This is a genomic window from Streptomyces sp. NPDC107546 (assembly GCF_055639175.1).
This window is the reverse complement of the sequence record NZ_JBVKBA010000022.1, coordinates 56,726-111,824: the sequence shown is the minus strand read 5'-3', so window position 1 is coordinate 111,824 and position 55,099 is coordinate 56,726. Positions and strand designations below refer to the sequence as shown.

53 protein-coding genes and 7 pseudogenes (2 of these 60 cut by a window edge) are annotated in these 55,099 nt (G+C 70.1%); 34 read left to right on the top strand and 26 right to left on the bottom strand.

The window, feature by feature from the left end; genetic code table 11:
• A protein-coding gene (locus tag ACZ7L1_RS28015) for a PP2C family protein-serine/threonine phosphatase (RefSeq protein WP_471440784.1) crosses the window boundary here: on the bottom strand, positions 1-159 show its 5' portion. It extends 1,032 nt beyond the left edge of the window; only the first 159 of its 1,191 coding nucleotides appear in the window; it begins with the start codon at positions 157-159; its stop codon lies off the left edge, out of view.
• A gap of 399 nt (positions 160-558) precedes the next feature.
• Between ACZ7L1_RS28015 and pip the strand changes: the two genes are divergently transcribed.
• The gene (gene pip, locus ACZ7L1_RS28010; RefSeq protein WP_471440783.1) at positions 559-1,521 is read left to right on the top strand and encodes a prolyl aminopeptidase; all 963 of its coding nucleotides are present in this window, start codon (positions 559-561) and stop codon (positions 1,519-1,521) included.
• 404 nt (positions 1,522-1,925) lie between these two features.
• Here the strand turns inward: pip and ACZ7L1_RS28005 are convergent, their stop codons facing one another.
• From ACZ7L1_RS28005 to ACZ7L1_RS27990, 4 genes are all read right to left on the bottom strand, one after another.
• Positions 1,926-2,720, bottom strand: a complete 795-nt coding sequence (locus tag ACZ7L1_RS28005; RefSeq protein WP_471440782.1) for a polysaccharide deacetylase family protein — start codon at positions 2,718-2,720, stop codon at positions 1,926-1,928.
• Between the two features lie 202 nt (positions 2,721-2,922).
• Positions 2,923-3,756 carry a DUF1206 domain-containing protein gene (locus ACZ7L1_RS28000; protein ID WP_471440781.1) on the bottom strand — a complete coding sequence of 278 codons (834 nt, stop codon included), beginning with the start codon at positions 3,754-3,756 and terminating at the stop codon, positions 2,923-2,925.
• Positions 3,757-3,882: 126 nt separating this feature from the next.
• Positions 3,883-4,230, bottom strand: coding sequence for a DUF1330 domain-containing protein (locus ACZ7L1_RS27995; RefSeq protein ID WP_471440780.1), 348 nt, complete (start codon positions 4,228-4,230; stop codon positions 3,883-3,885).
• A gap of 147 nt (positions 4,231-4,377) precedes the next feature.
• On the bottom strand, positions 4,378-4,710 hold the full coding sequence (locus tag ACZ7L1_RS27990) for an antibiotic biosynthesis monooxygenase family protein (RefSeq protein ID WP_471440779.1): 333 nt from the start codon (positions 4,708-4,710) through the stop codon (positions 4,378-4,380).
• On the opposite strand from ACZ7L1_RS27990, the gene ACZ7L1_RS27985 reads away from it, so the two are divergent.
• The 4 genes and pseudogenes from ACZ7L1_RS27985 to ACZ7L1_RS27970 all read left to right on the top strand — a co-directional run bounded on the left by ACZ7L1_RS27985 (position 4,711) and on the right by ACZ7L1_RS27970 (position 7,019).
• Positions 4,711-4,872: a hypothetical protein gene (locus ACZ7L1_RS27985; protein WP_471440778.1), complete on the top strand. Its 162-nt coding sequence runs from the start codon at positions 4,711-4,713 to the stop codon at positions 4,870-4,872.
• A 24-nt stretch (positions 4,873-4,896) separates the two neighbouring features.
• Positions 4,897-5,238: pseudogene (locus ACZ7L1_RS27980) on the top strand (recombinase family protein); the annotation flags it as partial.
• Positions 5,239-5,271: 33 nt separating this feature from the next.
• Complete coding sequence (locus ACZ7L1_RS27975; protein ID WP_471440777.1) at positions 5,272-6,000, top strand: hypothetical protein; 729 nt, start codon at positions 5,272-5,274, stop codon at positions 5,998-6,000.
• A 167-nt stretch (positions 6,001-6,167) separates the two neighbouring features.
• Positions 6,168-7,019 (top strand): NmrA/HSCARG family protein, encoded by an 852-nt coding sequence (locus ACZ7L1_RS27970; protein ID WP_471440776.1) that lies wholly within the window; start codon positions 6,168-6,170, stop codon positions 7,017-7,019.
• 248 nt (positions 7,020-7,267) lie between these two features.
• Here the strand turns inward: ACZ7L1_RS27970 and ACZ7L1_RS27965 are convergent, their stop codons facing one another.
• Positions 7,268-8,107, bottom strand: coding sequence for a helix-turn-helix transcriptional regulator (locus tag ACZ7L1_RS27965; RefSeq protein WP_471440775.1), 840 nt, complete (start codon positions 8,105-8,107; stop codon positions 7,268-7,270).
• A 102-nt stretch (positions 8,108-8,209) separates the two neighbouring features.
• Between ACZ7L1_RS27965 and ACZ7L1_RS27960 the strand changes: the two genes are divergently transcribed.
• From ACZ7L1_RS27960 to ACZ7L1_RS27950, 3 genes are all read left to right on the top strand, one after another.
• Positions 8,210-8,917 (top strand): SDR family NAD(P)-dependent oxidoreductase, encoded by a 708-nt coding sequence (locus ACZ7L1_RS27960; protein WP_471440774.1) that lies wholly within the window; start codon positions 8,210-8,212, stop codon positions 8,915-8,917.
• A 228-nt stretch (positions 8,918-9,145) separates the two neighbouring features.
• Positions 9,146-10,414, top strand: coding sequence for an MFS transporter (locus ACZ7L1_RS27955; protein WP_471440773.1), 1,269 nt, complete (start codon positions 9,146-9,148; stop codon positions 10,412-10,414).
• Positions 10,415-10,650: 236 nt separating this feature from the next.
• A complete protein-coding gene (locus ACZ7L1_RS27950; RefSeq protein WP_471440772.1) occupies positions 10,651-11,532 on the top strand; it encodes an LLM class F420-dependent oxidoreductase in 882 nt (293 codons plus the stop codon).
• Positions 11,533-11,777: 245 nt separating this feature from the next.
• Here ACZ7L1_RS27950 and ACZ7L1_RS27945 read toward each other — a convergent pair whose 3' ends face one another.
• Both ACZ7L1_RS27945 and ACZ7L1_RS27940 read right to left on the bottom strand, forming a co-directional pair.
• Complete coding sequence (locus ACZ7L1_RS27945; RefSeq protein ID WP_471440799.1) at positions 11,778-12,755, bottom strand: trypsin-like serine peptidase; 978 nt, start codon at positions 12,753-12,755, stop codon at positions 11,778-11,780.
• 180 nt (positions 12,756-12,935) lie between these two features.
• Positions 12,936-13,625, bottom strand: coding sequence for a GAF and ANTAR domain-containing protein (locus tag ACZ7L1_RS27940; RefSeq protein ID WP_471440771.1), 690 nt, complete (start codon positions 13,623-13,625; stop codon positions 12,936-12,938).
• Between ACZ7L1_RS27940 and ACZ7L1_RS27935 the strand changes: the two are divergent.
• A pseudogene (locus tag ACZ7L1_RS27935) lies at positions 13,588-14,940 on the top strand (PP2C family protein-serine/threonine phosphatase); the annotation flags it as partial. The gene ACZ7L1_RS27940 and the pseudogene ACZ7L1_RS27935 sit on opposite strands and share 38 nt — an antisense overlap.
• Before the next feature lie 159 nt (positions 14,941-15,099).
• Here ACZ7L1_RS27935 and ACZ7L1_RS27930 read toward each other — a convergent pair.
• Entirely contained in the window at positions 15,100-15,462 is a 363-nt protein-coding gene (locus ACZ7L1_RS27930; protein WP_471440770.1) for an STAS domain-containing protein, read from the bottom strand.
• A gap of 170 nt (positions 15,463-15,632) precedes the next feature.
• On the opposite strand from ACZ7L1_RS27930, the gene ACZ7L1_RS27925 reads away from it, so the two are divergent.
• Positions 15,633-16,112 carry an ATP-binding protein gene (locus ACZ7L1_RS27925; RefSeq protein ID WP_471440769.1) on the top strand — a complete coding sequence of 160 codons (480 nt, stop codon included), beginning with the start codon at positions 15,633-15,635 and terminating at the stop codon, positions 16,110-16,112.
• 100 nt (positions 16,113-16,212) lie between these two features.
• Here the strand turns inward: ACZ7L1_RS27925 and ACZ7L1_RS27920 are convergent, their stop codons facing one another.
• Entirely contained in the window at positions 16,213-17,085 is an 873-nt protein-coding gene (locus ACZ7L1_RS27920; protein WP_471440798.1) for a polysaccharide deacetylase family protein, read from the bottom strand.
• Positions 17,086-17,489: 404 nt separating this feature from the next.
• Between ACZ7L1_RS27920 and rpmG the strand changes: the two genes are divergently transcribed.
• From rpmG to ACZ7L1_RS27890, 6 genes are all read left to right on the top strand, one after another.
• Complete coding sequence (rpmG, locus tag ACZ7L1_RS27915) at positions 17,490-17,654, top strand: 50S ribosomal protein L33 (protein ID WP_263234114.1); 165 nt, start codon at positions 17,490-17,492, stop codon at positions 17,652-17,654.
• A 47-nt stretch (positions 17,655-17,701) separates the two neighbouring features.
• The gene (locus tag ACZ7L1_RS27910) at positions 17,702-17,962 is read left to right on the top strand and encodes a type B 50S ribosomal protein L31 (protein WP_471440768.1); all 261 of its coding nucleotides are present in this window, start codon (positions 17,702-17,704) and stop codon (positions 17,960-17,962) included.
• Between the two features lie 37 nt (positions 17,963-17,999).
• Complete coding sequence (gene ykgO / locus ACZ7L1_RS27905; RefSeq protein WP_028801377.1) at positions 18,000-18,122, top strand: type B 50S ribosomal protein L36; 123 nt, start codon at positions 18,000-18,002, stop codon at positions 18,120-18,122.
• A 531-nt stretch (positions 18,123-18,653) separates the two neighbouring features.
• Positions 18,654-19,022: a hypothetical protein gene (locus ACZ7L1_RS27900; protein ID WP_471440767.1), complete on the top strand. Its 369-nt coding sequence runs from the start codon at positions 18,654-18,656 to the stop codon at positions 19,020-19,022.
• 200 nt (positions 19,023-19,222) lie between these two features.
• Positions 19,223-19,705 (top strand): flavin reductase family protein, encoded by a 483-nt coding sequence (locus tag ACZ7L1_RS27895; RefSeq protein WP_471440766.1) that lies wholly within the window; start codon positions 19,223-19,225, stop codon positions 19,703-19,705.
• Positions 19,706-19,830: 125 nt separating this feature from the next.
• A complete protein-coding gene (locus ACZ7L1_RS27890) occupies positions 19,831-20,253 on the top strand; it encodes an Hsp20/alpha crystallin family protein (protein WP_471440765.1) in 423 nt (140 codons plus the stop codon).
• A 139-nt stretch (positions 20,254-20,392) separates the two neighbouring features.
• Here ACZ7L1_RS27890 and ACZ7L1_RS27885 read toward each other — a convergent pair whose 3' ends face one another.
• A complete protein-coding gene (locus ACZ7L1_RS27885) occupies positions 20,393-20,860 on the bottom strand; it encodes a winged helix-turn-helix transcriptional regulator (protein WP_471440764.1) in 468 nt (155 codons plus the stop codon).
• Between the two features lie 91 nt (positions 20,861-20,951).
• Between ACZ7L1_RS27885 and ACZ7L1_RS27880 the strand changes: the two genes are divergently transcribed.
• The 3 genes from ACZ7L1_RS27880 (at position 20,952) to ACZ7L1_RS27870 (ending at position 24,403) form a co-directional block, all read left to right on the top strand.
• On the top strand, positions 20,952-21,446 hold the full coding sequence (locus ACZ7L1_RS27880) for a PaaI family thioesterase (protein ID WP_471440763.1): 495 nt from the start codon (positions 20,952-20,954) through the stop codon (positions 21,444-21,446).
• Positions 21,447-21,658: 212 nt separating this feature from the next.
• Positions 21,659-23,950: an FUSC family protein gene (locus tag ACZ7L1_RS27875; RefSeq protein ID WP_471440762.1), complete on the top strand. Its 2,292-nt coding sequence runs from the start codon at positions 21,659-21,661 to the stop codon at positions 23,948-23,950.
• Positions 23,951-24,142: 192 nt separating this feature from the next.
• The gene (locus ACZ7L1_RS27870) at positions 24,143-24,403 is read left to right on the top strand and encodes a hypothetical protein (RefSeq protein WP_471440800.1); all 261 of its coding nucleotides are present in this window, start codon (positions 24,143-24,145) and stop codon (positions 24,401-24,403) included.
• On the opposite strand, the pseudogene ACZ7L1_RS27865 reads toward ACZ7L1_RS27870, so the two are convergent.
• Positions 24,326-24,625 (bottom strand): annotated as a pseudogene (locus ACZ7L1_RS27865) (cytochrome P450); the annotation flags it as partial. The gene ACZ7L1_RS27870 and the pseudogene ACZ7L1_RS27865 sit on opposite strands and share 78 nt — an antisense overlap.
• A gap of 178 nt (positions 24,626-24,803) precedes the next feature.
• On the opposite strand from ACZ7L1_RS27865, the pseudogene ACZ7L1_RS27860 reads away from it, so the two are divergent.
• Positions 24,804-24,965: pseudogene (locus ACZ7L1_RS27860) on the top strand (cytochrome P450); the annotation flags it as partial.
• Between the two features lie 528 nt (positions 24,966-25,493).
• A complete protein-coding gene (locus ACZ7L1_RS27855) occupies positions 25,494-26,162 on the top strand; it encodes a CAP domain-containing protein (RefSeq protein ID WP_471440761.1) in 669 nt (222 codons plus the stop codon).
• A 146-nt stretch (positions 26,163-26,308) separates the two neighbouring features.
• Here ACZ7L1_RS27855 and ACZ7L1_RS27850 read toward each other — a convergent pair whose 3' ends face one another.
• The 8 genes and pseudogenes from ACZ7L1_RS27850 to ACZ7L1_RS27815 form a co-directional block, all read right to left on the bottom strand.
• Positions 26,309-26,848 (bottom strand): hypothetical protein, encoded by a 540-nt coding sequence (locus ACZ7L1_RS27850; protein ID WP_471440760.1) that lies wholly within the window; start codon positions 26,846-26,848, stop codon positions 26,309-26,311.
• Positions 26,845-27,114 (bottom strand): hypothetical protein, encoded by a 270-nt coding sequence (locus ACZ7L1_RS27845; RefSeq protein ID WP_471440759.1) that lies wholly within the window; start codon positions 27,112-27,114, stop codon positions 26,845-26,847. The genes ACZ7L1_RS27850 and ACZ7L1_RS27845 overlap by 4 nt, the downstream gene beginning before the upstream one ends.
• A 257-nt stretch (positions 27,115-27,371) precedes the next feature.
• Positions 27,372-27,548: pseudogene (locus ACZ7L1_RS27840) on the bottom strand (response regulator transcription factor); the annotation flags it as partial.
• 279 nt (positions 27,549-27,827) lie between these two features.
• Positions 27,828-28,112, bottom strand: coding sequence for an EthD domain-containing protein (locus ACZ7L1_RS27835; protein WP_471440758.1), 285 nt, complete (start codon positions 28,110-28,112; stop codon positions 27,828-27,830).
• Positions 28,113-28,587: 475 nt separating this feature from the next.
• Positions 28,588-30,738, bottom strand: coding sequence for an RNA polymerase recycling motor ATPase HelR (helR, locus tag ACZ7L1_RS27830; protein ID WP_471440757.1), 2,151 nt, complete (start codon positions 30,736-30,738; stop codon positions 28,588-28,590).
• Between the two features lie 36 nt (positions 30,739-30,774).
• Entirely contained in the window at positions 30,775-31,986 is a 1,212-nt protein-coding gene (locus ACZ7L1_RS27825) for a glycosyltransferase (RefSeq protein WP_471440756.1), read from the bottom strand.
• Positions 31,987-32,223: 237 nt separating this feature from the next.
• Positions 32,224-33,561: an MFS transporter gene (locus ACZ7L1_RS27820; RefSeq protein ID WP_471440755.1), complete on the bottom strand. Its 1,338-nt coding sequence runs from the start codon at positions 33,559-33,561 to the stop codon at positions 32,224-32,226.
• On the bottom strand, positions 33,558-34,220 hold the full coding sequence (locus ACZ7L1_RS27815) for a helix-turn-helix domain-containing protein (RefSeq protein ID WP_471440754.1): 663 nt from the start codon (positions 34,218-34,220) through the stop codon (positions 33,558-33,560). The genes ACZ7L1_RS27820 and ACZ7L1_RS27815 overlap by 4 nt, the downstream gene beginning before the upstream one ends.
• 114 nt (positions 34,221-34,334) lie before the next feature.
• Between ACZ7L1_RS27815 and ACZ7L1_RS27810 the strand changes: the two genes are divergently transcribed.
• Positions 34,335-35,240, top strand: a complete 906-nt coding sequence (locus ACZ7L1_RS27810) for an aminoglycoside phosphotransferase family protein (RefSeq protein WP_471440753.1) — start codon at positions 34,335-34,337, stop codon at positions 35,238-35,240.
• Positions 35,241-35,431: 191 nt separating this feature from the next.
• Here the strand turns inward: ACZ7L1_RS27810 and ACZ7L1_RS27805 are convergent.
• Both ACZ7L1_RS27805 and ACZ7L1_RS27800 read right to left on the bottom strand, forming a co-directional pair.
• Positions 35,432-35,638 (bottom strand): annotated as a pseudogene (locus tag ACZ7L1_RS27805) (VOC family protein); the annotation flags it as partial.
• A 48-nt stretch (positions 35,639-35,686) separates the two neighbouring features.
• Entirely contained in the window at positions 35,687-36,148 is a 462-nt protein-coding gene (locus ACZ7L1_RS27800) for a hypothetical protein (RefSeq protein WP_471440752.1), read from the bottom strand.
• A gap of 51 nt (positions 36,149-36,199) precedes the next feature.
• Here ACZ7L1_RS27800 and ACZ7L1_RS27795 point away from each other — a divergent pair, with 51 nt between their 5' ends.
• On the top strand, positions 36,200-37,390 hold the full coding sequence (locus ACZ7L1_RS27795) for an alginate lyase family protein (protein ID WP_471440751.1): 1,191 nt from the start codon (positions 36,200-36,202) through the stop codon (positions 37,388-37,390).
• Positions 37,391-37,468: 78 nt separating this feature from the next.
• Positions 37,469-38,440, top strand: a complete 972-nt coding sequence (locus ACZ7L1_RS27790; RefSeq protein WP_471440750.1) for an aminoglycoside phosphotransferase family protein — start codon at positions 37,469-37,471, stop codon at positions 38,438-38,440.
• 353 nt (positions 38,441-38,793) lie between these two features.
• Here ACZ7L1_RS27790 and ACZ7L1_RS27785 read toward each other — a convergent pair whose 3' ends face one another.
• Positions 38,794-41,184, bottom strand: coding sequence for an ATP-binding cassette domain-containing protein (locus ACZ7L1_RS27785; protein ID WP_471440749.1), 2,391 nt, complete (start codon positions 41,182-41,184; stop codon positions 38,794-38,796).
• 209 nt (positions 41,185-41,393) lie between these two features.
• Between ACZ7L1_RS27785 and ACZ7L1_RS27780 the strand changes: the two genes are divergently transcribed.
• The gene (locus tag ACZ7L1_RS27780) at positions 41,394-41,579 is read left to right on the top strand and encodes a hypothetical protein (RefSeq protein WP_471440748.1); all 186 of its coding nucleotides are present in this window, start codon (positions 41,394-41,396) and stop codon (positions 41,577-41,579) included.
• A 127-nt stretch (positions 41,580-41,706) separates the two neighbouring features.
• Here the strand turns inward: ACZ7L1_RS27780 and ACZ7L1_RS27775 are convergent.
• Positions 41,707-41,811: pseudogene (locus ACZ7L1_RS27775) on the bottom strand (DoxX family protein); the annotation flags it as partial.
• Between the two features lie 175 nt (positions 41,812-41,986).
• On the opposite strand from ACZ7L1_RS27775, the gene ACZ7L1_RS27770 reads away from it, so the two are divergent.
• Both ACZ7L1_RS27770 and ACZ7L1_RS27765 read left to right on the top strand, forming a co-directional pair.
• Complete coding sequence (locus tag ACZ7L1_RS27770; protein ID WP_471440747.1) at positions 41,987-42,814, top strand: ZIP family metal transporter; 828 nt, start codon at positions 41,987-41,989, stop codon at positions 42,812-42,814.
• A 392-nt stretch (positions 42,815-43,206) separates the two neighbouring features.
• A complete protein-coding gene (locus ACZ7L1_RS27765) occupies positions 43,207-43,797 on the top strand; it encodes a hypothetical protein (protein ID WP_471440746.1) in 591 nt (196 codons plus the stop codon).
• 370 nt (positions 43,798-44,167) lie between these two features.
• On the opposite strand, the gene ACZ7L1_RS27760 is transcribed toward ACZ7L1_RS27765, so the two are convergent.
• Complete coding sequence (locus tag ACZ7L1_RS27760) at positions 44,168-45,118, bottom strand: hypothetical protein (RefSeq protein ID WP_471440745.1); 951 nt, start codon at positions 45,116-45,118, stop codon at positions 44,168-44,170.
• 82 nt (positions 45,119-45,200) lie between these two features.
• Complete coding sequence (locus ACZ7L1_RS27755; RefSeq protein WP_471440744.1) at positions 45,201-45,731, bottom strand: hypothetical protein; 531 nt, start codon at positions 45,729-45,731, stop codon at positions 45,201-45,203.
• 296 nt (positions 45,732-46,027) lie between these two features.
• Between ACZ7L1_RS27755 and ACZ7L1_RS27750 the strand changes: the two genes are divergently transcribed.
• From ACZ7L1_RS27750 to sbnA, 7 genes are all read left to right on the top strand, one after another.
• A complete protein-coding gene (locus ACZ7L1_RS27750) occupies positions 46,028-46,576 on the top strand; it encodes an RNA polymerase sigma factor (RefSeq protein ID WP_471440743.1) in 549 nt (182 codons plus the stop codon).
• Positions 46,577-46,583: 7 nt separating this feature from the next.
• Positions 46,584-47,336 (top strand): anti-sigma factor family protein, encoded by a 753-nt coding sequence (locus ACZ7L1_RS27745; protein ID WP_471440742.1) that lies wholly within the window; start codon positions 46,584-46,586, stop codon positions 47,334-47,336.
• 365 nt (positions 47,337-47,701) lie between these two features.
• Positions 47,702-50,173 (top strand): Pls/PosA family non-ribosomal peptide synthetase, encoded by a 2,472-nt coding sequence (locus tag ACZ7L1_RS27740; protein ID WP_471440741.1) that lies wholly within the window; start codon positions 47,702-47,704, stop codon positions 50,171-50,173.
• On the top strand, positions 50,170-52,761 hold the full coding sequence (locus tag ACZ7L1_RS27735; RefSeq protein WP_471440740.1) for a non-ribosomal peptide synthetase: 2,592 nt from the start codon (positions 50,170-50,172) through the stop codon (positions 52,759-52,761). Before ACZ7L1_RS27740 ends, ACZ7L1_RS27735 begins: the two co-directional genes overlap by 4 nt.
• Before the next feature lie 20 nt (positions 52,762-52,781).
• Complete coding sequence (locus ACZ7L1_RS27730; protein WP_471440739.1) at positions 52,782-53,786, top strand: TauD/TfdA family dioxygenase; 1,005 nt, start codon at positions 52,782-52,784, stop codon at positions 53,784-53,786.
• Positions 53,783-54,853: a 2,3-diaminopropionate biosynthesis protein SbnB gene (sbnB, locus tag ACZ7L1_RS27725; protein ID WP_471440738.1), complete on the top strand. Its 1,071-nt coding sequence runs from the start codon at positions 53,783-53,785 to the stop codon at positions 54,851-54,853. The genes ACZ7L1_RS27730 and sbnB overlap by 4 nt, the downstream gene beginning before the upstream one ends.
• Positions 54,854-54,904: 51 nt before the next feature.
• Positions 54,905-55,099, top strand: the 5' portion of a protein-coding gene (gene sbnA, locus ACZ7L1_RS27720) for a 2,3-diaminopropionate biosynthesis protein SbnA (RefSeq protein WP_471440737.1). The gene runs 849 nt beyond the window's last position; the window shows 195 of its 1,044 coding nt (coding positions 1-195); it begins with the start codon at positions 54,905-54,907; its stop codon lies beyond the right edge, outside the window.

Below are 55,099 nucleotides of genomic sequence, written 5' to 3'. Positions count from 1 at the left end.
CCACTGCACCGGAGTGACCGGTTCGAGCACCAGGACGCCCGCGACGTAGATCGCCGGCAGCCAGCGCAGCCACCCGGGCGCACGCGGCATCTGCAGGCCGGTGCTGCTGAGCCGCGGCGCCCGGCGACTTTCGGCCTCCCGGCGCGCCGGCCACTTCATGGCACGCTCCCGCCGGCACGCAACAGGGACGGCGGGCGTCCCGTGCCACCGGGCCGGCGCCCGGTGGCGCCTCCCCGGACCGGGCGGCAGCCCGGGCGGATCCCTTCACACGGCCTGTTCACGAGAACTCCTGGCAGAGCCTGATCAGGACCACGGGCTCGATATGGCTCGACAGCGCGATCCGACGACTGCTCGGGCAGGCGGCATACCCGGATCTTCAGTGCAATCCTAGACGTTGTGATCCGCGCGAGGGATGCCGAGCCGCACCGCACACGACGGCCGGCCGGCGCGAACCGCTGGGCGCGGACCGCCCGGCCACGGCGCCCCCAAGCTGTGCGACCAAGGGAAACCAAGGGAAAGGGGGAGCGACGGTGCCGTCGCGGGCCTTACGGTGCTGCGATGGGTCTGTATCCGGAGATCGAACCGTACGACCACGGCATGCTCGACGTCGGTGACGGCAACCGCGTCTACTGGGAGGTCTGCGGGAACCCGCGCGGCAAGCCGGCGGTCATGCTGCACGGCGGTCCCGGTTCGGGATGCGGGGCGGGATACCGGCGGTACTGCGATCCGGCGGCGTACCGCATCGTGCTGCTCGACCAGCGCGGCTGCGGCCGTTCCACCCCGCACGCGAGCGCGTACGACACCGACATGAGCGTCAACACGACGGCCCACCTCATCGCCGATCTGGAGCGGTTGCGGCGGCACCTGGGAATCGCACGATGGCTCGTCTGGGGTGTGTCGTGGGGCTCGGTGCTCGGACTTCGCTACGCCCAGACGCACCCGCAGGCGGTGTCGGAACTGGTCCTCACCGCGGTCGCGACGGGCTCGAACCGGGAAGTGGCGCTGCTCACCAGGGGACTCGGGCGGTTCTTCCCGGACGCTTTCCAGCGCTTCCTGGTCGCGCTGCCCGAGGCGGACCGGGAGGGAAACCTCGCGGCGGCCTGCAACCGGCTGATCGAGTCACCGGACCCGGAGGCGCGGTCCCGCGCGGCGCGGGCATGGACCGACTGGGAGACGGCGACGATCCCGGCGCCACCGCGATCGGTCGAGCGCTACGAGGACCCCGTGTTCCGCATGGGCTTCGCCCGGACGGTCACCCACTACTGGGGCAACGACCACTTCCTGGGCGACGGCAACGACGAGGGCGTCATCCTCCGCGACGCCCCCCTCCTGAAAGGCATTCCCGGCACCCTGGTCCAAGGCAGCCTGGACTTCGGCAATCTGCTCGGCACGGTATGGCGGCTCCACCGGGCCTGGCCGGACAGCGAGTTGAGCGTGGTGGACGACGTGGGACACACGACGGGGGCACCCGGTATGGCGGACGCGCTGGTAGCGGCGACGGACGCCTACGCACACCACTGAACATGCCGCGCGTCGACCCCGGTCGCGGACCAGCCCACGCCGCTGTTGCGCCCTGCCCCGTGACGCCGGCCCGCGCGCCGGGAAAGGACAGCACCGTGGACGCCGAACCGACGAACTCGGCAGCCTGGATCACCTACGGGGCCCATCATCTGGCCTTCGGGCACGCAGGTGCCCGAGGTGCTGAGCGAGGAGAACGGCTGCACGGCGCGGGAGGAGGACGTCGTACTGCTCGGCACGCTCCTGGACTGCTCCCGAGGCTGATCCGCGGGCCGGCCGCCCCAGGCGGTGACCACGACGGCCGGAGTCGTCCTGACCACACCCCCCGACGTCGCGGCTCCAACCGCCCGCCGCCCGCAGGCGGTTGAGAAGCCGTCGGCTCGCACTTCCCGTCCCGTGGGCGGGGTTCAGCGGACGGGGAAGCCGAAGGAGTATCCCTGCTGCTTGAGCCACGGCAGGAGCTGGCGCAGGGCGGCCACGGTCTGGGAGCGGTCCCCGCCCGCGTCGTGGAAGAGGAGCGTCGGACCGTTGTGGATCTCGCTCTTGACGGTGGCCATGATGGCGGCGGTGCCGGGACGCTCGAAGTCCTTGGAGTCGACGTTCCAGCCCAGTGGCCGCATCCCGTGGGAGGCGGCGAGGTGGCGGCTGTAGGGCGTGAAGGCACCGCCCGGGGCCCGGTAGTACTGCGGCCGAACGCCTCCTGAAGCCCGGGTGATTGCGCGTTCGGCGTCCAGGATCTGCTGCGACTGGTAGGCCTCGGACTTGGTGTCCATGGCGGTGTCGTGGGAGACCGTGTGGTCGCACAACCGGTGCCCGGCCGCCACCACCGCCTTGACCAGGTCCGGGTGCGCCTGGGCCTGCGTGCCCACCATGCAGAACGTGGCCTTCACGCCGTTGTCCCGCAGCACCTCGAGCACCTGCGGCGTCCACACGGGGTCCGGCCCGTCGTCGATGGTGATGTTGACCCCGTGGGCGCCCCGGTCGGAGGCGTGGACGATGTCCGCGGACACCGGCGCCCCCGCGGCGCCCCGGGCCGGGGCGTTCGGCGCGGAGGGGCGCACCAGGACGTTCGCTCGCGCACCGGGTTCCTCGGCGGGGCCGGCCTGCGCGGTCCACACTGAGGTGGCGGTGGCCACCGCCGTCACGCCGACCGCCGCCGCGAGCACCCGCCCGTACCATCCCCGTCCGCCACGCCGCGCCATGTCCGCCCCGCTCCTCGTCGTCTCTGTGGTCACGTGCACCCATCAGGACGAAGGAAGAACGGTGCAGGATCCGTCTGTTACCGATCACGGACAATTCCGCGGGCATTCCACGACACAGCGGCGGCGACCCTCACGACACGGATCCAACTGCCTTGCCTCCACGGCGACTCCACGGCGACTCCACCGCGAGGAGAGCCGACGCTCAGACCCTGCGCCAGCGCGCCAGCGCGAAGGAGAAGAGGCCGAACAGCACGACCCCGGCGGCCACGAGCACCAGCAGCCACGGACCGAACGGGGTCTCGGCGAAGGACCGCAGCGTGTCGTCCAGCCCCTTGGCCCGGTCGGGCCGGTAATCGACCGCGGCGCGGAGCGCGAAGGCCCCCGCCGCGGCGAACACCAGTCCGCGCGCGGCGCCTCCGCCCACGCCGGCGATGTCCACCAGTCGCCTCAGGCCCGGGGACATCTCGCCGAGCCTGAGGTCCTTGTGGTACTTGCGCCGGAGGGCCCGGACCCCGATCCAGACTCCCGCCACGACGATGCCGACCGCGACGGCGCCCACGATCCACTGACCTGCGGGCACCCCCATTGCCCTGGCGGTGACGTCCCTGGACTGCTCGTCGCTGGATGAGCCACCCGTGCCCGACCCGGTCGCGAACGACAGCACGGAGTAGGCGACGAATGCATAGAACACGCACCGGACCAGCGCCAGCAGCCGTTTCCTCACCTTGCGGCCGTCCGGTCCGACGGCGCCGAACACCGCCTCGGACAACCGCCACACGGCCATGCCGGCGAGCCCGATGCCCAGCGCCCACAGCAGTACGGCACCGAACGGCTCTTGCGCGATCTCGGCGAGCGCACCGCTGCGGTCGGCCTGCCGGCTGCCGTCGCCGAACGCGATCCGCAGTGCCAGCACGCCGACCAGCACGTAGATCACTCCCCGTGCGGTCAGCCCCGCCCGGGCAGCGCCCTGCGTCAGTGAGCCGACCTCGCCCCCGACCCGCATCCGGCGGGTATGGGCCATGGCACTCGTGTTCATCTCGACCTCCCCGAATCCGTGTGCCCCCGCACCGCGTTGACACACCGGGCCGGCACTCGTGTCGGGGACGAGCGGCGGATGCGCAGGGGAGGTGAAGTCTGATCGCACGCACCTGCGATCCCCGGTTCAGGGGGTGCGCATGGCTTCCCGCATCGTCCGTGCGGTGTCGGCGGGGTCGTAGGTGTCACAGACGCCGTCGACCAGGATGATGTCGCCGTCGATGTGCCGGGAGCGCAGCGGTGCGATCTCCCGGTACGCGGGGGAGTCCCACCAGGCCCGGGCCTCGGCGAGGCCGGGGAAGCTGATGACGACCACGTGTCCGGGCCAGCTGCCCTCCTTCACCTCGTGCTGTGTGGCGTGTACGAGGAAGCGGCCGCCGTAGGGGGCGAAGGTGGCGGTGATGCGCTCGATGTACTCGGCGATCTCCGGGTGCGGGGCGGCTTCCTGCAGGTGGGCTATGGCGTAGGCGGTCATGGCGTCCTTCCGGTCGGCCGGGCTCCGTACGCCGACGATCGTGGCATGCGCTCCGTTCCGGGTCGATGACCTCCGAGGTAAGCGGCCCTGGGCGGCGGCGTGCGCCTGCCGCCCAGGGCCGGTGACCACTTTGCTGTCGGCGCCGGCCTACGCGCTCTTGGGCGCCGCCTGCTGTACGACCTCGAAGGACCACAGCGTGGACCCGCTCGCCGCCGGCCTGGGGCGTTCGCCCCCTGCCGCGTCACCGCCCTGGTGGGCGGCCTTCATGGGGCCCTCCATCCAGGCCTGGAACGACTCCTCGTCCCGCCACCGGGTGTAGACCAGGTAGTTGTCGGTTCCGTCGACCGGCCTGAGGAGTTCGAACCACTCGAACCCGTCGGAACTCTCCACGGCGTGGGCCCGGGAGGCGAAGCGCTTCTCCAGCGTCTCCCGCTGCTCGGCGGGGACGGTGAGTACGTTGATTTTTACTACGCTAGGCACATGACACCTCTCGTCAAACGGGGCTCCGACTGGACCCCTGATCTGGACCATGTGCGCGCAGTGTCCTACATCCGACAGTCAAGGAAGCGTGAGGACGACTCCGCGTCGTCCCCCGAAGCACAGCGGACCAAGTGCGAGGCGCTGATCACGGCCAAAGGCTGAGACAACGCGGGCCACTTCGCCGACGTCGGCAAATCCGGCTGGGACCCGCAGGTCGTCCGGCCGGAGTTCGAGGAGATGAAGTCCGCCGTTCGCGCCGGGCACGTAGACGCAGTGGTCGTGTTCTCGCTGTCCCGCCTCACTCGGCAGGGTGCCCTTGAGGTCATGCTGATCAATGAGGAGTTGGCCAAACACGGCGTGCTGCTCGTCAGCGTGGAAGAGCCCTACCTGGACACGTCTCCTGCCGCAGGCCGGCCGGCGGACGCGGAGTGGCTCGTCCGGTCACACGGACGGTCGGCGGCACGCCGCGCGCCCAAGGCGCGCAGGTCCGCTACGGGGCTTGTCCTCCCGCATGGCGGGTGCCCGTGACCGGTCTCGTCGCCGTGAGGTCACACTGGGGTCGTGAACGAAGAGTCAAGGGCCCTGCACGAGCGACTCGCCCGGTTGGAGGAACTGCTCACCGCGGCCCGCCAGGAGCCGGCCTGGCGCCGGCCCACTCGCGACGAGTCGCGCTGGGCGGTCAGCGCGGCGGTGCTCGCCGCGGTCGCCCTGCAACTGCTGCTCCCCGAGCGGCTGGCCTTTCGGCCGGTATGGCTCCTGCCCACACTGGAGCTGCTGTTGGTGGTCGTGCTGCTGTGCGCCTTCCGGATCCGTGCGAGTCGGGGCGCCTCGCTGCTGCGCGCGGGCGGGCTGGCGCTGGCCGCCCTCGTCAGCGTCGCCAACGGCTGGTCGGCGGCGCTGTTGATCCGGGGGCTGGTGCGCGGTACCGAGGGCAGTGATGCCGGGGCGCTGCTGATGACGGGGGCGGGTATCTGGCTGACCAACGTCATCGTTTTCGCTCTGTGGTACTGGGAGTGGGACAGGGGTGGGCCGGCGGCCCGGGCCGCCGGCCACCACGACTACCCGGACTTCCTCTTCCCCCAGATGCAGAGCGGGGAGTTGGCGCCGGCGGACTGGGAGCCGGCGTTCGCCGACTACCTCTATGTCTCCTTCACCAACGCGACCGCCTTCAGCCCCACCGACACCATGCCCCTGTCCCGCTGGGCCAAGCTGCTGATGGCCTCGCAGGCATCGATCTCGTTGCTCACCGTGGCGCTGGTGGTGGCACGGGCGGTGAACATCCTCAGGTGAAGCGGCGCCCTGGCCGGGGAGCGGGACGAGAGCGACGGGTTCAGCGTGTCGAGCGGCGCTGAGCCGAGGCACGGCGCGGGCTGGGCGTGTCGTGCGGGGCGGATGGATAACGTGGGGTTCCTGGCCGTGATCAACTGCCGAGTGTTTCCCCGAGAAGGGAGTTCCCGATGGCCGACGGGCCGATGCTGGTGCTTGCCGCGACCGGTGGCCAGGGCAGGGCGGTGACCGAGGCCCTGCTCGCCCGAGGGGCACGGGTCCGGGCACTGGTTCGGGATCCCGCGCGCAGCACCGCGCGGGAACTGGCCGACCGGGGCGCCGAAGTCGTGGCGGGGTCCTTGAGCGACCGGGCGTCGCTCGCCGCGGCCATGCGCGGGGTGGCCGCGGTGTTCGCGTTCACCACTCCCTTCGAGGCCGGCCCGGAGGCCGAGGTGGCCCAGGGGAGGGCGATCCTGGCCGCCGCGCACGAGCAGCGGGTGCCGCATCTCGTGTTCAGCTCGGTGGCCGGGGCGGACCAGGAGAGCGGGGTGCCGCACTTCGACAGCAAGGCGCGCATCGAGGCCGAGCTGGCTACGGGCGATGTGCCCTACACGATCCTCGGGCCGACATACTTCTACGACAACGCGCTGGGCGGAGCCGAGCGGATCCTCGGCGGGGCGCTCGACCTGCCGCTGCCGTCCGACCGGCCGTTGCAGCAGCTCGACCGCTCCGACCTCGGTGCCTTCGCGGCCGCGGTGCTGCTGGACCCCGGTCCGTACGCAGAGCACCGCATCGAGCTGGCCAGCGACGCCCCGACGCCCTCCGACATGGCGGCCGCGCTCGGTACGGCCCTGGGACGAGAAGTCCGCCATGTGCGGGTGCCGCTGGCGGCGGTGGGCGATCCGGACATGCACGCGATGTGGACGTTCCTGAACGGGCCCGGCTATCAGGTCGACATCCCCGCGCTGCATGACGCCCATCCCGGCATCTCCTGGACCGGCTTCCCCGACTGGGCGCGCAGCACGTTCACGGGCGCCCACTGAGCGCACCCCTCACGCGCTCAGATCATGAAGTATGCCGTGATGTCTTTCATGGTTGAATGACCGCCCGATGCCCGGACCGGGACCTACGGGCGGAGTACCGGAGTGGGTCCGGAGGGCGGGCGGGGTGCGGTACGGGCGTCGCGGTGGTGAAGAGGGCGGGGTGGCCGAGGTCATGAGCGGTGCGGGCACGCCCGGGGACCGTGCGGCTGAACCGGTCCTGGCCGGACGGGACACCCATTCGCGGTCGGCTATCCGGCGAGTGTCTGCGTGCCCAGCACGGTGACCAACGCCAGGCGCTCGGCGTCCTCGGTGCCGGGCTCGGCCGTGTAGACCATGATGCGCAGATCGCTGCCCGACACGGTGAGCACGTCGCAGTCCAGCGTCAGGGCGCCGACGTGCGGGTGGTCGATGACCTTGCGCGCGGCCTCGTGGCGCCCGACGGTTCCGGAGTCCCACAGCTCGGCGAACCGGTCGCTGCTCGTCCGCAGATCCCCGATCAGCCGTCGCAGCCGCTGGTCGGCCGGATAGCGGGCGGCGGCCGCGCGCAGATCGGCCACCAGCGCCGCCTCGAAGGCACGCAGCGACTCCGGGGTGTGCCGGGCACGGGTGCCCGAGCCGACGAAGTGCCGCCACACGCTGTTGCGCTCGTTGCCCCGCCAACCGGACGGGTCGCCCATCAAGGCCGCGTACGGCGGATTGGCCATGAGCAGCGTCCAGGTCGCGTCGTACACGGCGACGGGCGTCCCGGTGAAGCGGTCCACCATCCGCTGGACGCTCGGGGTCAGGTACGTGGGGACCGTGTCCGGGCCGGGCGGAACCAGTCCCGCGAGACGGAAGAGGTGGGCTCGCTCGTCGCCGGACAGCCGCAGGGCCCGGGCGAGGGCGTCGACGACCTGCGTCGACGGGTTGGAGGCGCGACCTTGCTCGAGGCGCGTGACGTAGTCGACGGAGATGCCGGCCAGCATGGCCAGCTCCTCACGGCGCAGCCCCGCCGCGCGCCGCTGCCCGCCCGCGGGCAGACCCGCCGCCTCGGGCGAGACCCGGTCGCGCCAGCGGCGCACCGCCCTGCCGAATTCCGCCGTCGCCATGCCGACCAGTGTGCCCCCGCGCCGCCCGGCGTGCCTGGTACCAGTGGTCCCAGGAACACGGGACGCCTGGCTGACCACGCCGCCCGCCCGGAACCTGGGGGCATGACGACAACACTGATCACCGGGGCCAACAAGGGCCTCGGATACGAGACCGCCCGTCGGCTGCTCGCCGCCGGCCACACCGTCTACATCGGCAGCCGGGACGCCGAACGCGGGCGCCGCGCCGCCGAGCGGCTCGGCGCGCGGACGGTTCTCATCGACGTCACCGACAACGCGTCCGTGGCGGCCGCCGTCAAGGCCATCGAGGCCGACGGTGGACTGGATGTGCTGGTCAACAACGCCGGCATCGAGGCGCGCGGTGAAGGCAACACGGTCGTCGACGCCGCGGGAGCCACCGCCGACCTGGTGCGGCCGGTGTTCGAGACCAACGTCTTCGGCGTCGTGCGCGTCACCCACGCGTTCCTGCCGCTGCTGGAGCGGTCCACCGCGCCGGTCGTGGTCAACGTCAGCAGCGGCCTCGGCTCGCTCACCCGCGTCGCCACCCCGGGCACGCCGGCGTACGCCTATCCCGGTGTCGCCTATCCGGCGTCGAAGGCCGCGGTCAACATGATCACCGTGCAGTACGCAAAGGCCTTCCCGAACATGCGGATCAACGCGGTGGAGCCCGGCTACACCGCGACCGACCTGAACGGCAACACGGGCACGCAGACCGTCGAGGAGGGCGCCGAGATCATCGTCCGGATGGCACAGGTGGGGCCCGACGGCCCCACCGGAGGGTACTTCGACGCTGAGGGCCCCCTTCCCTGGTGAGAGCGCGTCACCTTGCCGGTGCCCTGGAGAGCGGCTGACTCCAGGGCACCGGCCGTGCGGGAGATCGCGCCGGGTGTCCGGCAGTAGACGCGAAGGCGGCCGGGTCCCCCAAGGCAGACGGCGGCAATGCCACCTTTTGTGCAATCGTGGCCGGTGTTTTGCTGCCCCACCATTGTCCTCCTCCGCCGCTCGTGCCTAGCCTCACCTGCGGACTGCGGGAGGGTCGTCATGCTGAAGACCGTCAGAGACCAGGCGGCGGGGCTCACCAAGGACCAGCGCCATGCCTTCGTCGCCGCCTATCTGGGCTGGGCGATGGATGCCTTCGACTACTTCCTGGTGGTTCTCGTCTACAGCGAGATAGCCAAGGACTTCGACGTCTCCCTCACCGACATGGCCTTCCTGACCACCGTCACCCTGGTGATGCGTCCGGTCGGTGCCGCGCTGTTCGGTATGTGGGCCGACCGCCGCGGTCGCCGCATCCCGCTCATGACCGATGTCGTCTTCTACTCGGTCGTCGGCTTCGCCTGCGCCTTCGCGCCGAACTACACCGTGCTGCTGGTGCTGCGCCTGTTGTACGGCATCGGAATGGGCGGCGAGTGGGGCCTGGGCGCGGCGCTCGCGATGGAGAAGATCCCGGCGGCACGGCGCGGTTTCTGGTCGGGCCTGCTGCAGAGCGGGTACTCCCTGGGCTACCTGCTCGCCGCGGTCGCGTTCTTCGTCATCGAGCCCGCCTTCGGCTGGCGGGGACTGTTCGCCTTCAGCCTGCTGCCCGCCCTCGTCGCGCTGTGGGTGCGTACCAGGGTCGAGGAGAGCGAGGTGTGGGAGAAGAGCGTCCGGCTCAACCGCACCCCCGCGTACCAGGTGTTCAAGAACCCGGCGGTGTTGCGGCGCTTCCTGTACCTGGTGGCGCTGATGACCGCGTTCAACTGGATGTCGCACGGCACCCAGGACATCTACCCGACCTTCGTCAAGAAGGGTCTGGGCCTGTCGGCGAACACCTCGATCGCCATCGCCGTGGTCTACAACATCGGCGCCATCCTCGGCGGTGTGCTGCTCGGCGCCTACTCCGAGCGACTGGGCCGCCGCCGCACGATCATGATCGCGGCGACCGGCGGCCTGCTCGTCGTGCCGTTCTTCGTGCTGTCCACCAGCGTCGGCTGGCTGATGCTGTCCTCCTTCCTGATGCAGGTGTGCGTGCAGGGAGCCTGGGGCGTCATCCCGGCGCACCTGACCGAGATGAGCCCGGACTCCATCCGCGGCTTCTACCCGGGCGTCACCTACCAGCTCGGCAACCTGATCGCCGCCCTCAACCTGCCGATCCAGGAGGCCCTCGCCGGGCGCCACGGCTATCCGGCGGCGATGGCATGGACCATCCTGCCGACCCTCGCCGTGGTCATCCTGCTGAGCGCGGTCGGCAAGGAAGCCAAGGGCATCCGGTTCGGCACCACCGGCGCGCAGGCCCCGGCCGCCGCGGCGGCCGACGCCGCGCAGCCCTGACGGACAGCCCTGAGGCGCACCCCTGACGGACGGTTTTGAGGCGCAGCCCTGACGCGCAGGCGCACGCGCACGGCGCCGGGCGCGCGCCGCCGTCGCCGCCGGTCACGCCGCAGAGTCACCGAAGGCGTCCGCGCACGGCCTTCCGACACGTCCGATGGCCTTGACTTCGAGAACACTCGAAGATCTAGTGTCGCCAGGGTCGAGGACGCTGCGGGTGACTGTGAACGGAGACGGACATGCACGTGGGCGTGCACATCAACCGGTTCGACCACCCCGAGGGCGGCGGCGCGCTGCGCGACGAGCTGGCCGCCGCAGGCGCCGCGGCCGAGGCGGCAGGCGTGAGCTGGCTGTCGGTCATGGACCACTACTTCCAGATGGAGTTCAACGGCGGGGCCGAGGCGCCCATGCTGGAGGCCTACACCACACTCGGATACCTGGCCGCCCGGACCTCCACGGTGCGGCTCGGCGCCCTGGTCACCGGAGTGACGTACCGTCATCCCGGACTCCTCGCCAAGATCACCACGACCCTTGACGTGCTGTCCGGCGGCCGGGCCACGCTGGGGATCGGGGCCGCCTGGTACGACCGCGAGCACCATGGCCTGGGCGTGCCGTACCCACCGCTGGCGGAACGCTTCGAGCGGCTCGAGGAAACCCTGCGCATCTGCCTGCAGATGTGGGATCCGGAGAACAACGGGCCGTTCGAGGGGCGGCACTACCAGCTGGCCGAGACGCTGTGCGTGCCGCCGCCGGTGAGCTCCCCGCGCCCGGAGATCCTGGTCGGCGGCGGGGGCGAGAAGAAGACGCTGCGGCTCGTCGCCCACTACGCGGACGCCTGCAACCTGTTCGCCACGACCCCGGAGGAGGTCGCGCACAAGCTCGACGTGCTGCGCCGCCACTGCGACGACGCCGGCCGCGACTACGACACCGTCCGCAAGACGGTGACGTACTCGGGAGAGCCGGCCACCGCCGGCGACGTGGACGGCTTCACCAGCGACATCTCCGGCTACACCAAACTCGGCATCGACACGGTGATCCTCGCGCCCCGCACGGGTACCACATCCCCGTGGATGGAGACCTTCGTGGCTCCCGCCGTGCGACGGCTGGCCGAGCTGGACTGAGGCGTCGGCGGACATCGGCAGCCGTACGAACCCCGGCCGCTGAGCCGTAGGCGTTCCGGTCGTGAGACCAGCGGGACTCGACCGGGCAACGGACAGCACGGGTGGACCCCGGACGAAGGGGCGGGACGGCGTGTGACCTCCCCAGGACCACGCCGCCCCGACCACCTGCGCCTGGGCGGCTACCCCCGCTGGTCTTGTTCATTCCTCCCACCGGGCATCTCTTGAACATCCCGCTCCCCGGACGTTCAGTTGCCGCCGGACGTCGCTTCCTCGTAGAGGCTCTGGACGCTCTGGCCGAAGGCGACGCTGTAGGAGACGTCGGCGGTGTCGCCGCCCTGCTCGTAGCCGCCGATGACTCCCATGACCGTGCCCGGGCTGTCGCCGGTGACCCATGGGCTGCCGCTGGTGCCGCCGGTCATGCCGGTGCAGTAGATCTCGTTCTGCGTGCTGCTGAACGAGGAGATGCCGTTGGTGCAGGTCACCGGGTCCTGTGACGTCGCTGGGTAGCCGGTGAGGGTGACACGACCGCCCGTCCCCTCGTTAATGCCGAGGGTGTAGCCGCCGACCACCGACTGGATGGTGCGCCCGTCGAGTGGTGCGACCACGGCGAACGCCACATCGTCGTCCGGGTCGGAGTCGTCGGTCCACCCGGCGTCGACGACGATGCGCTGCAGATGCCACACGCCGTAGGGGGCAACACCGTCGTGGTACGCGGGGACGAAGACGTCCGACGTGGAGCCGAGGCAGTGCGCGGCGGTCACGATCAGGTCCTCGCCGGGGCTGTTCACCACGCTGGCCGTGCAGTGATGCGACCCGGTCAAACCGCTGCCGTCGAACAACGCCCCCACTTGCCGGGGAAGTTGGGAATCCGGAACCGTCCGTGAGACACCCAGGGGAGGCGCCTGGTGAGAGGGGGACGCGGTGGCGTGCAGCGAGGACCGAGCGGGGGCGGCGGAGGGGGCCGGCGAGGCGGTCGCCTTCCGAACAGCGGGGGACGGCGGCTGGTGCCCCCCGCCGCTGGAGCGCCGCGGTGAGGTCGCGGCCTTCTTGGTGTTCGCGGTGTTCGCGGTGCTCGCGGCCTTGAGGCCGAAGATCTTACCGGCGGCCGTGGCGCCGCTGGTGCACGCCACTAGGCATGTGACGACACACCCCACAATCAGCGCCGGTCTGCGATACCGGGCGCGTCCAGTGCGTTGCCTGCCGCCGTCTGCCGCCCCCTGCATCGTCATGCGCTCGTCCTCGCTTCCCTGGTCGTCTGCCCCCTGGTACCCCCACTTGCCGCGCATGTGCATGAGATTCGGGTCTCTCTGTGATGCCCGGGTGGGAGACGGATGGGAATCGGATGAACTCGGCCGTGAGGCCGCCGATCTCCTCCCCGCGCATAGGGAGCCGAGGCGCCCGGGTCAGGCAAGAGCGCCCTTCTCGCAGATCTGCCGGGCGACCTCACGCACTTTGATGTTCTTCTCCTGCGAGAAGCGGCGAAGCACCTCGAACGCCTGCTCCTCGGTGAGGTGGTGGCTGCCCATGAGGATGCCCATGGCTTCGCCGATCGTGTGGCGTGTGGCCATGGCCTGCTCCAGCTGTGCGTTGGTGCGGGCGCTGGAGAAGGCGACCGCGGCATGGGAGGCCAGCAGCCATCCGGCGGTCTCGCTGGCCTCGGTGAACGCGCCCGGCCGGCGGGAGTAGAAATCCAGCGCGCCGAGGTCCTCGTCCTCGGTGAACAGCAGGAAGCCCATGATGCTGCCCACCCCCAGCTCGCGCACCTGCGGGGCGTAGGCGGGCCAGCGTGCATGCTCCTGGGTGAGGTCGGCGATGCGGAACACCCTCTCCCCTTCGCGGGTGCGCGCGGCGTCGAAGCAGGGGCCCTCCTCGAGGCGTTCCTGAAGCTGGTCGCTGCGGACGACCAGGTCGTCGGTGGGGGCCATCGACTGCACCCGTTTGCCGTGCAGGAGCAGGATGCCGGCCGCATCGCATCCCGCCACCAGCTCGATGGCCGAGGCGGTGATCCGCTCCAGGGTGGCACCGACCGAGTCCTGAGCGAGCAGGTCACGCGCCATGGAGGCCATCTGCTGTGCGAACGTACGCCAGTCCATACCGCCCTCCACGCTGTCGATGACTTCGGCGGGCCGCCGGCCGGCCGCGGATCCGGGTCGGACACCGCGGTGGCGAGCATCGGCTCCGGCAGCGCCCGCATCACGCCGTCCTCCCGCCACACTAGAGCGTCGACCTGGGATATCGCCGTCTCCCCGATGCGTCGCCGGTTCGCGTCGCACCGGGCGGCCGGGGTGCTCCCCTTCCCGGAATGTCGGGCACATTGGAAGCATGCGCGTCGGGCAGCGCCCCGCCCCGGTATGGCAGCCATGGCAGTCGAGCCGTGCGTTGGTGGCGATTCCCCTTGCCCTGATCGTGGTGATCACCCTGGTGGACATCCACTCCCCGGAAACCGTCCACCTCGGCCCGCTGCTCGTCGTGGCGCCCGCCATCACCACCGCCTTCGCCGGCTACCGGCTGACCGGGCTGATCGGGGCCCTGGCGGTGGGAGCCCAGGTCGTCATCGCCGTGTTCCACGGCGGGCTGGCCACGACGAACCACATCTCGCAGATCATCGCGCTGACCGTCCTCTCGATCTTCACGGTTCTCGTGTGTGTCGTCCGTGACCGGCGCATCGAGGAACTGGCTCAGGTGCGCTCCGTCTCCGAGGTCGCACAGCGGGCCCTGCTGCGCCCGCTTCCCGAGCGGCTCGGCCCCTTGCAGATGGCGTCGTCCTACCTGGCCGCCGACAAGGAGGCCTGCATCGGTGGGGATCTCTACGCGGTGGCCCGCACCGGTGACCGCACACGCGTGATCATCGGCGACGTCAGGGGAAAGGGACTCGCCGCGGTGGGGGAGGCGGCCACGCTGCTCGGCGCGTTCCAGGAGGCCGCCCACCAGCACGCCACGTTGCCCGCCCTGGCCGAGGCGCTGGACCGCAGCGCCTCCCGCTACCTCACCCAGTTCCCCGAGGCGGAAGGGGAGGCCCGGGAGCACTTCATCACCGCGCTGCTGTTGGAGATCCCGGACGGGAGCCCCGTGGCGCGGGTCATGAACTGCGGCCACCCGCCGCTCCTCCTGATCAGGCGCGGAGAGGTGATCCGCGTGACGAGTCCCGACCCGGCGCCCCCGCTGGGCATGTGGGAGCTGGGCCCGGACACCCATGTCACGCACACGTTCTCGCTCCGGGCCTGCGACACCCTGCTCCTGTACACCGACGGCGTGGTGGAGGCCCGCGACAGCAGTCGGGCGTTCTACCCGCTGGAGGAGCGGGTCACGGTGTGGGCGAAGTGCCGTCCGAAGACCCTGGTGCACCGCGTCGAGCAGGACCTTCTCGCCCACGCGGACGGGGCTCTCCGCGACGACGCCGCCCTTGTCGCCATCCAGCGGATACACGGCTCGATCACCGGGCTTGGCGGCGGCGATCCGGTGGACGGCGACGGCGTTCCCTGTTCGTGACATGGCTCGTGCCGTCGGCTCGCCGGTCCGAGCCGATGGCCGCTTCGGCGCGGCACCGGCCAGGTGGGAGGGGACCTGTCACGCGTCCAGGGCGTCGCGGAGGGTGGGGTGGAAGTCGATGAGGGAGTCGAGACCGACCAGTTGCAGGACGCGCAGGACGGGTTGCCGAACGCCGGCCAGGCGCAGCCAGCCGCCATCGCCGTGGGCCTGCTGGGCGGTGATGAGGGCGGTGATGCCGCCGGAGTCCAGGAAGGTCACGCCGCTGAAGTCCGCGACGGTCCGCGGCGCGGCGGTGCCGGAGGGAGGCGTCAGGGCCTGGCGGAGAGAGCCGACGGTGTTGTGGTCGATCTCGCCTTGCACCGTGACCACGGTTACTCCGTCGACGAGGGCGCTGGTGATCGACAGGCGGTTCGGTTCTGCCAGTTCGTCGGTGTCTGTCACACGTCCCTCAACAACGCTCGGTGATCTTCAAGCCAGTGCTTCCCCGGAAATGCTGCCCCAAGATGCTACGGGGATGCTCTCGAAGGTGCCGCCACTTGGGTGCGGCAGGTCTGTACGGCGCGGGAGTGGGTATACGCGGCCGTGTGAACGGGGTAGCGAAGGTGATTCGGATGGAACCAGATGTCCTCGGGGAGGACCGGATAGCACCAGAGCGTGAGTATGTGCACATCACAGCGGCCCTGGAGGGCGATGGCGCCTGCATCGCCGAGGCGCGTCATCTGGCGGCTGACTTCCTCACCCGCGCGGAGACCGTCCACGGAGTGCCGGTGTCGGACCGCACGGTGGACCTGACGCAACTGGTGGTCAGCGAGCTGGTCACCAATGCCCGCAAGTACGCGCCCGGTCCCGTGCTGCTGGAGGTACGCATCACCGACGGGGCGGTGGAGGTGGAGGTCTGGGACAGCGATCCGGTACTGCCGTTGGCCCGGGCGGCCGACCCCGGCCGGGTGGGCCAGCACGGCTTGGAGATCGTGATGGCCGTCGTGCAGGGGTTCGAGGCTCGGCGGGAACCGGTCGGAAAGCGCATCACCGCCAGGATCGCCCTGCCGGACGATCCGGTCGTCGACGTCGTCGGACGTCGCGCCCGGTAGGCCTGATCACCGCCCCGGCCTCCCCCCAGGTCGGTCCGCCGGCCGGAGTGGCGCCACCAGAATAGGACGAGGTTCCTGCCGTCTTCTGACGCGGCGTCGTTCAGCGACCGGCCGGTGGCTGGATGTAGTCCTCCAGGCGTGCCACGGCGAATCCCTGCTCCTGGATGCGCTTGAGGAGATTGCGGAACATCTCCGTCATGCCGACGCCCTTGAGTTCCTTCGGACCGCGGAAGTGGGCGAGGATGATGTCCCCGGGGCGCAGCTTCTTGTCCGGCTCCTGGTACTGCATGTTCTTGATCTGCATGGACTCCCGCCACCAGACGATCGCCCGCGGCCCGCACTCACCCACCGCGATCCGGGTGTTGAGGTTGTACGCGCCGTAGGGCGGGCGGAACAGCAGGGGCGCGGTGCCGTACTGCCGGGTGAGGATCTTCTGGTTGCCGCAGACCTCTTCCTTCTGCCGGGCCGTTGAGAGGGTGCTCATCACCGGGTGGTGCAGGGTGTGGTTCTGTATGTGGTCACCCATCGCCTGCAGCGGTTGGAAGTACGCGTAGTCCGACTTTATGGCGTCGTTCGTCAGGAACATCGTGATCGGCACCTTCAGGTCCCGCATCATCTGTATGAACCTGGGGTCCTTCTCCTGGCCGTCGTCGACGGTGATGAAGACGACCTTCTGCGAGGTCGGTATGTGGGTGAAGACCGGGACCGTTCCGGTGGCGGAGAGTTTCACGGGCTTGTCGGCCGGGGGACTGGGGGGCGCGGGCAGCGGTGTCAGGCCCCACTTGTGCCAGGCGTCGGCGGCGACGCGCGGCGCGTTGCCTGCGCTGCCGCCGGTGGGGGCGGGCTGCGACGAAGTGGGGGCCGCTCCGAGCCCCTTTGCATCGCCCGCACCGCAGCCGCCGACGGTCAGGGCCGCCACGACCGCACCCGCCAGTATTCCGTGGAACCTGCCCCGCCCGCTGCGCCGCTTCACCGCGCCCGTCTCCCAGAACTGCCGTGCCGTCACTGCCTGTCGCTGTGTATGAGTACCTGGCGGCACGAGCGGTTCCTTCGACGCCGGGGTCCGTCCGGAGATCGGCGGGGGCCGTCGGCCCGGCCTCGGCACCTTGTTCCGCCGTGCGGTGGTGGGACGACGGGAAGCTGAGCCGAGATCGAACGCGTACACATGCCCGAAGGGCCCGCCGCTCCCGGTGAAGTGGCATCGATGTCGTGTGGCGGATGACGGCAGACCCATGGGAGGCAAGGACAGCCGCTCGGCACACTGAGCGAGGCAGCGCTGTGGGCGGCGGTGGGAATGCGCGAGCGGGTCCGCTTGTTGCAGGAGGCAGCTGACATGCTCGGGCCAAACGTCCGGGGTGTGAGCGAAAGGAGGACCTCATGGCACGCAGCAACGCGCGTCCGGTCGTCAGGCTGAAGTCGACAGCCGGGACCGGTGTCACCTACGTGACACGCAAGAACCGTCTCAACGACCCCGACCGGCTCGTCCTGCGCAAGTACGACCCGGTGGTCGGCCGGCACGTCGACTTCCGCGAGGAACGCTGAACCACGCCTCCGCCCCCTGGGCGGTGGACCACGAGGAGGTACGCCCCATGAGGCCCGACATTCACCCCGACTCCCGCCCGGTCGTCTTCCGCGACCGCGCCGCGAACGCCTCGTTCCTCATCCGCTCGACCGCGCACTCGGCCCGGACGACCGAATGGGAGGACGGCCGCATCTACCCGCTGATCGACGTGGAGATCTCGTCGGCCAGTCACCCGTTCTACACCGGCACCTCGAGGGTCGTGGACACGGCAGGCCGCGTCGAGCGTTTCGAGCGCCGCTACGGCCGCGCGGCGGCGGCCCGCGGCTGACCGCGGTCCCGGTCCCGAGCAGAAGGAGAGACCCGTCATGAAGGTGCGCAAGTCCCTGCGCTCACTGAAGTCCAAGCCGGGCGCCCAGGTGGTCCGCCGGCGCGGCGTGACCTTCGTCATCAACAAGAAGGACCCCCGCTTCAAGGCCCGTCAGGGCTGACAGGCTGCCACGGAGGACATGATCGGCCCGGCCCGCACCACGCGGGCCGGGCCGATGCGCGATCCGGGGCTGGGCGTGGCCCGGCCGGCCACTGGCGGGCCTCCGCGCCGAGCGGATCGCCGCACGCATTCCCAACCGCCGCTCCCAACCGCCGCCCCAGGTGCCCGGGCGATCCAGGGGCGCCGCGGGTCCCCTGAACGTAGGCTCTCGGTCCGTTACATACCGGAATGGACTGAATGGGGGAGCCGGGGCGGCAGGCCGGTCCGGAGTGTCTCGCGCGGTCGGTTGCTTCTCCGCTGGCCAGGGCGCGGTGGGAGTGGGGGCGGGCCCGCAGCCCGGGGTCCCGTGCGGGTCATTGGCACGTACAAGCGAGCGTTACGGATATGTCGGCGTTTTGTAACGCGAACGGTGTGGTTGATCCAGTGGCGAGGAAGGCGGCCAGAGTGGGCGGCCTCGGCACCAGCCGGGATCTCGGATGCACACCGGCCCCGACCGCGGTGGGTGTGCGTGAACGCCAGAAGGGACAGCTCCATGTCTGTTTCTCGTACCGTTCTTCGGCTGATCGCCGCGTGTGTGGCATCAGGCGCTCTCGTGGGGGCGGCGGCCCTGCCCGCCCTCGCCGACGGAGGCAGCCATATCCGTGAGCAGGGGAGAAGTTACGCGCAGAGCGACCGCCCCGACACTGTCGGCAACCACGACCACGACCGCGACCGCGGCTACGGGCACGGCCACGACCGTGATCGCTTCCGCGGCTGGGACCGGGATCGGGGCCATCACCACGGCTGGTACGGCGACCGTCACCACGACCGTCGTCTGGGTGACTGGCTTCGCGACCGGGGCCGGCACCACGGCTGGTACGGAGAGCAGCGGCATCACGGCCACCACGCCCACCACCGCTAGGACGTGACACCGCCTGGGCCCGCGGGGTGGAGGACGACTCGCTCACCGACGGCCGGTGAGGCGGGCCCGGGCGGGGGCCGCGACCGACGCAAGCCTGTGAGTCGGGGGAGAAGAGGGGCACCCGTGCGGTGACCTGGTGCCGGGCGGCGCCGCGGCGGGCGGCAGGCGTCGGCCGGGTGCAGTGACGGGAGTGATGGGACATGGCGGACGTCGACGCGTTCATGAGCCGGCTGAACCCCGAGATGTGCGTCGTCACGGCCGCGGCGGGCCAGGAGCGATCGGGGTGCCTGGTCGGATTCTCCTCGCAGTGCTCGATCCGGCCGGTGCGGTTCGTGGTGTGGCTTTCCAAGGTCAACCACACCTATGGGGTGGCCCGTGACGCGGAATGCCTCGCCGTCCACCTGCTGACCGGCGACCAGCACAGGCTGGCGGCTCTGTTCGGCGGCGAGACGGGCGACGAGGTCGACAAGTTCTCGCAGGTGCGCTGGACGCGGGGACATGGCGGGGCGGTCGTCCTGGAGGATGCCGCGGCCTGGTTCGTCGGCACCGTCGAGCGAAGTGTCGACGGGGGCGATCACGTCGGTTTCGTCCTCGAACCAGTGCAGTACGGCCGACGGGCCGACGGCCCTTTGCTGCGGCTCGGCGACGCCCTGGACATCAGTCCCGGTCACCCGGTGGACTGACCGGCCCGACTGTTCCGCCGACGAAAAAGTTGAGCCGACAGGTGTCAACTTCTCAGTGGGTGCGGTATATCGGAAGTGGAGAAGGATAAGCGGAACAGCAGCATACGTACGAAGGAGGGATGCAGATGCTGATGCGGACGGATCCCTTCCGCGAGTTTGACCGGCTCGCCGAACGGGTCTTGGGCACGGCCGCCCGCCCTGCCGGTATGCCGATGGACGCCTGGCGCGAGGGTGACACGTTCTGTGTGGAACTGGATCTGCCGGGCGTGACGCCGGAGTCGATCGACCTCGACGTCGAACGCAACGTCCTGACCGTGAGGGCCGAGCGCAAGCCGACGTACGGCGAGGACAGCGAAACGGTGATCACCGAGCGGCCTGCGGGGACGTTCAGCCGGCAGCTGTTCCTCGGCGAGACCCTGGACACCGAGCGGATCGACGCCTCCTACGAGGCGGGTGTCCTGAAGCTGCGGATCCCGGTCGCCGACCAGGCAAAGCCCCGGAAGATCGCCGTCAGCGGCGGCGGTGACCGCAAGGAGCTGAAGAGCTGATCCGAGGCGAACTCCCTTCGCCGGTCACGGCGGCAGGGACCGGGCGGCGAGCCCGGGCCCTGCCGTCATGCTCGTTGCAGGTCCCGTCCGTCGGGCCATGTGGGCCGGCCGAGGGGACCCCGACCCAGCACCAGTCAGGTCAGGTCAGTGAGCGCGCTGAGGCGCCGGGCCGTGTGCAAGCCTGTCGCGGACTGAGAGGCCCATGATCAGCTGTGCAGACGACGACGGCTTCCAGGGGTTCGCCGCAGTCCCGGTGGTGGACCTCCAGGGGCGGTCCCTCCGGGTCCGCGGTGTAGCGATCGCCCCACTGCTTGAGTGCGATCATCACGGGCCACAGATCCCAGCCCTTGCGTGTGAGCCGGTATTCATGGCGGGTGCGATGGCCCGGCTCGCGGTACGGGACGGTGTCCAGGATTCCGGCCGCGACCAGTTTGCGCAGCCGGTCCGACAGCACCGCATCGGACAGTCCCACGTGGCGGCGGAAGTCGTCGAAGCGGTGCACGCCGTTCATGGCGTCGCGCAACACCAGCAGCGACCACTTCTCGCCGATCAGGTCCAGGGTGCGCTGCACCGTGCAGTTCTCGGTGCTGGTCTCCAGCCAGGTCATACGGCCATCGTAGGCTGGCTTCGATATTGACAGCCAGGGATGGCGCTGGCTAGCTTCCCCGTCAGAAGCCGGCACGGGGAAGGAAGCGCCCATGACGAGGTCACGCACGTTCGAGTGGAAGGACCCCAGCGTCTCCGCGGCCGCGGTCGGGCAGGAGAGCGGGCTCGACTTCCTCCGCAGCGTGCTCGGCGGGCGTCTGCCTGCCGCGCCCATCGCCGCGACCCTCGGCTTCACCCTGGAGGAGGTCGAGTTCGGCCGTGCCGTTTTCGCCCTGGAACCGGGGGAGGAGCACTACAACCCCATCGGCAGCGTCCACGGCGGCGTCTACGCCACCCTGCTCGACTCGGCCGCCGGTTGCGCCGTGCAGTCCGTCCTCCCGACGGGCATGGGATACACCTCGCTCGACCTGAGTCTGAAATTCCTGCGCCCGATGACCGTCGACACCGGCAAGGTCCGCGCCATCGGTTCCGTCCTCAACCACGGCCGCCGTACGGCCCTTGCCCAGGCGGAGCTGCTCGACTCCGAGGACCGCCTGCTCGCCCACGCCACCAGCAGCTGCATGCTCTTTCCCGTCACCAGGAGTTAGAGCCTCGGCGGTCGGCAGCGCACGGTGAGCGCGGTGCAGGGCGCGCGGCCCGGGCGCTTCCCGGGCGCGCGTTCGGGTGCGGCCCCTGGTGATCGCGGAGGCCCCATCCGCGCCGATCGCGCACAGGGGCCGCGTTCGTATGGCCTTTGCCCGGGCGGACCCGTCACCCTTGAGGCGGACGGACACCCCGTCGAGTGGAGGTGCGCGGGCACGTGCGTATACCTGGCCGAAGCCGGTTCCTTCCGGCCGCAGCGTGGCTGCGCGCCCGCGATCCCGACCTGGCCGCGACCCGCCGCGCCGGGCGCACCGCGATCGTCATGCCCGCGCTGTTCGCTCTGTGCGGCCAGGTGATCGGGTCGCCGACGATGGCTGCCTTCGCCGCGTTCGGCTCGTTCTCGATGCTGCTGCTGGTGGATTTCACCGGCCCGATGGTGCAGCGACTACGGGCACACCTTGGTCTTGCGGTGGCCTGGGCGGTACTCGTCTGCCTGGGCACGCTCGTGGCGGACCGGATCTGGCTCGCGGTGACGAGCATGGTGGTGATCGGGTTCCTGGTGCTGTTCGCCGGGGTGGTCAGTTCCGTTCTCGCCGGCACGTCGACCGCCCTGTTGCTGGCCTTCGTCCTCCCGGCGACCTCCCCGGTGCCGCTGTCGCAGCTGCCCGCCCGGCTTGCCGGAGTGGGTCTGGCAGCGGCCGCCGCCATGATCGCGGTCTGTCTTCTGTGGCCACGCCCCACCACTGATCCGCTCAGCGCGCCCGCGGCCCGCGTGTGCCGCGCGGCGGCGGCGCAGCTGCGCACCGACGCCTCTTTGCTGGCCGGCGGCCCCGGCGCGCCCAGCGGCACGAAGTGCCGGGCGATCGCCGACGAGGCCGCGACCGCGGCGGCCGACCTGCGCGGTGTCTTCGACGCCACCCCCTACCGGCCCACCGGACTGTCCGTCGGCTCCCGGGCCGTCGTTCGCCTGGTCGACGAACTGACCTGGCTCAGCAGCATCCTGGCCGACAGCGCACCCCCGCTCGACGACCGCCCGGCCTGCGACGCCGACGCCCATGCCGTACGTCGTGCCGCCGCCGCGGTTCTGGACGAGGCGGCCGACCTGCTCGACGCCCCGCGCAACGCTCCGGACGGGCTGCGCACCGCGGCCGGCGACCTGCGAGCGGCCATGGCCCGGATGGAGCGCAACGCCACATCACGACTGCCCGTCCACCACGCGGGAGCCGGTACGCCCGCACAGGTGCACCCTGTCATCGGGGCCCTGGACCTGTCCTTCCGCGCGCAGGAGCTGGGCTTCGCGACGCTCCAGATCGCCGACAACGTCGACCTGGCCTCGGCCGCCGAGCGCCGCAGCTGGCCCGAGCGTCTGCTCGGCCGCGAACCCGGTGCCGTGGCCAGACCGCTGGTCGCGGCGCGCGAGCGGGCCGCCGCGCACCTTCAGCCGCAGTCCGTCTGGTTGCACAACAGCCTGCGGGGCGCAGTCGGCCTGGGCATCGCGGTCGCCCTGGTGGACCTGATCAGTGTCCAGCACTCCTTCTGGGTGCTGCTGGGCACCCTGTCGGTACTGCGTTCCAACGCCCTCAACACCGGACAGAACGCCCTCCACGCCGTCGGCGGCACGATCGCGGGATCGATCGTCGGGGCCGGGCTGCTCCAGCTCATCGGACACCACGGCACGGTGCTCTGGTTCTTGCTGCCCATGGCCGTCCTCCTGGCCGGCATCACCCCTGCGGTCATCTCGTTCGCCGCCGGTCAGGCGTCCTTCACCATCACCCTCGCCATCCTGTTCAACATCGGCCAGAACCCCGACTGGCACATCGTGCTGCTGCGCATCGAGGACATCGCGATCGGCTGCGCCGTGAGCGTGCTGGTCGGCCTGTTCTTCTGGCCACGCGGCGCCGCGGCGGCCGTGGAGCGGGCCCTCGCCGAGGCGTACACGGACAGCGCCCGTTATCTGGCGGGCGCCGTGGAGTACGCCGTCGGCCGCTGCGGCGGCGGCGCCCCATCGGCGGAGCTCGCGCTGCAGGAGGCTCGAGAGGCCGCCGCCGCGGCGCGACGGCTCGACGACGCCTTCCGCACCTACCTCGCCGAACGCGGGCAGAAGCCGGTGCCGCTCGCGGACATGACCACCCTGGTCACCGGCATCGTCGGACTGCGCCTTGCCGCGGACGCCGTTCTGGGGCTGTGGCAGCGCGCCGCGCGACCGCACGGCGAAGCCGATAGGGCGCAGGCCCGCCTCGTTCTCCTGAGCGCCGCCGGACGGGTCTCCGGCTGGTACCGGGACCTGGCCGCCGGTCTGGGGCGCGACGGCTCTGTCCGCGATCCGCTGCCGCGCAACCCCACGGCCGAAGCGCAGTTGGTAGATTCCCTGCGCCGCGACCTCAGCGACGAGCACGGGCGGGCCACGGACACGGCCGTCCGCATCATCTGGACCGCCGACCACCTCGACGCCGCGCGCCGCCTGCAGCCGAGCCTGGCGGCAGCGGCGCGGCCGGGCGGCGCGTCCTGACCGTGGACGAGCCGTTCCGGGTCCGTTCCGCCCTGCGGCCTTCGCCGAAAGCGGGTCCGTCCGGAGGCCGTACCGGTTACAGTCGGCGGGCGGTCGGGTGTTGATCCGAGGGGGAGCGGGACGGCGAGTGCGAGGAGTGGTCGGCGGGACGCCCGGAACCGGACTCCGGTCCGGGCCGGGCATCGCCTCATCGTGCTTCCGGTCATCGCCCGCGCGCCGGCGGACGCCGGTGGCTTCGGCCGGACGAGACGGCTCAACGCCGCAGAAAGGCACCGGCTGCGCAAACTGGTCGCCCGCCAGTTCACCGCGCGCCGGGTGGAGGAACTCGCTGCGCGCATCCAGAAGACCACCGACGTGCTCCTGGATCGGATGCTCGCCCAGGCAGTAGTGGATGCCATGGGCGAACGCCACATGGCCCCGGGCGTCACGGGAGATGTCGAAGCGGTCGGGTGAGGGGAAGCGCGCGGGGTCACGGTTGGCGTCGGCCAGGGCGACGAGGACGAGTTCGCCGCCTCCGGGGATGGCTGTGTCGCCGATCGTCACCGGCTCGGTGGTGAAGCGGTACGTGGGGGTCTCCACCGGGCCGTCGTAGCGCAGCATCTCCTCGACCGCGGCGTCGATGAGGGACGCATCGGCGCGCAGGGCGGCCAACTGCTCGGGATGGGTGAGGAGGGCGAGGACGCCGTTGGATGCCCATTTCCGTGATCTGCGAACTCCTCGGCGTTCCCGACCTGGACCGCGACTCCTTCAGGAGGTGGCCTGCGACGAGCAGGAGCCAGGCCATCGAGAAGCTCCTCGTGGGACGGCTTGTCGCCGTCCTCGTCCGAGCCGTGGGTCCGAACCGGCGGGCCGCCTGGGGGCGCCGCTGGCCCGCCTGGAGGCGCGCATCGCCATCCGGACGCTGCTGGAACGCTGTGCCGACCTGGCCCTGGACATCCACCCGGCGGCGATCACCTGGCGCCCGGGGATGATGATCCGCGGTCCGCGAAGCCTGCCCGTCCGGTTCGTCCGGTAGCCCACCGGTCATCGGGCGGAGGATGAGGCGGGGGCCCCGGTCGCGCTGAAGCCGCCGGTGTGACTCTTGTCATGGCCGACCTCCTTCGTACGGCGATGCCTAGTAGATCGCCGCCTCATTCTCATTTGGTGTTCATGTGCCGCCAAGCGGACATTCCCCACCGAGGCTGTGCCGGTTCACCGGTCATTCCTCCATCGCGGGTTCTCCTTCTTTCCCCGCTCCTTTGAGGGCGTTACGGAGAATCGGGAATGCGCTGAGCGGGATTAGCGTGCTCATCGATGCCTGGCAAGAGTCGCGTTTTCCTACGAGAAAGCCTAGTACTCCGCGCTCATTGCCCTTGTTGCTCCGCCTTCCGAGAATGACCGGGCCGCAGGGCTTCCCGGCATCTTCCGCGCTGGATCCCGTGCAGGTGGCCGGGGTTGGCGTTGCACAGCGCACACCGCGTGGTCTCCGCACGTGGAATTGTCATGCGCAGTAAATGCCGGGGTGCTGCGAGAAGCGATGCCAATACCTAGTGAGGACGGTCGCGTGAGCAAGCACCGCAGGACATTGCACCACCGAAAGGCAGTCATAGCCGCCGTCGCCATCGCCGCCGTGGGCGTCCCGTCCGTCGCCATGGCCTGCGCGGACTCGTACAACGGACGGCCGTACACGCACCGTTCGCACCATCACTGGCACAAGGGCTCCGGCAATGCGGCGAAATGGCACTGGGCGAAGGCGACCGCGAGTCCGGCGCCCCAGCCCAAGGCGAGCTCTTCGGCGACCGCCGCCCCCACCACCCGGCCCACGGCTTCGAGTGCCCCGGCGTCCGGCGCGCCCGCCTCTGCCACGGCACGCGTCGTCGCGCTCGTCAACAGTGAGCGCGCCAAGGTGGGTTGTGCGCCGCTGACCGTCAACTCGAAGCTGGCGAAGGCCGCTCAGGCACACAGCGCCGACATGGCCGCCCACCAGACCATGTCCCACACCGGCTCCGACGGCTCGTCCCCGGGTGACCGGATCACCAGCGCCGGATACTCCTGGAGCTCGTACGGCGAGAACATCGCTTACGGCTACAGCACCCCCGAGCGCGTCATGGCAGCCTGGATGGCCAGCCCGGGACACAAGCGGAACATCCTCGACTGCGGATTCAAGGAGATCGGCGTAGGCCTCGCCCAGCCCGGCTCTTACTGGACGCAGGACTTCGGCACCGCTCGCTGACCATGCCGCCTCGCCGACGACTCACCTGACTCGGCGGGGCGGTGGCGTTGGGTCCGCGCATGCCCGGCCGCCCTGTGGTTCTGTGACAAAAAGGGGCGGCCGGCTCAGCACCACCTGCGGCCGGCAGGCGGCCTGTGCCCGGGTGATCAGGGCCGGGCGCCTGACCCCACTGTCTCCGGGGCGGTGCTCGACGATGGCTGCGTCGTCCACTGCGACCGCAGCAGCAGTCGTACGCGGTGGAAGAGGAAGGCAGCCATCGGGAGTTCGACGAAGACGGCGAGCGCGGCGGACATCCAGACCGCGGACGTGCCCAGGGCGAGCGAGACATCGAACCATGCGTCGCACACCAGGAGGACGGCGGCCGCCAGGGCGGGCAACACCACGGCCCGGTGGCGGCGCATTCCGAGGACCGCTGTCGCCCCCAGTGCCGCGAGGAGCAGTATGTCGAAGCCGACCCAGGTCGTGCGCCAGGCGTGGACACGATAGTCGGACGGCAGGGTCACTCCCAGTATCACCGTCCAGGGAACCAGTCCCAGTGCCGACACCGCGAGCAACTCGAGCGTGTGCCGTCGACGCCGCTCGAGCAGGGCATCCCCGCCGCCCCGGCCCGCGAGGGCCGGGCGCACCGGTCTCGAGACGTCCTCGCAGGGGTCGGTCCGTGTCGGGTCCTGTGTCGTCGGGCTCATCGGCGCGCGGCTTCCTCGGCGACGATGGGCGAAGGTGCGGGGTACCAGGCCGCGAGGCGCCGCGTGGTGAGCCAGCCGAGAGCGGCCAGCAGCACGCCGAAGACGGCCTCTGGAAGGCGCTGACTCACCAGCATCACCGCGGCAGCGGCGTCCAGGCCCATCGCGAGAAGGACGAACGCGGCGCGCCGCCAGGTCTGACGCGGTGCGGTGGCTGCCACAGGACGGTCGGGCCGGCCGTGAAAGACGGCCGATGTGCTGTGGCTCATCGCGGCCACCTCTTCCGACCTGTTCGGTCTTGGTCCATGTCAGCCTCCGGAGAACCGAGAGATGACAGGGACAACCGGAGGCATCTTTCCCGTTATTCCGGCCGAGGCCCTTCAGGGCTGCCTTCACGGGGTGATGTGCGGCACACCGCCGGGCGGTTCACAGGGCGTACAGGTGCCGTGCGCGTCACACACGATGAAGACCGTCAAGCCCGGCCGTAAGGGACCGGGATCGACGATCGGGCGCGGCCCGTCTGCGGTCAGGCGGTGAGTCCCGCGTCGCGGGCCAGGGCGGCCTGGACGCGGGTGGTGACCTCCGGCGCGGCCAGGATGCGGCTGACGTGAGCCTTGACGGTGCTTTCCCGCATGGCGAGGCGGGTGGCGATCTCCGCATCGGTATCGCCTTGGGCGAGGAGAGTCGGCACATCCCGTTCACGGCGCGGTGGTCCCGCCGTCGCCCTGGCCTCGTTCATCGCGATCGGTGTCGCAGTGCCGTGGGACAAGCACAGGCGCGGCCGGACCACCGTGACCGGTGACGCTCCGGCAGCGTGTGCCGATCGGGCAACAGGCCTGCTGGGCTCCGGCGCCGACCACGGCGCTGACTCCCGTGCATCGAGCGTAGGTGGCTGAACCGCCCCGTGAAGGTGACCGCTCACCACCGGACTGGTCGCCGAACCGCGCGAGCGGGACGCCGTCGATCGGCTGCCGGCTCCGCGCTATGCGGAAGCCACGACTTGGCCGGACATGACCTTGGGAGGGCTGGGGAGCAGCGACGCCAGGTTGTCCCGTACGAAGACCGCCGCCTTCTTGATCGATTCCTCGGCCCCCTCCTCGCTTTCGAAGACAGTGGTCGAGACCATGACTCCGTCTCCGGCGTCTACCCAGTAGTAGGCGAGGAGCCCCGGGATCTGGCGGATGAGCGGCACGAATCCCTCACTCACCTTGCGCCCGGCCTCGGCCGGATCGGTCACCCCTTCGTACCGTCTGATGGCTGCGTACACGCTGCTCTCCTCACGAGGTGGGGGATCATCTGCTGTCCGGAGACGCCGTACCCGTGCGATCCCGGCTCCGCTCAGGAGTCGTCCGTCAATCACCGGAAGGGGCCGGCCCGTGGTCCGAATGGCGGCGTTCGCTGTCGCGGTCGCGCCTGACCGGTTCGTAGCCGCGAGTCTGGGCGGCCTGCCCGCCATGGGCCCAGTGCCAGGGCAACGGGCGAGGACAGCGTCAGGCGTCGTCGTCTCGGAGGCCGACCGCGTCGTGCTGCCAGAACAGCTCCGAGTAGGTCCTGCTCGGAGTGGGAACGCCCTTGACGGCGGCATGACAGCATCGCACGCGAAGCGCCGTCTCACAGCAGGCTGCCGAAGCCCGGGTACACCGTTGCTGCGCCACAGCCCGGGAACGAGCGACAGGGCCCGGGCCGGGCCCTGCTGTCATGCCCACCGACTCGGCCGGGAGTGGGCGTTCGTCCGGTCGGCGTCAGGAACTCGTGAGGATGACGAGTTGCTGGGTCGCTCGGGTCATCGCGACATAGCGATCGACCGCTCCTTCGACGCCGTTGCCGAACGTCTCCGGGTCGATGAGGACGACCAAGTCGAACTCGAGCCCCTTCGCCAGCTCCGGCGTCAGCGACCGGACGCGGGAGGTCTCCCGGAACGCCGGGTCGCCGATGACGCAGGCGATCCCGTCGGCATGCGCGACGAGCCAGGTGTCGAGGACCGAGCTCAGATCCGAAACAGACCCGTGTACGACGGGGACGCCGTTGCTGCGGATGGAGGTCGGCACGTTGGCGTCCGGGAGCACGGCCCGGATGACCGGCTCGGCCTCCGCCATGATCTCTTCCGGCGTCCGGTAGTTGATGCTCAGTGAGGCCAGGTTGATCCGGTCGAGCCCGATCCGCTCGAGCCGTTCCTGCCACGACTCCGCGAATCCGTGCCTGGCCTGGGCGCGGTCCCCGACGATGGTGAAGCTCCGGGACGGGCACCGCAGCAGCAGCATCTGCCACTCCGCGTCGGTCAGTTCCTGAGCCTCGTCGACGACGATGTGTGCGAACGGACCGGCGAGCAGGTCGGGTTCGGTCCGCGGCAGCGCGTCCTCGTCGACCAGGCTGTTCTGCAGGTCCTGCCCCGTCAGCATCGTCATCAGCATGCCCTGCCAGTCGTCATCGGTCCTGAGCAGGTTCTCGGTGACCTGGGCCCGGTACTCACGCTCGGCGGCGACCGCGGCCTCCTGCCGGCGCCTGTGCCGGGACGCCTCCGGGTCGCCGAGCCGCTGCCGTGCCGCGTCGAGGAGGGGCAGATCGGACACCGTCCAGGCCTGGGGGTCCGCGCGCTGCAGCTTGCGGACCTCGTCGGGACCGAGCCAGGGGGCGCACATCCGCAGGTAGGCCGGTACCGACCACAGGTCTCCGACGAGGTCGGCCGCCTCGAGCAGCGGCCACGCGCGGCCTAGGGCCGCGTTCAGTTCCTCGTCCTGCCGCAGCGCCCTGCGGAACAGGTCGGCCGAGACGTCGCCGTCGTACTTGTCCCTCAGGATCGAGACCAGCTTCTCCCAGACCTGGTCGCGCGCCTCGTTGTGCGGAGTGCCCGGCTCGGGCGCCTCGAAGGCCTCGGCCCAGTCGTCGGCGGTGAGCCGGATGTCGGACCAGTCGACCGTGACGGTCATCCCCTGGGCGGGCGGCTCCTCGTAGAACCGAACGGCCCGCTCGATCGCCCTCACCATGTCCGCGGACGACTTCAGGCGGGCCACCTCCGGGTCGGTCTCGACCGCCGCTCCCGCTCCCTCGGCCACCAGGTCCCGCAGGACGCAGGTCTGCACGCCCTCCTCGCCGAGGCTGGGCAGGACGTCGGAGACGTACGCCAGATACGGTCGGTGCGGACCGACGAACAGCACGCCGCCGCGACGGTGACCGAGGCGGGGGTCGGAGTAGAGGAGGTGGGCGGTGCGGTGCAGGGCGACGACCGTCTTGCCCGTGCCCGGACCGCCGTCGACGACGAGGGCGCCCCGGGATCCGGCTCGGATGATGGCGTCCTGGTCGGCCTGGATGGTGGCGAGCACGTCCCGCATCCGCTCCGACCGGTTGGCGCCCAGGCCGGCGATGAACGCGGACTGGTCGTCGAGCGCCGCGCGCCCTTCGAGCCCGTCGGCGGTGAACACCTCGTCCCAGTAGTCGCTGATCCGGCCGCCGGTCCAGCGATACCGGCGGCGGCTGGCCAGGCCCATCGGGTTGGCGTGGGTCGCCGCGAAGAACGGCTCGGCCGCCGGGGAGCGCCAGTCGACCAGCAGCCGGCGGCCCTCGTTGTCGGTGAGGCCCAGTCGTCCGATGTACACGGGGTCGGGGTCGTCCGCGCGGACCATGTGCCCGAGGCACAGGTCCAGGCCGAAGCGGCGCAGGGTGCGCAGCCGGCCGTTCAGCCGGTGGACCTCGATGTCCCGGTCCATCGCCTGCTGGCCCGTGCCGCCGGGCGCCTTGAGCTCGGCGTCGAGACGGTCGGCCAGTTCGGCGAGCGTCAACTCGAGGCTCTCCGCGATGGCCGCGAACTGCCGGTCGTCGCGGGCGATCAGCGCCGGGTCGGCCTTGGGTGAAAGGTGGTCGGGAAGGTCGAAAGCGCTGGTGGTCAGGGGGTTCACGTCATCAGCTCCGATGTGGTTCGCCAACGGTCCTGCTCAGCCCGCCGCGTCGAGCAGCAGCTTCGCGGCCACCGTCGCTCCGTCGGTGCGGATCGTCCCGGCCACGGCGGCCGCTCGTGCGCGGGTCTCGGGGGCCAGGGCCGTCCTGAGCGCGGCCGACAGCGACTGGACGGTCGGGCTCGGACCGTTGTGTGCCGCGCCGATGCCCAGCTCGGCCACCCGGCCGGCCCAGTACGGCTGGTCCACGACCTGGGGCACGACCACCTGGGGCGCGCCGGCCCGGGTGGCCGTCGTGGTCGTGCCCGCGCCGCCGTGGTGGACGACGGCGGCCACCCGTGGGAACAGTGCCTGGTGGTTGACCTCGCCGACGGCGAAACAGTCGTCCCGGTCGTCGATCAGGGCCAGGTCGGCCCAGCCGCGCCCGACGAGGACCCGATGGCCCTGCGCGCGGACCGCCTCGATGGCCGCGCGGGCGACGTCCGGCGAGCCGTGCATGCGCATGCTGCCGAAGCCCACGTACACCGGCGGTTCGCCGGCCTCCAGGAACGCCGACAGCTCGCCCGGCAGGGGGCGTTCGTCCGGCAGGATCCACGCGCCGGTCGGTACGACGTCCAGGTCCGTGAGGTCCAACCGCGGTTCCAGGACCGGGTCCACCGCAAGCCATGGGTGGTCGGTGTAGACATGGTCGCGGACGTTGGCCACCGGCGGCAGGCCGATCGAGGCCCGGTGGTTGTTGAGCGCCTCGCCGTACAGCGCGTTCACCTTCTCGGCGTCCAGGGCCCACAGCACCCGGTTGTCGGTCTCGCCCGGCGGGAACGGTTTGCCCGGCCGTCCCGGCGGCGGGTAGTGCGCCGACGGCAGCGAGAACGGATGGAAGCACGCGCAGACGTAGCCGATACCCAGTTTCTCGGTCACCGACCGCGCGCCGGCCGGCATCAGGCCGGTCGCCACCAGCGCGTCGCATCCCTCGGCCGCCTCGGCGACCGGGCCGAAGTGGGCGTCGACCAGCTCGGCCGCGACCCGGAAGGCGTCCTCGGGCGTCGGCGGCTTCGCCCCGGTCACCAGCGCGCGCACCGACGGGCCGAACGGCACGTGCTCCACACCGACACCTTCCAGCAGCTCGGCGAACTCCTCGTCCGGTGGAGCGCACACCAGCGCCTGGGCGCCGAGCTCCCGGAGCGCCACCGCGAGTGCCGCCACGGGTTCGACGTCTCCACGCGACCCATAGCTCATCAAAAGAACACGCATTTCGTGATTCCCCCGTTTCCGCAGGATCTGACCCTCGGCCGACGATTCTGCGGTACGACGGGGGCCTTGCCGCAAGCCCCCCGGTGCGCTATACGTTGAAAGTGGCAAGGAGTGGCCTCCTTGCCTTTCCCCTTTTGTCGTCCACTGCGGATGGACAAGCTCCTCGGGAAGCGGCGCCGCGCCGGGTACGGCGGTAGGGCCGCCCCCAGCATCTCTGCCCCTCCCGTCCCGCAGGCGTCATGCCGTGAGACGCGCACTGGTCGACTGCGCGTCCTCCTCAGGTGGCGGTGCCTGGACGCCTCGTCCCCCCACGCGGTCCATCTCGCGCCATTCCGGCCGCAGCCCGACCAGGTTGGTGGTGAGGAAGTACGCGGCTCCACCGGCGAGGAGCACCGGCACAAGCCCGGCGGAGGCCACCGCCGCCCCAGCGATGAGCCCACCCAGGGGGATGCCGGCCCAGGCCAGCGAGTCGCCGAGCGCGTTGACCCGGCCCAGCATCCGGCGCGGCACCCGCTCGAAGAGCACGGCCCCCAGCACGGGGTTGAGGAAGCCCGCACCGAAACCACTGACCGCGAACACGGCCAGTACCGCCCCCATCGGCGCATCGAAGGCGAGGACCAGGAATCTCGGCGTCCCGGCCAGCAGGAATCCGGTGAAGAACACCACCCGACGCCGCAGCCGGTGCGCGGCCATCGCGGCGACCAGGCTGCCACCGACCGCAGCGGCCCCGCCCACGCTGCCCACCAGGCCGATCGCGGCGGGCCCGTTGCCGGACTCTCTGGCCCAGACGGGGATGAGCACCGTGGTGAACCCCGCGTCCAGGAGGTTGGTGATGCCGACCATGACGATGACGGTGAGCAGCAACAACTCGCCACGAAGGAAGGTGAAGCCCTCGCCGAACCGCCGCCAGTATCCCGGCCCCGTCGCCCCGGCTTGCGACGCGGTTTCCTCGAACGGGTGCCCCATGCCGCGCGGCAGCGCGACCGCGATGATCAACGATCCGAGCGCGAAGCAGCACGCGTTGACGACAAGTCCCGACAGGGGGCCGAGCAGCGCCACCAGCGAGCCGCCGGCCGCGGGGCCGATGGTGGATGCGAGCCGCTCGGTCACACCGGCCAGACCGGTGGCTCGTTCCAGTGGCACCCGGCCGCGCTCGGCTGCCTCCGGAACCATCACCTCCTTGGCCAGGTCGCCGGGGCCGCGGACCGCGCCGATGAGCGCGACCAGGGCGAGCAGGAGCGGAAAGGAGAGCAGATGCAGGGCATGGAACAGGGGAACCGCGGCGGCGGCGGTGGCGCTGGCCATATCGGTGGTCCAGGAGACGGACCGCGGACCGATCCGGTCCACGAGTGGCCCGGTGAACGCCTTGACCACCACGTACGGGGCCATCTCGCAGAAGGCGACCAGTCCGGTCCGGGTGGCGCTGCCAGTGGTGACGAGCACGAACCAGGGCAGTGCGACGGCCGAGACCCGCGTACCGGTGAGCGACACGGCGATGGCGGCCAGTACCCCGCCCAGCGGGCGTAAGGACCCCTTGCCGGGTATGCCGTCGGAGCCCGCGGCACTCTGCGTCACGATGTCCCCGCTCCTGTCGGTGTCCCAGAATCGGGATGCAACTGCGGTGGGGGCGCGTCCAGTTCGGGCAACAGATACGTGACAACACCGACCCGCTCGGCTCCGTCGGGGGCAGTCGCGGCCGCCTCCGGCGTGTCCCGGCGATAGCGGGCGATGACGGCCCTCAACTCCTCGCGCAGGGCCACGGCTTCTTCGGGTGTGAGCCGCAGAGCCCAGTCGCTCATGTCGAAGGTGTCCCGCCACGTACGTGGCATCGTCTGCAGTTCGTTCAGCATCTTCTGGGCGCGCAAAGTGTAGGTGGCGGCGACGGACTGCAGATAGGCCAGTGTGGCCTCGGGCTCTCGATCGGCCAGATCCCGGTCGTTGAACTCCGTCATCCGATACACCGAACGCCACCAGCGCTCGCGCGCGTTGCCGCGTGCCGTGTCCTCCTCGACGAAGCCGGCCGCCCCGAGCCGGCGCAGGTGGTAGCTGGCCGTGCCGGAGTTCACGCCGAGTCGTTCCGCGAGACGGGTGGCGGTCGACGGGCCGTACTTCCGGAGCAGCCCGACCAACTGCACGCGCACCGGGTGCGCCAGGGCGCGCAGCCCCTTGGCATCCAGAACAACCGCGTCTCCTTCGACTCGAAGGGCGCCCGGCCCGGCACTTGTGTCAGTCATGTCGCGCACTCTAGACCGCAAACGGTTCTTCGCGAAGACTTCTTCGCGAAGAACCGTTTGCGGTTTCGGTCAGGCCTAGAATGCGAAGGACTGCACCGACCACCTGCGGGGGACGTGTTGAGAGAGTTGGCCTGTGTCGCGCCTGAGGTCCGGGAACGGCTTGTCGTGCGGTTCGGAGCCGAGGTTCTGGGCTGGTGCGATGAGTTGCCGGCTCTCGTCGGCGAACTCGCTGCTCGGTGGAATCTGGATCCCGTCGCGACCGGCGGGGGAGGCACCTCACGGGTGTTCCGCTGCTTGAGACGTGACACGGGCACCTCGGCGTGGCTGAAACTCACACCGCAGCCCGCCATCGCCCGAGAGGAGGCCGAAGCGCTGCGGGCGTGGGCGGAGACGCCTTCGGTTGTCACCCTGCTGGCCGACGACCCCGCCGCCGGTGCCCTGCTGCTGGAGGACGTCGAGCCGGGAGTGCCGGTGCGGCAGCTCTCCTGGGACTTGCCCGGGGTCGCGACGCTGCTGCGGGACCTTCGGGGCTCTGCTCATGTGCCGGGGGAGTACTCGGTACTGCTGCCTCTCTCACACCGGATCAACTTCGTGTTCGACTTGACCGACCGAAGGCTGGCGGCGGCGGGCGTGGACGGTCTGTTCGCCCCGGCGGTGCTCGACCAGGCCAGGGCGGCGGCCCTGGAACTCGCCACCAGTGGAACCGCGGGACTCGTCCATGGTGATTTGCACCCGGCCAACGTCCTGTCCGGTCCGGGCGCCCGCATGGTGGCGATCGACCCGAGACCCACGTGGGGCGACCCTGACTTCGACGCTGTGGACTGGGTACTTGCGGGAGTGACAAGCTTCGCTGTGTTGGAGCAGAGGATCGAGCAACTGGCCAGGATGGTCCCCGGCCAGTCTCCCGATCGGGTGCTGCGATGGTGCCGAGCCCTGGCCGCCGTCAACGCGGTCCCGGGAGTGTGCGCGGGGCGGGACGACGCGGAAACTCAGTTCCTCCTGCTCCTGGCCGGCGGCTGATCGGCTGTGGACACGTCCAGCCACAGACGGGCAAACAAGCACGTGAAGCCTCTGGTAGTGCCGGATGTCTTGGTCGAAAATCCGTCTACCAGGGGCTTCACTTCTGCGCAGGTCAACTGTCAGGCTGCTGAAGCAGCCTGAAGTCTCTCACTGGTTACCGTTCTGGTACGGGCTGACCCCGACCAGCACTGTCAGCTGGTTGTCCTGAAAACAGGAACATTGCTGCGTCCGTGGTCTCGACCGCTGAGCTCGGCGTCGAGCGTCTCCTGAGCCACACGCATGACTTCGGCGTACACAGAGTCCTGCAGCCGCTACCACATCTCGTCTTCCGCGACTTCCTCAACGCGTCTGACCACCCGTCAGGTACCGCCGAACGGGTCGTTTATTGGACGCCCCTGCGCCGGACCGCAGAAAGGCGATTCCTCCAACTGGCCGTGAACAGGACCTCAGTCAAAGTCCAGAGGGAAGATGGCATCGTTGAGTTCACCGTCGAGATCGCCTCCGACCGTAATGTTGTTGGTCTGATTGATGGTGATGCTCTTATTGCCATCGCCGACCTGACAGGTGATCTGCTCGGCCAGCTCGGTCCCGACCGAGTTGGTCAGGTCGGTGTCCGCCTCGGGCTCTGAGCACGCGCTGGCCGGTGAGGCGCCACCGAGCAGGGCGACGGCCGTCACGGCCGTTGCCACTCCGATTTTAATGTGCTGACGCACGTTTGCCTCCATAGTCCTGATTTTCAAGCTGACAGGTTGATCATCATGAAGTATGACCAAAATATCGCTGCGCTTTGACGCGCATTCGGGTGAAGTAAATGCCGTCCGCTTGCAGGTGTATCGCCTTACGTGGCGCGACCCCGCGGTGGTTGACGTGTTGACATGTCCATGTGTGATCTCTATGGTCCAGACCATGCTCCCTCATTCGGAACTGCGTTCTTATACGTGAACGAAAGAGGTCATCGGATGGCACGAACCAGAACCGCACTGCTCAGTGTTGTCGCCCTGCTGGCCGTCCTGCTGAACCTTCAGATCACAGGCCCGGCTGCGCAGGCGACGGCCGCACCGACCACCTTCACCCACCCCGGTGTGCTGGTGAGCCGGGCCCAACTCGCCTACGCCCGCTCGAAGGTGCAGACCGGCGCGCAGCCGTGGAAGGCCGCGTACGACGCCATGATGGCCAGCTCTTACGCCTCGCTGTCACGTACCGCCAAACCGCGCGCCGTCGTGGAGTGCGGGTCGTCGTCCAATCCCAACTACGGCTGTACCGACGAGCGTCAGGACGCCATCGCCGCCTACACCGACGCGCTCGCCTGGTACTTCACCCGGGACAGCAGATACGCCAAGAAGTCGATCGAAATCATGGACGCATGGTCGGCGACCATCACCGATCACACCAACAGCAATGCCCCGCTGCAGACCGGCTGGGCCGGATCCACGTGGCCGCGCGCCGCAGAGATCATCAAGTACACCTACGACGGCGGCTGGGCGGGCGCCGGCCGCTTCGCGACCATGCTGCGCACCGTGTACCTCCCCGAGGTGATCAACGGCGCAGCGACCAAGAACGGCAACTGGGAACTGGTCATGACCGAGGCGGCGATCGGCATCTCCGTCTTCATCGAGGACCGGGCCGGCTACGACAAGGCGGTCAGCACCTACCTGGCCCGAGTCCCCGCGTACATCTACTTGACCGGTGACGGGGGCCTGCCCACCCCGCCCGCGAACAGCAGCATCGACACCAGCGCCGAGATCATCAAGTACTGGCAGGGCCAGAGCACCTTCGTCGACGGCCTCGCCCAGGAAACCTGCCGCGACTTCGGGCACACCGGCTGGGGCCTCGCCTCCGTGGCGGACATCGCCGAAACCAGCCGCATCCAGGGCCAGGACCTCTATCCGAAGATCCAGGACCGGCTGCGTCACGCCCTGGGCTTCCACACCTCCTACGAGAACGGCACCGCGGCACCTTCCTGGCTGTGCGGCGGCTCGGTCAAGACAGGCCTCGGCCGGGTCACGGAGGTCGGCTTCAACGCCCTGCACAACCGGCTCGGCATCAGCATGTCCAACACCCAGAAGTACACCGAAGCACACCGGCCGTCCGGCACGGACGACTACTTCAACGCCTGGACGACCCTCACGCACGCGGACAACCCGAACTGACCATCTCCGGCCGCGGTTTGGCCGGAAGCCGTGTCCCGTGCCCGGCGTCCGTGTCACGCAGCCGCATAGGGTTCCCGAATGATCGATGTACCGGAAGCGTTCGCGCGGACCACGGTGGAGCGTGAAGGGGAGGCGGGAACGGCATGGCTCGCCGAACTGCCCCGGATCGTGGATCAGTTGCTGCGGCGCTGGGAATGTGGACTGGACGGCGAGGTCGTGCACGGGGGTGTCGGGATCATCGTCCCGGTCCGACGGGGAGACGGCGCCACAGCAGTCGTGAAGGTGTCGTTTCCTCATCCCGGCAACGTCCATGAGCCGGATGCGTTCGTTGCCTGGGGCGGGCGCGGAGCCGTCCTGCTGCACGAGCGCGATGACGATCGTTTCGCGATGCTGCTCGAGCGGGTCCATACGTCGACCTTGGCGGAGGTCGAGGAAGTCGACGAGGTGGTGACGGTCGCGGGGCGGATCTGTCGCCGCCTGGCTGTTCCCGCCCCGCGCGGCCTGCCCCGGCTGCGTGAGCGGGCCGATGTCTGGGAGGAGCAGCTGCGCAAGGACGCCGTGGAACTGGCTGACGCTTTGCCGCGTCATGTCGTGGACGCCGCCGTGGCGACCGTCCGCGATCTGGGTCGTGAACAGCCGGACCTTCTCGTGCACGGCGACCTCCACGCCAGGAACATCCTGCGCGGCGACCGTGAGCCCTGGCTGGCCGTCGATCCCAAGGGGTATGTGGGAGATCCCGCCTACGACGGCGGCACACTGCTCAAGTCGCGGGCCCTGACGCTCCTCGAGGCGGACGACCTGCGTCGGGATGTCCGCCGCGTTCTGGACGTCTTCGCCGAGACGGCGGAAGTCGATCGCGCGCGTGTCCGGCGCTGGGCCCAGTTCCATGCCGTTCAGGCCGCGTTCTGGGGCCGCCGCCATGGATTCCGGAGGGCCCGCAGCGGGCCGCGACGGGACTGGCTCACCGAATTCGTGGACCACCTGGCAGTGTTGCTCACAGAAGGCGCGCAGCCGCGATCCGGCAGTCCAGGGCGGGCGCATCGGGACTGATCGGACGGCAGCTGCTCGCTCATGGCTTCGGCGAGTTGGGGCTCCGTCGGATGTTCGGGCTGCCGGCGTCAGGCGTTCGGCCGTCGCCGACAGCCCGAACTTCGGACTGTCACCGCCAGATGGACCTCAGATGCCACGCGTGCGTGCCGCTGGGTCACCTCACCGCCGACGACACCGGCGCACACACCCCGCCGAGCGGCGCCGTACCCCTGCGCCGCCCCGGGACCTGTTCCGCTGCCCGTGGACGGCGATCCGCGCAAGACGAAGCCGGTCCTGGTGGTCGATTCGACACCGGCACCTGACCCGATTCGGCCTGGGGAGAGTCCGTCCCACGGTGACCGCGAGCGCCCCGCTCAATTGCCGACGTAGTCCGCGAGGTGCTCGCCGGTGAGGGTGGAGCGGGCGGCGACGAGGTCGGCGGGTGTGCCCTCGAAGACGATCCGGCCGCCGTCGTGGCCGGCGCCGGGGCCGAGGTCGATGATCCAGTCGGCGTGCGCCATGACGGCCTGGTGGTGCTCGACGACGATGACCGACTTGCCGGAGTCGACGAGCCGGTCGAGCAGCCCGAGCAGTTGCTCGACGTCGGCGAGGTGCAGGCCGGCGGTCGGCTCGTCGAGGATGTAGACGCCCCCCTTCTCGGCCATGTGGGTAGCCAGCTTGAGCCGCTGCCGCTCGCCGCCGGACAGCGTGGTGAGGGGCTGGCCGAGGGTGAGGTAGCCGAGCCCGACGTCGGCGAGCCGGCGCAGGATGGCGTGCGCGGCCGGCGTGCGCGCCTCGCCTGCGCCGAAGAACTCCTCGGCCTCGGCCACCGGCATCGCGAGCACCTCGCTGATGTCGCGGCCACCGAGGTGATACTCCAGCACCGATGCCTGGAACCGCTTCCCCTCACACTCCTCGCAGGTGGTGGCGACACCGGCCATCATCGCCAGGTCGGTGTAGACGACGCCGGCGCCGTTACAGGTGGGGCAGGCGCCCTCGGAGTTGGCGCTGAACAGTGCCGGCTTCACGCCGTTCGCTTTGGCGAAGGCCTTGCGGATCGGGTCGAGGAGCCCCGTGTACGTTGCGGGGTTGCTCCGCCGGGAGCCACGGATCGGGCTCTGGTCGATCGACACCACACCCGCGCCGGCGGGGATCGACCCGTGGACGAGGGAACTCTTGCCGGAGCCGGCGACGCCGGTGACGACGACCAGCACCCCGAGGGGGATGTCGACGTCGACACCCTGCAGGTTGTGCCTCCTCGCGCCGCGGATCTCCAGAGTGCCGGTGGGCTTGCGCACCGTGTCCTTGAGTGCGGCCCGGTCGTCGAAATGGCGGCCCGTGATGGTGCCGCCGGCACGCAGGCCCTCGACGGTGCCCTCGAAGCAGACGGAGCCGCCCGCCGTACCGGCACCCGGGCCGAGGTCGACGACGTGGTCGGCGATCGCGATCACCTCCGGCTTGTGCTCCACGACGAGCACCGTGTTGCCCTTGTCCCGCAGCCGCAGCAGCAGGCTGTTCATCCGCTGGATGTCATGGGGGTGCAGGCCCGTGGTGGGCTCGTCGAAGACGTAGGTCACGTCGGTGAGCGGGGAGCCGAGGTGGCGGATCATCTTGACGCGCTGCGCCTCGCCGCCCGACAGCGTGCCCGACGGCCGGTCGAGCGAGAGATAGCCGAGACCGATCTCCGCGAACGAGTCGAGCGTGTGCTGCAGCTTCGCGAGCAGCGGGGCCACCGACGGCTCGTCCAGGCCGCGGACCCACTGCGCCAGGTCGCTGATCTGCATCGCGCAGGCGTCGGCGATGCTGATCCCCTTGATCTTCGACGACCGGGCCGCCGCGCTCAGCCGGGTGCCGCCGCAGTCGGGGCAGGCGGTGAAGGTGACCGCCCGGTCCACGAACGCCCGGATGTGCGGCTGCATCGCCTCTCTGTCCTTGGCGAGGAACGACTTCTGGACCCGAAGGAGCAGCCCCTCATACGTCATGTTGATGCCGCTGATCTTCATCCTGGTCGGCTCGTGGTGGAGGAAGTCGTGCAGCTCGGTCTCGGTGTAGTCGCGGATCGGCTTGTCCGGGTCGAGGAGGCCCGAGTCCTTGTAGAGCCGCATGTTCCAGCCGCCCGCGTTGTAACCGGGGATCGTGATCGCACCCTCGGCGAGCGACTTGGTCTCGTCGTAGAGCTGGGTGAGGTCGATGTCGGTCACCGTGCCCCGGCCTTCGCAGCGCGGGCACATGCCGCCGGTGATCTGGAAGTCGCGCCGCTCCTTCACGGTCTTCCCGCCGCGCTCGAGCGTGACCGCGCCCGCCCCGCTGATCGAGGCGACGTTGAAGGAGAAAGCCTGGGGCGAGCCGATGTGCGGCTGCCCGAGCCGGCTGAAGAGGATGCGCAGCATCGCGTTGGCGTCGGTCGCGGTGCCGACCGTGGAGCGGGGGTCGGCACCCATGCGCTGCTGGTCGACGATGATCGCGGTGGTCAGCCCGTCCAGGACGTCGACCTCGGGCCGGGCGAGCGTCGGCATGAAGCCCTGCACGAAGGCGCTGTAGGTCTCGTTGATCAGCCGCTGCGACTCCGCGGCGATCGTGTCGAACACCAGAGAGCTCTTGCCCGAGCCGGAGACGCCGGTGAACACCGTCAGCCGGCGCTTCGGTATCTCGACGCTGACGTCCTTGAGATTGTTCTCGCGCGCGCCGTGCACGCGGATCAGATCGTGGCTGTCGGCGAGGTGCGGCGCAGACGACTGCGTGTCCGTCCTCGTGGCCATGCTCATGGTGTCTCCATCTGTCGGGCGGGCCGCCTTCGCGGTCTCCGTGGGGATCGCCTGGCTCGATCAGACCGGCTTCGAGCGTAACGTTCGGCCTCCCTCGTGCCGGGCTGATCGGCGGGGCCGACCGTGATCGGTGCACCCCGCCGTGTCCACGTCGTCGCGATCCTCGAAGGAATGGTGGAATCCGTGGAGGTCACCCTAGGTGAACCTCATTGACCGACGCTTCTCGAATCCTGATCGGTCACGATGGCCGGCCGACGGTGCGGAGGGCAGCGCTGCCCCTGGTGGAGGGTGCCGGTGCACTGTGGGCGATCACCGGCGAGCCCGAGCCGAGTGCGGCCGTCCTGGAGGAGTACGCCGTCGCATTCGCCGACGGCGACGAGGCCTACGGCTCCTAACAGGCCCAGAATCCGGCCGCCGGGCAGGTAGCCGACGGGCCGGCGAGCGAAGCGCTGACCGGACGCTTCGCCGGAAGCTGGGACTCACCGGTCATCACGACCTCCTATTTCACCAACAAACCTTGGTCACCTTCCCCGGGCGGTAACCGAGGGCTGCTAACCCCTGTCCGGTCGCGGTCAGGCCCTTGCCGCCGAAGAGCCCGAACAGCTTCTGGGCGCCGTGCCCAGCCATCAGCAGGGCCTCCTTGCGTTGGCACCGGCCTTCTGGGGGGAGGTGCGAACAGCTTGCCGCACCACTCGGTAATGAGATCCCCAAGCTTTTTTGAAGTCGGCCTCCTGGAGTTGTTAGGTAAGGCTCGCCTGACTTAGGTTCAGCGCGTCCCCGCACGTCAGACCGGAGCTTCCCCATGTCCAGCGCGAACATCGCCCTGCTCGGCGCGATCGCAGGCTTCACCATCTACCTCGGCCTCCCGATCGGCCGCCTGCGCACCCCCACCCCCCGTCTCAAGGCGGCCCTGAACGCCGTGGCCATCGGCATCCTGACCTTCCTCGTGTGGGATGTCCTCACCCATGCCTGGGAGCCGGTCGACGAAGCGCTGGGCAAGCACGAGTGGGCAACGGTCGCGTCCGGGGGTGCCACCCTGGCCGCGGGCCTGACGATCGGACTGGCCGGGCTCGTGCACTACGACGCCTGGCTCAGCCGCCGCCGGACCGCCGCCGCACGGCCCGCGGGGCCCGGTGCCGCCGCCACCGCCGAACTGGCACCCAGGACGCGCAGCCAGGCCGGCTCCCTCGCGCTGATGATCGCCACCGGCATCGGCCTGCACAACTTCGCCGAGGGCCTGGCCATCGGCAACTCCGCCGCCAAGGGCGAACTCTCCCTCGCCCTCCTGCTGATCATCGGGTTCGGCCTGCACAACGCCACCGAGGGCTTCGGCATCGTCGCCCCCCTGGCCGCCGAGGGTGAACGCCCCTCCTGGCTCGCCCTGCTGTGGCTCGGCCTGATCGGCGGCGGCCCCACCTTCCTCGGCACACTCGTCGGCCAGCACCTGGTCGACGACACCCTGTCGATCGCCTTCCTCGGCCTCGCCGCCGGGTCGATCCTCTACGTGGTCATCGAACTGCTGGCCGTCGCCCGCAGGACCGGACTCAAGACCCTCACCACCTGGTGCATCCTGCTGGGTCTTCTCCTCGGCTTCGCCACGGACGCGGTGGTCACGGCCGCCGGCGCCTGAACCCAGTGGCCGTGCACCCGGGGTCAAGGCGTGTCCGGCTCGTGTCCCCGTAGCGGCCATTCGGGGGCACGGCCCCACCGCGGTCCGGGCCGTCGCCGTCGCCGTCCGGCCGTACCGCTGCAGACGCCCGGGGTCGAACAGAAGTCTCGATCGGAACTCCTGTCTCGGGAGGGCGGGACGGCGCCCTTCCGCCGAACAGGTCCGCGAGGTGGACTGGCGTTGATCGCCCACCTCATCAGGCACGATGCGGGCACGGTGGGGCCGATGGCAACTTCGAAGGGTGACTGAGCAGTTGCAGAGGGGCACTGGTTCTTACACGGTGGGCTCAAGATCCGAGGTTCACCGAAAGGACACCCATGTTTGGTCTGCCCACACGACGTACCGCTTGCACCGTGCTCTGCGCCGCTTTCCTGGTCGGTGTCGCCGGCCCCGTAGCAGTGGCGGGCGACTCGGCCGGCGAGCGCAGCCACGCGGCATCTCCGCACACACCCGTCGCCGGCACGGACGCGCTTCTGGCACAGCTCAAGAGCCTTCGCGACCCCCGGCTCGCCCCGGTGGCCGACCTGGCGAACGCCGTACTGGAGGCGGACAACGGCCGACTGCCCGCCGCCGAGGCCGAGAGGCTCGGCAGCGCCGCACAGGACGCCCTCGTCCAGCTCCGGGCAGAGACGTCGGCAGCTGTGGCCGCGGACCCGGCGAGCGATGCGCTGGCCGCCTTGCAGAAGGCGATCGACGACCTCGTGCAGGCGCTCGGCTCCGGCGACGCCGGCCAGGTGTCTGCGGCGATCGCCGCCTTCGTGACCGCCCTGAACAACTACATCGAGGCGGTGCTGAACGGCAGCGGTCTGCCCACGCCGACTCCGACCCCGACTCCGACCCCGACGCCCACGCCGACTCCCGCGCCCACGCCAAGCCCGACCCCGACGCCGACCGTGACCCTGCCTCCGCTGCCGAGCACCTCGGCCTCCGCGTCAGCCTCATAGGCCATCTCATTCCCGACAGGCTGACAGACAGCCTGCCTCCGGCATCGTGAGGTGCCTCCTGAGGAGCGGTGCCGACGGCCGCGGCGGGGACGCCGGCACCGCGAAGCGCGCCCCGGGACCAGTTCCGTCCAGGGCGTGGAAGTGACTGCCACTGGTGGCCCTGCGTGGGGCGACCGTCGGGCCCTGAAGGGTTGGCAGCGGGGCGGTACGTCTCTCGCCCCTGGCGAGGGTGCGCGCAAGCAGGAGCCCGCCGCCTGGCCCGTGGAGATATGGCCGACCCGGCGGCTGCCTGACGTGCGGCACATCCTGATCCACGTGATCACCGAAGTCGCCTGCCGCAGCGGCCACTTGGACCCTGGGGAGGGCTCGGTCACGCGGCGGCCCTGCTCTTCGCCTGTTCGAACTCGGTCAGGGGGTCGCCGCCGATGTGCCAGGGCCAGCCGGTGACCGTGCCTTGGAGTGCCTCGAAGACCGGGCGGGACTCCTGCCACCGGTCGGCGGCCGTCAGCGCGTAGGCGAGGAGGTTCAGGTCGGCGAGGGCCGCGGCATGGCGGAAGAAGGCCGGCTGGACCCAGGTATGGGCCGCACGGTCGAGAGCCTGAGCCGCAGGTCCGTGGGACCAGTGGTTGCGCGCCACCAGCGCCTCGATTCCGCCTCGCGCGAGGACGGCGTGGTACTGCAGGACCTGGGCGGTGAGTTCCGTTGCCGCGCAAGGGGCGTTGGTGGGCATGCGGGCGCACAGGGCGTCGACGAACTCCAGCACCTGGATGCGTGAGCCGGCTTCCTCGGGGCTGAGATAGCGCAGCATGCTCAGGTACGCCTCGCGGTTCCAGGGGTCGCGTGCCAGCACCTCGTTCCACACGGCGAAGACCTGCTGCTGCTCCCAATGCTCAAGGCGGGACACTCCCAGCAACACCACCCAGGGAGTGGGGTCTTCCGGTGCGAGCTCGGCGGCCCGGAAGCAGCTCTCGGTGACCTTGGCCGCGTCCTCCAGGCGCCCCTGGGAGCGGCCTTGTACGAGCCGCGTCCATGCGTGCAGGACGAGGGCGCTCGCGTTGCGGGGCTCACGCGTCGCCCAGGCCGTCGGCAGATGCGACGCGGACAGGTAGTCCGCCAGGACGGACATGCGGTGGGTACGGCGGTCCCAGTCGTCCGTGTCCTGGTTCATGAGGCGGGACATCTGGGCTATGCACAGGTCCGTCGTCGCGATCGTGCCGGTCTTGGCGGTCGCCAAGAGGGACTTCAGAAGTCGGCGCAGGGGCACGTCGTCGAGTTCCGGCGCCAGACGTGCCCTTCCGCGGCGGCTTGAGAGAAATGCCATGTCGGTAGGCTAAGGACGGCAAGCTGTCACACAAGGTGTACGCCAGGATCGTTATCAGTCGCCGTGCGGCCCTGGGTCCCGGTCAGGAGTAGGTCCAGCGCCACCTGCTGCCGCTGGGTGCGCAGGTGATGCTCGTACCGCCGGCGTCCGTCGTCGATGCTCCGTGGTCGCTGTTGCGGCAGAACTGGCCGGCGGAATAGCAGTTCCCCGAGTTGGAGACGATCGAACAGGTACCCGAAGCACTCTGGCTGTCGCTGTCGCTGTCGCTGCCGCTGTCGCTGTCGCTGCCGCTGTCGGACCCGGAGCTGCTGTCGGTGGCTGCCTGTGCGGTGACGGTCACCTTCACCTTCACCGGCACCGTCTTCGTCACAGTCGGCCCCGGCGCAGGAGTCGCGGTGGCTGTCGCTGTGGCCGTCGCAGTGACGGTTGCGGTCGGCCGCGGCTCACTGGCCGCCGTCTTGACGCTGTTGCCGTTCTGTCCGCCGGCGCCGGTGCCGATACCGAGGAAGAAGGCGAAGCCGATCGCGGGCAGCACGTACCGCTTCCGGGCCCACTTCGGGGCCGGACGGACCGGCGGAGCAGGCGGTGGTGGAGGTATGTACGGGTTGGCCATGTGTCCCCCCAGGACGAGTCAGAAGCGACGACGGTAGCGCCTGGGGTGCGACTTGCGGGAGAGATGTGGAGGAGTAGTGATCGTTTTGTGATGGCCGGCGGTGGCGCCGGCCGCTTTCTCCGCCGCTCGCGCCGGCCGTGACTGACGCGCCGGTAGTGAACGCAGGGGACAGCACTGACGGTCCATACGGCCCGCGACACACCCGGGCCGGGTGCTGACGTTCGGCCCGGGACGGCCGTGCAATCCCGTGGCGACTGCGGACCGTATCTACTGGTGTGCAGAGGTTCCGGTTCTCCGTGGGCCGTCTCCCGGACGAGGCTCTGCTGTCCGGGCTGGCCACCGGTGATCCGGAGCTCGCCATCGGCTTCGTACGGAGGTTCCAGCACCGGGTCTTCGGTGTCGCGATCGCCGTCACCGGGGATCCGCAGCTCGCTGAGGACATCGCCCAGCAGACGTTCGAGCGGGCGTGGCGGCATGCGCAGATCTATGACTCGCGCCGCGGGTCGGTGATGACCTGGCTGACGACCATCGCCCACAACCTCGCCATCGACGCCGTGCGTTCCCGACGGCCGGAGCTCGTGGCGCCCGAGGACCTGGACGCGATGCTGGACGTCGTCAGTGAGACGCCCGAGCGGCGGGCCCTCGCCGACGAGGCGTCGTCCCGGCTGCGGGCGGCGGTGGCGGAACTCCCGCGCGAACAGGGCCGTGCCCTGGTGATGGCGGGCATCTACGGAATGACGGCCGAGCGGATCGCCGACTGGGAGAAGATTCCGCTGGGCACCGCCAAGACGCGCATCAGGGCGGCGATGGGAAAGCTGCGCACCACCCTCGCGTCTCCGAAGTGAGGCGACCATGTGCCGTGACGTGACCTGTGAGCAGGTGCGGGAGGACGGTCCCGAGCTGGCCCTCGGCGTGCTGCCCGCGCTTGAGCGGGCCGGGGCGGTCGCCCATCTGGACCGGTGCGCGGACTGCCGGGAGTACGTCGAGGAGCTGACCCTCGTCGGCGACCGGCTGATCGGGCTGCTGCCGTGCGGTGAGCCGCCGGTCGGGTTCGAGACCCGGGTGGCGGAGGCGCTGACGCAGGGCGTGCCGGCGCGCGAGGAGCGTCCGCAGGCCCGCGGGTCCGGCTTCCCGCGCGGGCGCCTGCGGGGACGGGTACGGCTGAGGGTCGCCGCTGCCATGGCTGCGCTCGCCCTCGCCTTCGGGTTCGGGGGTTGGGCGGTCGGCACGGCGATCGAGGGCGTCACGACCGGGCCCTCGCACCCCGCCGAGGCGGGAGCGCGCATGCTCTGGGCGGGACTGACGTCCCCGCGGGTCAGCCAGTCGACGGGTGAGGTCTTCGCCCATCCCGGTTCTCCGGGCTGGGTCTACATGACCGTCGACCTCGCCGACGCCGGCATTCCGTACAGCGGGGCGGTCTCCTTGCAGCTGGAGCGCGACGACGGCTCCTCGGTCCGGGTCTGCAGCTTCACCCTGCACGACGGATACGGCTACTGGGGCGGCCCGGCCCCGGTCGACCCCTCGGCGGTGACCGGCGCCCGGCTGACGTCGTCCGACGGCAGGCTGCTCGCCACGGCCCGCTTCGACGCCTCGCACCAGGCGTAGGGGGTGGGCGCCACGTGCGGTGGTGAACGGCCGAGCTCAGCTGCCGCCGAGCAGGTCCAGCCGGGCGCTTTCGACTCGCGGGGGTATGCGGCCGGCCCCTGCTTCACCTTCCTTCTGCTGCACGAGACGTGTGCCCGAAATGTAAGAAAATGCTACGAGCATCCAATACGCCGACGCGTGTGATTCGTATACAAGGCATGGGGTCAGAATCGAAGCTCGCGTCAGGCGCACGCGCAAGCGCAGCAGGCGACAGCCGGCCAGGGGGTCAGGCCGCCGTCGACGATGCACCGGCCGATGCGGGGCCTTCCCGGCCTCTCCAGGCAACTCGACGGGGAGAGCCGACCGAACCGCTCGTCGCCGAGGACATGGAGCAGGCACTCGCAGAAGTGCTGGCCGAGGTCGTGGGCATCGAGCAGGTGCCGGCCGACAGTCACTTCTTCGACGACCTGGGTGCCGATTCCCTGGTGATGGCGCACTTCTGCGCGCGGCTGCGCAAGAGGGCGGGCCTGCCCTCGGTGTCGATGAAGGAGATCTATCAACACCCCACGATCCGAAGTCTGGCGGCAGCGGTGCCCGGCATCGCGCCCGCGCCCACAGCCGCCGCGCCCACCCAGGCTCCGGCCCGGGAGCCGCAGACCACGGGCGCCCCGGTCGGTGACACGGCCGGCGCGGCGGACTACGTGCTGTGCGGAATCCTTCAGGCCCTCGCCTTCCTCGGCTACACCTACCTCGTGGCGACGGCCACCGCCTGGGGGTACGAGTGGATCTCCGCCGGGCCGGGCCTGCTCGATGTGTATGTGCGGTCGGTGCTGTTCGGCGGTGCCGTCTTCGCGGGGTTGTGCGCCCTGCCCGTCATGGTGAAGTGGATGCTCATCGGCCGGTGGAAGCCGGGGCAGATCCGGATCTGGTCCCTCGGATACGTCCGCTTCTGGGTCGTGAGGACACTGATCCGTACGGACCCGCTGGTGTTGTTCGTCGGCTCGCCCCTGTACGTGTTCTATCTACGCGTGCTGGGCGCCGACATCGGCCGAGGTGCCGTGATCCTCTCCCGCAACGTGCCGGTCTGCACCGACCTGCTCACCGTCGGTGAGCGCACCGTCATCCGCAAGGACTCGTTCTTCCCCTGCTATCGCGCCCGAGCGGGCCTGATCGAATCGGGCCCGGTCACGATCGGGAAGTCGGTGCTGGTCAGCGAAGCCACGGTGATCGACATCCGAGCGGCGTTGGGCGACGGAGCCCAGCTCGGCCACGCCTCCTCGCTGCACAGCGGTCAGGAGGTGCCGGATGGCGAGCGCTGGCACGGGTCCCCCGCACAGTGGACCGAGGCCAACTTCCAGGTCGTGGGCGAGACGCCGCACGCCATGCTGCGCAGAGCCCTGCACAGCGCACTGCAACTGGCGACCGCCTTCCTCGTGTACGTACCGCTCGCGGTCGGTGGCAGCATCATGCTGCTGGTCGCGGTTCCGCAACTCCACACGGTCATCGAGCCGGGCCCGACCGTCCTGGCCAACGGCACCTTCTACCGGGATGTGGCGGTGGCCGCCGCCGTGCTCGTCCTCGGCGGCGTGATCCTCGGCCTGCTGCTCGTCAGCGCTCTTCCCCGTCTGCTCCGTCGCGCCGTCGTACCAGGCCGGGACTACCCGCTGTACGGATGGCGCCACTCCACCCACCGAGCCGTTTCGCGGCTCACCAACAGGCGAAACCTCACCCGTCTGTTCGGTGACAGTTCCTGCATCGTGCACTATCTGCGCGCCATCGGCTACGACTTCTCCCACATCGAGCAGACGGGATCGAATTTCGGCACGGAAGTCAGGCACGAGACGCCGTTCATGAGCTCCGTCGGCAGCGGAACGATGGTCGCCGACGGCCTGTCGATCGTGAATGCCGACTTCTCCAGTACCGCTTTCCAGGTGTCCCGGGCATCGATCGGGGCGCACAGCTTCCTGGGGAACCGGATCGCCTATCCGGCGCGGGCACGCACGGGCGACGACTGCCTTCTGGCCACGAAGGTCATGGTGCCTGTCGACGGAGAAGTCCGGGAAGGCGTGGGGCTGCTGGGCTCACCCAGCTTCGAGATCCCGAGGACGGTCCTGCGCGACAGCCGGTTCGACCGGTTCAGGACAGGAGAAGAGCTGCGCCGTGGCCTTGCGGCGAAGAACAAGCACAACGCGGCCACCATGGGCTGGTTCCTGCTGGCGCGGTGGATCTACCTCATGTGTGCCGCTCTGCTCGCCGCCGGGGCGGCCGACACCTACGCCCGGCTGGGCGCATCTGCCATCGCACTCGCCGACGTACTCGTTGTCGTCTTCACCGCGGTGTACTTCGTGCTGGTCGAGCGTCTCGTCACCACGGCGCGCCGTCCAGAGGCCCTGTACTGCTCGATCTACGATCCCCGGTTCTGGTGGCGTGAGCGGTACTGGAAGGTGCCGTCCGAGACGTATCTGCGCTTTTTCAACGGCACTCCGTTCAAGAACGTGATCTGGCGGCTCCTGGGCGTCCGGATCGGGCACCGGGTGTTCGACGACGGCTGCTACGTGACCGAGCGGCCGATGGTGACCATCGGCGACGCGTGCATCCTGAACGCGGGGAGCATCATCCAGTGCCACTCGCAGGAGGACGGCACTTTCAAGTCCGAGAGCACCACGCTCGGTCGCGGCTGCACGATCGGTGTCGGTGCCCTGGTCCACTACGGCGTGACGCTGGGCGACGGCGCGGTGCTCGCCGCGGACTCCTTCCTCATGAAGGGAGAGGTGGTCCCGCAGAACTCCCGGTGGGGCGGGAATCCGGCCCGCGAGCTGGAGCGGGGCCACGACGACGTGGGAGGGAGCAGCCGATGACCCTCGCACCCGACGCCCCTGTGTTCCAGCCCGGCGACGAGGAGTTCTGGCGGTCCGTCCTCACCCGCGGCGGGTTCACCACCGTTCCGCGCTGGACGCTCACCCCGGTGCCGGGCGTGGCACAGCACGAGGCGGCGATCCCCCAAGACGTCATGGCCGCAGTGCGCCGGTTGGCCGACGACATGGCCGTGCCGCTCAGCTCGGTCCTGCTCGCGGCCCACGCCAAGGTACTGGCCGCCCTGTCCGGCGAGCACGACGTCACGACCGGCTACGTCGCCGAGCCGGGCACCCGGCCGTTGCCGTGCAGACTGACGACCGATCACCCCCACTGGAGGGCACTGGTACGGGAAGCCCGGAGTGCCCAAACGGACCTGCTGGCGCACAAGCACGCCCCGGTCGAGGACCTCGAGCGCGAGTTGCAGCTGCCCGGTCCCCTGAGCGAAGCCTCGTTCGCCGCGTTCCCGGCCGACCGCGAGGCCGATGCCGCAAGGGCAGGGGCTGCTGAACTCCGCGAGCTCCCCGCCGGCACCGTGTGGCAGGTCATGTCCACGTGGAGCGACAGCGGACACACCCTGCGGCTGCGGTACCGACGCGATGCAGTGGACGCCCCGTGCGCCGCGCGTATCGTGGGCTACCACCTGGCCGCCCTGGCCTTGATGGCCGCCGATCCCGCCGCCCCGCACGGGCAGCAGAGCCTGCTGTCCGCCGCAGAGGTTCGCCTCCAGCTCGACGGATTCGCCGGGCCACGGCGAAAGCTTCCGCAGCGCTGTGTCCACGCCCTGTTCGAGCAGCGAGTACGGGACCACCCGAACAGTGTGGCCCTGGTGCACGGGCCCCGGCAGTGGACGTACGCCGAGCTCAACGAGCGCGCCAACTACGTGGCTCGGGCCCTGCTCGGGCTGGGGGCGGGGCGCGAGGACGTCGTCGCGGTGGTGATGGAACGCAACGTGGACTGGGCTGCCGCCGTCCTCGGAGTCTTCAAGGCCGGGTGTGTCTACCTCCCCGTCGAGCCGCACTTCCCCGCCGACCGCATCGCGACCATGCTCTCGCGTGCCGGGTGCCGACTGGTGCTGACCGAGCCCGGCAGCACCACCACCCTCTCGCGAGCCGTGGACGCACTGAACGGGGTGCGGACCCTGCTGGTCGAGACGGCTTACGGTGCGAGGGACGCGGCCGGCGACCCGGACCTGGACGTGCCCCTGGACCAGCTCGCCTACATCTTCTTCACCTCCGGCTCCACCGGCGAGCCCAAAGGCGCGATGTGCGAACACGCCGGGATGCTCAACCACATCCACGCCAAGATCGACGATCTGCTGATCGGCGAGGGCCGGGTCGTCGCCCAGACGGCACCTCAGTGCTTCGACATCTCCCTGTGGCAGCTGTTGGCGGCCCTCGTGGTCGGCGGTAGGACACTGCTGGTGCCCCAAGAGGTGATCGAGGACGTCCCGCGCTACCTCGAGACGGTCGCCGAGGGCCGCGTCAGCATCCTGCAGGCCGTGCCCTCCTACCTCGACGCCGTGCTGTCCTCGCTGGAGACGCGCCCGCGCGAGCTGCCGGACCTGCAGTGCGTGTCGGTCACCGGCGAGGCCCTGAAGAAGGACCTCGTGGAGCGCTGGTTCCGCGTCCGGCCGGGGATCAGGCTCGTCAACGCCTACGGGCTCACCGAGACGTCGGACGACACCAACCACGAAGTCATGGACCAGGCGCCGGACACCGACCGGATCCCGCTCGGCCGCCCAGTGAACAACGTGCGGGTCCGTGTCGTCGACGACAACCTGTCACTGGTACCGCTCGGCGCCCCCGGCGAGATCGTCTTCGCCGGAGTCTGCGTCGGCCGCGGCTACGTCAACGATCCCGAGCGCACGCGCCAGGCGTTCACGACCGATCCCTACCGCACCGGCGACCGGCTCTACCGAAGCGGCGACCACGGCCGCTGGCTGCCCGACGGCAAGCTGGAGTTCCTCGGCCGCCGCGACAGCCAGGTGAAGGTCCGCGGATTCCGCGTCGAGATCGAGGAGGTCGAGAACGCCCTGCTGCAGGTGCCCGGCGTGCGCGCCGGCGCCGTAGCGGTCACCCAGGGCGATCGGGACCGGCGCCTGGTGGCCTTCTGCTGCGGTGAGCACCCGCCTGATGACACCACCGTGCGAGAGCACCTGAGCAGCCAACTGCCCGCTTACATGGTCCCCTCGGCCTTCCACTGGCGCGATCACCTCCCGCTGACCGGCAACGGCAAGGTCGACCGCAAGGCCCTGGCATCGCTCGCCGGGGAACTCGACCACACCGGACCTCACGACACCTGCGCCGCGGCGGCGTCAAGGACCGGCGAACCGCCGCGGACACCGACCGAAGAGCGCCTGGCCGCCGCCTGGGCGGCGGTGCTCGGCATCCCGCAGCACCGGATCGGCCGGCACGCCCACTTCTTCGACGACGGCGGCGGCACCTCACTCACAGCGCTCCAACTCGCCATCCGGCTCGACCGCACGGTGTCCCTGAAAGACCTCACGCACCATCCGGTGCTCGCCGATCTGGCCCGCCTGCTCGACGCCCGAGCGTCGTCCCGAGCCGCGTCGTCCCCGACCGTTTCGTGAACCGCTGGAGGCAATGCGAGATGTCGTCCTCATTCACCGCACGACCGGTCGATCTGGACCTCCGGCTCGGCCCCGTACCGATCCTGACCACCGGCCCGACCGACGGTCCCGACCGCTGGGCGGCCGAACACCGGGACCCGCTGCGCAGCCTGGTCACCGAGCACGGTGCCGTCATGGTGCGCGGTCTGGGGCTGCGCGATGTGGCCGGAACCGCGTCCGTCTTCACCCAGCTGGCCACCGCCCTGATGGTCGAGACGGAGGCGTTCGCCGCGCGGCGCAGCTACGGCACCGGCGTGTACTCGTCGTCGACGTGGCCGCCCAACCGGACGATGTGCATGCACCACGAGCTCAGCTACGCGCTGCGGTTCCCGGGCCTGATGCAGTTCGCCTGCCTGGTCTCGCCCGGCAGCGGCGGTGCGACCGCACTCGCCGACTCGCCGACCGTACTCGCCGCACTGCCCGAGGCACTCGTCGAGCGGTTCGAGCACGAGGGCTGGTTGCTCGCCCGGAGCTACAACGACGACATCGGCGCCTCCTGGACCGAGGCGTTCGGGACCGACGACCGCACAGCCGTCGAGGACTACTGCCGCGCCGCGGCCATCGAGTTCGCCTGGCAACCCGACGGTGGCCTGCGCACCAGGCAACGCCGCAGCGCGGTGATCCGTCACCCGCTCACGGGGCGGCGCTGCTGGTTCAACCAGATAGCGTTCCTCAGCGAATGGACGCTGGATCCGGAGATACGCGAATACCTGGTGGATCTCTACGGGTCGGACGGGCTGCCGTTCAACACCCGTTACGGCAACGGCGATGCGATCGCACGGGACACCGTCGACCTCATCAACCAGGTCTACCAGGCCCACACCGTACGCGAACCGTGGCAGGACGGCGACCTGCTGCTCGTCGACAACCTGCGGACCGCGCACAGCAGAGAAGCCTATGAAGGACCGCGCGACGTCATGGTCGCCCTGGCCGACGCCGTGCACCTGGCCGGCTGCTCGCCGACCACGGAGGTGATGACGCGATGACCACCACCTGCTCGCCCGCCACCCGGCTCACCCCGTCCGGGACTCTGCGGGTGCCTCCCTTTGCCGTCATCTCCGGCGCGCAGGTGCAGCGCGCCCTGCAGGGGCGCGAAGAGCACATCGTGGAGCTGGTGCAGATCGCCTATCGGCTGCACGCCGCAGGAGACTCGGTGAACCCGCCGTCCTCCTTCCTGCGTTTCCACGACCGTCCGTCCTCCCGGATCATCGCGCTGCCCGCGTCACTCGGTGGTCAGACACGGGTGGACGGCCTGAAGTGGATATCCAGCTTTCCCCAGAACGTCACGGTCGGAATCCCTCGGGCATCGGCGGTGCTCATCCTCAACGACCATGACACCGGCTACCCGTTCGCCTGCCTGGAAAGCTCGATCATCAGCGCCTCCCGGACAGCGGCGTCGGCCGCGCTCGCAGCCGACTGGCTCAGCCGGAAACGGCCTCGCCCGACCCACCTCGGCTTTGTCGGAGCCGGTGTGATCGCCCGTTACATCCACACGTTTCTGGCCGGCACCGGCTGGTCGTTCGAGAACATCGGCGTGTTCGACCTGTCGCCGGACAACGCGACGGCCTTCCGTTGCTGCCTGGAGCAGTCGGGGGCCGCAGGGCCCGTCACCGTGCACGACAGTGCGGAGCAGGTGATCCGCCTCAGCGACCTGGTGGTCTTCGCCACGGTCGCCGCGCGTCCCCACGTCCACGACCCCGCGTGGTTCGCGCACGGTCCGGTGGTGCTGCACATATCGCTGCGGGACCTGGCCCCCGAGGTGCTGCTCGCCTCGGCCAACTTCGTCGACGACGTGGAGCATTGCCTGCGGGCCGACACCTCACCGCACCTGACCGAACGGCTCACCGGGAATCGGCAGTTCCTCGACGGCACGTTGGACGACGTCATGTCCGGGCGCGTCACACCGCCGCCGGACCGCCCCGTGATCTTCTCACCCTTCGGCCTGGGAGTGCTCGATCTGGCCGTCGGCAAGTACGTCTACGACCAGGTCGCCGAGTCCGGAGGACTGAACGTCATCGACGACTTCTTCCACGAGCTGAACCGCTACGGATGAGCGGCCCGCGGCACCGCGCACCGAGCCGCCCTTCGATCCACGGAGGCCATCGTGCCAGTCATATCCGATCCGTACAGCTTCAACGAGGAGGACCTCTACGTCGACCTGCGGTCGATCTGCGGGCAGCCGCTGTTCCTGAAGTGCGAGGGGTTCAACTTCGCCGGCTCCATCAAGCTGAAGCCCGCCAGGGAGATGGTGGAGGCCGCGGAACGGGCAGGGGCCATCACACCCGACTCGGTCCTGCTC

Coding starts and splice junctions, on each gene's coding strand:
- pip (WP_471440783.1), top strand. CDS start 559: ATGGGTCTGTATCCGGAGATCGAACCGTACGACCACGGCATGCTCGAC.
- ACZ7L1_RS28005 (WP_471440782.1), bottom strand. CDS start 2,720: ATGGCGCGGCGTGGCGGACGGGGATGGTACGGGCGGGTGCTCGCGGCG.
- ACZ7L1_RS28000 (WP_471440781.1), bottom strand. CDS start 3,756: ATGAACACGAGTGCCATGGCCCATACCCGCCGGATGCGGGTCGGGGGC.
- ACZ7L1_RS27995 (WP_471440780.1), bottom strand. CDS start 4,230: ATGACCGCCTACGCCATAGCCCACCTGCAGGAAGCCGCCCCGCACCCG.
- ACZ7L1_RS27985 (WP_471440778.1), top strand. CDS start 4,711: ATGACACCTCTCGTCAAACGGGGCTCCGACTGGACCCCTGATCTGGAC.
- ACZ7L1_RS27970 (WP_471440776.1), top strand. CDS start 6,168: ATGGCCGACGGGCCGATGCTGGTGCTTGCCGCGACCGGTGGCCAGGGC.
- ACZ7L1_RS27965 (WP_471440775.1), bottom strand. CDS start 8,107: ATGGCGACGGCGGAATTCGGCAGGGCGGTGCGCCGCTGGCGCGACCGG.
- ACZ7L1_RS27960 (WP_471440774.1), top strand. CDS start 8,210: ATGACGACAACACTGATCACCGGGGCCAACAAGGGCCTCGGATACGAG.
- ACZ7L1_RS27955 (WP_471440773.1), top strand. CDS start 9,146: ATGCTGAAGACCGTCAGAGACCAGGCGGCGGGGCTCACCAAGGACCAG.
- ACZ7L1_RS27950 (WP_471440772.1), top strand. CDS start 10,651: ATGCACGTGGGCGTGCACATCAACCGGTTCGACCACCCCGAGGGCGGC.
- ACZ7L1_RS27945 (WP_471440799.1), bottom strand. CDS start 12,755: ATGCAGGGGGCGGCAGACGGCGGCAGGCAACGCACTGGACGCGCCCGG.
- ACZ7L1_RS27940 (WP_471440771.1), bottom strand. CDS start 13,625: ATGGACTGGCGTACGTTCGCACAGCAGATGGCCTCCATGGCGCGTGAC.
- ACZ7L1_RS27925 (WP_471440769.1), top strand. CDS start 15,633: ATGGAACCAGATGTCCTCGGGGAGGACCGGATAGCACCAGAGCGTGAG.
- rpmG (WP_263234114.1), top strand. CDS start 17,490: ATGGCACGCAGCAACGCGCGTCCGGTCGTCAGGCTGAAGTCGACAGCC.
- ACZ7L1_RS27910 (WP_471440768.1), top strand. CDS start 17,702: ATGAGGCCCGACATTCACCCCGACTCCCGCCCGGTCGTCTTCCGCGAC.
- ykgO (WP_028801377.1), top strand. CDS start 18,000: ATGAAGGTGCGCAAGTCCCTGCGCTCACTGAAGTCCAAGCCGGGCGCC.
- ACZ7L1_RS27900 (WP_471440767.1), top strand. CDS start 18,654: ATGTCTGTTTCTCGTACCGTTCTTCGGCTGATCGCCGCGTGTGTGGCA.
- ACZ7L1_RS27895 (WP_471440766.1), top strand. CDS start 19,223: ATGGCGGACGTCGACGCGTTCATGAGCCGGCTGAACCCCGAGATGTGC.
- ACZ7L1_RS27890 (WP_471440765.1), top strand. CDS start 19,831: ATGCTGATGCGGACGGATCCCTTCCGCGAGTTTGACCGGCTCGCCGAA.
- ACZ7L1_RS27885 (WP_471440764.1), bottom strand. CDS start 20,860: ATGACCTGGCTGGAGACCAGCACCGAGAACTGCACGGTGCAGCGCACC.
- ACZ7L1_RS27880 (WP_471440763.1), top strand. CDS start 20,952: ATGACGAGGTCACGCACGTTCGAGTGGAAGGACCCCAGCGTCTCCGCG.
- ACZ7L1_RS27850 (WP_471440760.1), bottom strand. CDS start 26,848: ATGAGCCCGACGACACAGGACCCGACACGGACCGACCCCTGCGAGGAC.
- ACZ7L1_RS27845 (WP_471440759.1), bottom strand. CDS start 27,114: ATGAGCCACAGCACATCGGCCGTCTTTCACGGCCGGCCCGACCGTCCT.
- ACZ7L1_RS27825 (WP_471440756.1), bottom strand. CDS start 31,986: ATGCGTGTTCTTTTGATGAGCTATGGGTCGCGTGGAGACGTCGAACCC.
- ACZ7L1_RS27815 (WP_471440754.1), bottom strand. CDS start 34,220: ATGACTGACACAAGTGCCGGGCCGGGCGCCCTTCGAGTCGAAGGAGAC.
- ACZ7L1_RS27800 (WP_471440752.1), bottom strand. CDS start 36,148: ATGGTCTGGACCATAGAGATCACACATGGACATGTCAACACGTCAACC.
- ACZ7L1_RS27795 (WP_471440751.1), top strand. CDS start 36,200: ATGGCACGAACCAGAACCGCACTGCTCAGTGTTGTCGCCCTGCTGGCC.
- ACZ7L1_RS27790 (WP_471440750.1), top strand. CDS start 37,469: ATGATCGATGTACCGGAAGCGTTCGCGCGGACCACGGTGGAGCGTGAA.
- ACZ7L1_RS27785 (WP_471440749.1), bottom strand. CDS start 41,184: ATGAGCATGGCCACGAGGACGGACACGCAGTCGTCTGCGCCGCACCTC.
- ACZ7L1_RS27770 (WP_471440747.1), top strand. CDS start 41,987: ATGTCCAGCGCGAACATCGCCCTGCTCGGCGCGATCGCAGGCTTCACC.
- ACZ7L1_RS27760 (WP_471440745.1), bottom strand. CDS start 45,118: ATGGCATTTCTCTCAAGCCGCCGCGGAAGGGCACGTCTGGCGCCGGAA.
- ACZ7L1_RS27755 (WP_471440744.1), bottom strand. CDS start 45,731: ATGGCCAACCCGTACATACCTCCACCACCGCCTGCTCCGCCGGTCCGT.
- ACZ7L1_RS27745 (WP_471440742.1), top strand. CDS start 46,584: ATGTGCCGTGACGTGACCTGTGAGCAGGTGCGGGAGGACGGTCCCGAG.
- ACZ7L1_RS27740 (WP_471440741.1), top strand. CDS start 47,702: ATGGAGCAGGCACTCGCAGAAGTGCTGGCCGAGGTCGTGGGCATCGAG.
- ACZ7L1_RS27735 (WP_471440740.1), top strand. CDS start 50,170: ATGACCCTCGCACCCGACGCCCCTGTGTTCCAGCCCGGCGACGAGGAG.
- ACZ7L1_RS27730 (WP_471440739.1), top strand. CDS start 52,782: ATGTCGTCCTCATTCACCGCACGACCGGTCGATCTGGACCTCCGGCTC.
- sbnB (WP_471440738.1), top strand. CDS start 53,783: ATGACCACCACCTGCTCGCCCGCCACCCGGCTCACCCCGTCCGGGACT.